Origin of the sequence: Amycolatopsis sp. M39 (genome assembly GCF_001651785.1) — a bacterium.
Classification (GTDB): domain Bacteria; phylum Actinomycetota; class Actinomycetes; order Mycobacteriales; family Pseudonocardiaceae; genus Amycolatopsis; species Amycolatopsis rubida.
Window position 1 is genome coordinate 1 of the sequence record NZ_LWSF01000039.1, and the last position, 52,285, is coordinate 52,285.

52 protein-coding genes and 1 pseudogene are annotated in these 52,285 nt (G+C 69.4%); 22 read left to right on the forward strand and 31 right to left on the reverse strand.

What is annotated here, in order from left to right; all coding sequences use genetic code 11:
* The first annotated feature begins 149 nt into the window (after window positions 1-149).
* A complete protein-coding gene (locus A4R44_RS42690; RefSeq protein ID WP_067594697.1) occupies window positions 150-944 on the forward strand; it encodes an arylamine N-acetyltransferase in 795 nt (264 codons plus the stop codon).
* Window positions 945-1,238: 294 nt separating this feature from the next.
* Here A4R44_RS42690 and A4R44_RS42695 read toward each other — a convergent pair whose 3' ends face one another.
* From A4R44_RS42695 to A4R44_RS42705, 3 genes are all read right to left on the reverse strand, one after another.
* Window positions 1,239-2,495 carry an MFS transporter gene (locus tag A4R44_RS42695; RefSeq protein WP_067594700.1) on the reverse strand — a complete coding sequence of 419 codons (1,257 nt, stop codon included), beginning with the start codon at window positions 2,493-2,495 and terminating at the stop codon, window positions 1,239-1,241.
* Window positions 2,496-2,671: 176 nt separating this feature from the next.
* Window positions 2,672-3,103 (reverse strand): MarR family winged helix-turn-helix transcriptional regulator, encoded by a 432-nt coding sequence (locus A4R44_RS42700; protein WP_067594703.1) that lies wholly within the window; start codon window positions 3,101-3,103, stop codon window positions 2,672-2,674.
* A gap of 147 nt (window positions 3,104-3,250) precedes the next feature.
* A complete protein-coding gene (locus A4R44_RS42705) occupies window positions 3,251-4,714 on the reverse strand; it encodes an NCS2 family permease (RefSeq protein WP_067594706.1) in 1,464 nt (487 codons plus the stop codon).
* Between the two features lie 83 nt (window positions 4,715-4,797).
* Here A4R44_RS42705 and A4R44_RS42710 point away from each other — a divergent pair, with 83 nt between their 5' ends.
* Entirely contained in the window at window positions 4,798-5,025 is a 228-nt protein-coding gene (locus tag A4R44_RS42710) for a DUF2530 domain-containing protein (protein WP_067594707.1), read from the forward strand.
* 49 nt (window positions 5,026-5,074) lie between these two features.
* Here A4R44_RS42710 and A4R44_RS42715 read toward each other — a convergent pair whose 3' ends face one another.
* Both A4R44_RS42715 and A4R44_RS42720 read right to left on the reverse strand, forming a co-directional pair.
* The gene (locus A4R44_RS42715) at window positions 5,075-7,867 is read right to left on the reverse strand and encodes a sacsin N-terminal ATP-binding-like domain-containing protein (RefSeq protein WP_067594712.1); all 2,793 of its coding nucleotides are present in this window, start codon (window positions 7,865-7,867) and stop codon (window positions 5,075-5,077) included.
* A complete protein-coding gene (locus A4R44_RS42720; RefSeq protein WP_067594715.1) occupies window positions 7,864-8,928 on the reverse strand; it encodes a DUF3027 domain-containing protein in 1,065 nt (354 codons plus the stop codon). Before A4R44_RS42720 ends, A4R44_RS42715 begins: the two co-directional genes overlap by 4 nt.
* A 51-nt stretch (window positions 8,929-8,979) precedes the next feature.
* On the opposite strand from A4R44_RS42720, the gene A4R44_RS42725 reads away from it, so the two are divergent.
* The 3 genes from A4R44_RS42725 to A4R44_RS42735 are packed head-to-tail and all read left to right on the forward strand — an operon-like array spanning window position 8,980 to window position 12,284.
* Entirely contained in the window at window positions 8,980-9,753 is a 774-nt protein-coding gene (locus A4R44_RS42725) for a glutaminyl-peptide cyclotransferase (RefSeq protein ID WP_067594718.1), read from the forward strand.
* Between the two features lie 38 nt (window positions 9,754-9,791).
* A complete protein-coding gene (locus A4R44_RS42730) occupies window positions 9,792-11,798 on the forward strand; it encodes an MFS transporter (protein WP_067594720.1) in 2,007 nt (668 codons plus the stop codon).
* A 9-nt stretch (window positions 11,799-11,807) separates the two neighbouring features.
* Complete coding sequence (locus tag A4R44_RS42735; RefSeq protein ID WP_067594723.1) at window positions 11,808-12,284, forward strand: DUF2771 family protein; 477 nt, start codon at window positions 11,808-11,810, stop codon at window positions 12,282-12,284.
* A 91-nt stretch (window positions 12,285-12,375) separates the two neighbouring features.
* Here the strand turns inward: A4R44_RS42735 and A4R44_RS42740 are convergent, their stop codons facing one another.
* Window positions 12,376-12,762, reverse strand: a complete 387-nt coding sequence (locus tag A4R44_RS42740) for a cold-shock protein (protein WP_037718500.1) — start codon at window positions 12,760-12,762, stop codon at window positions 12,376-12,378.
* Window positions 12,763-12,892: 130 nt separating this feature from the next.
* On the opposite strand from A4R44_RS42740, the gene A4R44_RS42745 reads away from it, so the two are divergent.
* On the forward strand, window positions 12,893-13,120 hold the full coding sequence (locus A4R44_RS42745; protein ID WP_067594726.1) for a hypothetical protein: 228 nt from the start codon (window positions 12,893-12,895) through the stop codon (window positions 13,118-13,120).
* A 7-nt stretch (window positions 13,121-13,127) separates the two neighbouring features.
* Here the strand turns inward: A4R44_RS42745 and A4R44_RS42750 are convergent, their stop codons facing one another.
* Complete coding sequence (locus tag A4R44_RS42750) at window positions 13,128-13,748, reverse strand: HAD family hydrolase (protein ID WP_067594820.1); 621 nt, start codon at window positions 13,746-13,748, stop codon at window positions 13,128-13,130.
* A 108-nt stretch (window positions 13,749-13,856) separates the two neighbouring features.
* On the opposite strand from A4R44_RS42750, the gene A4R44_RS42755 reads away from it, so the two are divergent.
* Both A4R44_RS42755 and A4R44_RS42760 read left to right on the forward strand, forming a co-directional pair.
* Window positions 13,857-14,465, forward strand: coding sequence for a TetR/AcrR family transcriptional regulator (locus A4R44_RS42755; RefSeq protein ID WP_067594729.1), 609 nt, complete (start codon window positions 13,857-13,859; stop codon window positions 14,463-14,465).
* Window positions 14,465-15,439 (forward strand): R2-like ligand-binding oxidase, encoded by a 975-nt coding sequence (locus tag A4R44_RS42760; protein ID WP_067594732.1) that lies wholly within the window; start codon window positions 14,465-14,467, stop codon window positions 15,437-15,439. Before A4R44_RS42755 ends, A4R44_RS42760 begins: the two co-directional genes overlap by 1 nt.
* Before the next feature lie 43 nt (window positions 15,440-15,482).
* Here the strand turns inward: A4R44_RS42760 and A4R44_RS42765 are convergent, their stop codons facing one another.
* Window positions 15,483-17,141, reverse strand: coding sequence for an AMP-binding protein (locus tag A4R44_RS42765; protein ID WP_067594735.1), 1,659 nt, complete (start codon window positions 17,139-17,141; stop codon window positions 15,483-15,485).
* A 142-nt stretch (window positions 17,142-17,283) separates the two neighbouring features.
* Between A4R44_RS42765 and A4R44_RS42770 the strand changes: the two genes are divergently transcribed.
* The 3 genes from A4R44_RS42770 to A4R44_RS42780 are packed head-to-tail and all read left to right on the forward strand — an operon-like array spanning window position 17,284 to window position 19,217.
* Window positions 17,284-18,042 (forward strand): ESX secretion-associated protein EspG, encoded by a 759-nt coding sequence (locus tag A4R44_RS42770; RefSeq protein WP_095213980.1) that lies wholly within the window; start codon window positions 17,284-17,286, stop codon window positions 18,040-18,042.
* A gap of 57 nt (window positions 18,043-18,099) precedes the next feature.
* On the forward strand, window positions 18,100-18,846 hold the full coding sequence (locus A4R44_RS42775) for a PhzF family phenazine biosynthesis protein (protein ID WP_067594741.1): 747 nt from the start codon (window positions 18,100-18,102) through the stop codon (window positions 18,844-18,846).
* Window positions 18,846-19,217: a YccF domain-containing protein gene (locus A4R44_RS42780; protein ID WP_067594745.1), complete on the forward strand. Its 372-nt coding sequence runs from the start codon at window positions 18,846-18,848 to the stop codon at window positions 19,215-19,217. The genes A4R44_RS42775 and A4R44_RS42780 overlap by 1 nt, the downstream gene beginning before the upstream one ends.
* 111 nt (window positions 19,218-19,328) lie before the next feature.
* Here A4R44_RS42780 and A4R44_RS52000 read toward each other — a convergent pair whose 3' ends face one another.
* Entirely contained in the window at window positions 19,329-19,454 is a 126-nt protein-coding gene (locus A4R44_RS52000; protein ID WP_255366231.1) for a hypothetical protein, read from the reverse strand.
* Window positions 19,455-19,588: 134 nt separating this feature from the next.
* Between A4R44_RS52000 and A4R44_RS52005 the strand changes: the two genes are divergently transcribed.
* The gene (locus A4R44_RS52005; protein WP_255366232.1) at window positions 19,589-19,891 is read left to right on the forward strand and encodes a dihydrofolate reductase family protein; all 303 of its coding nucleotides are present in this window, start codon (window positions 19,589-19,591) and stop codon (window positions 19,889-19,891) included.
* Window positions 19,888-20,055, forward strand: coding sequence for a hypothetical protein (locus A4R44_RS52010; protein ID WP_338080440.1), 168 nt, complete (start codon window positions 19,888-19,890; stop codon window positions 20,053-20,055). The genes A4R44_RS52005 and A4R44_RS52010 overlap by 4 nt, the downstream gene beginning before the upstream one ends.
* Here A4R44_RS52010 and A4R44_RS42790 read toward each other — a convergent pair.
* Both A4R44_RS42790 and A4R44_RS42795 read right to left on the reverse strand, forming a co-directional pair.
* The gene (locus tag A4R44_RS42790; RefSeq protein ID WP_067594749.1) at window positions 20,052-20,846 is read right to left on the reverse strand and encodes a metallophosphoesterase; all 795 of its coding nucleotides are present in this window, start codon (window positions 20,844-20,846) and stop codon (window positions 20,052-20,054) included. The two genes, A4R44_RS52010 and A4R44_RS42790, sit on opposite strands and share 4 nt — an antisense overlap.
* Window positions 20,847-20,883: 37 nt before the next feature.
* Window positions 20,884-21,678 carry an HAD-IIA family hydrolase gene (locus A4R44_RS42795; RefSeq protein ID WP_067594752.1) on the reverse strand — a complete coding sequence of 265 codons (795 nt, stop codon included), beginning with the start codon at window positions 21,676-21,678 and terminating at the stop codon, window positions 20,884-20,886.
* A gap of 676 nt (window positions 21,679-22,354) precedes the next feature.
* On the opposite strand from A4R44_RS42795, the gene A4R44_RS42800 reads away from it, so the two are divergent.
* A complete protein-coding gene (locus A4R44_RS42800) occupies window positions 22,355-23,395 on the forward strand; it encodes a multicopper oxidase domain-containing protein (protein ID WP_232792049.1) in 1,041 nt (346 codons plus the stop codon).
* A 91-nt stretch (window positions 23,396-23,486) separates the two neighbouring features.
* Here the strand turns inward: A4R44_RS42800 and A4R44_RS42805 are convergent, their stop codons facing one another.
* The 5 genes from A4R44_RS42805 to A4R44_RS42825 are packed head-to-tail and all read right to left on the reverse strand — an operon-like array spanning window position 23,487 to window position 27,085.
* Entirely contained in the window at window positions 23,487-24,566 is a 1,080-nt protein-coding gene (locus tag A4R44_RS42805) for a sulfate/molybdate ABC transporter ATP-binding protein (RefSeq protein ID WP_067594755.1), read from the reverse strand.
* On the reverse strand, window positions 24,563-25,330 hold the full coding sequence (locus A4R44_RS42810) for an ABC transporter permease (protein ID WP_067594823.1): 768 nt from the start codon (window positions 25,328-25,330) through the stop codon (window positions 24,563-24,565). The genes A4R44_RS42805 and A4R44_RS42810 overlap by 4 nt, the downstream gene beginning before the upstream one ends.
* Before the next feature lie 55 nt (window positions 25,331-25,385).
* Window positions 25,386-26,192, reverse strand: coding sequence for a molybdate ABC transporter substrate-binding protein (modA, locus tag A4R44_RS42815; RefSeq protein ID WP_067594758.1), 807 nt, complete (start codon window positions 26,190-26,192; stop codon window positions 25,386-25,388).
* Window positions 26,189-26,593, reverse strand: a complete 405-nt coding sequence (locus A4R44_RS42820) for a molybdopterin-binding protein (RefSeq protein WP_067594761.1) — start codon at window positions 26,591-26,593, stop codon at window positions 26,189-26,191. Before A4R44_RS42820 ends, modA begins: the two co-directional genes overlap by 4 nt.
* 33 nt (window positions 26,594-26,626) lie before the next feature.
* Entirely contained in the window at window positions 26,627-27,085 is a 459-nt protein-coding gene (locus A4R44_RS42825) for a MarR family transcriptional regulator (RefSeq protein WP_067594764.1), read from the reverse strand.
* An 86-nt stretch (window positions 27,086-27,171) separates the two neighbouring features.
* Between A4R44_RS42825 and moaA the strand changes: the two genes are divergently transcribed.
* From moaA to A4R44_RS42840, 3 genes are all read left to right on the forward strand, one after another.
* Window positions 27,172-28,236, forward strand: a complete 1,065-nt coding sequence (gene moaA / locus A4R44_RS42830) for a GTP 3',8-cyclase MoaA (protein ID WP_067594767.1) — start codon at window positions 27,172-27,174, stop codon at window positions 28,234-28,236.
* A gap of 4 nt (window positions 28,237-28,240) precedes the next feature.
* Window positions 28,241-28,522 carry a MoaD/ThiS family protein gene (locus tag A4R44_RS42835; RefSeq protein ID WP_067594770.1) on the forward strand — a complete coding sequence of 94 codons (282 nt, stop codon included), beginning with the start codon at window positions 28,241-28,243 and terminating at the stop codon, window positions 28,520-28,522.
* A 664-nt stretch (window positions 28,523-29,186) separates the two neighbouring features.
* Window positions 29,187-29,819: a transglycosylase family protein gene (locus A4R44_RS42840; protein ID WP_067594773.1), complete on the forward strand. Its 633-nt coding sequence runs from the start codon at window positions 29,187-29,189 to the stop codon at window positions 29,817-29,819.
* A 124-nt stretch (window positions 29,820-29,943) separates the two neighbouring features.
* Here the strand turns inward: A4R44_RS42840 and A4R44_RS42845 are convergent, their stop codons facing one another.
* The 4 genes from A4R44_RS42845 to A4R44_RS42860 all read right to left on the reverse strand — a co-directional run bounded on the left by A4R44_RS42845 (window position 29,944) and on the right by A4R44_RS42860 (window position 33,152).
* Window positions 29,944-30,867: a molybdenum cofactor biosynthesis protein MoaE gene (locus tag A4R44_RS42845; RefSeq protein ID WP_067594776.1), complete on the reverse strand. Its 924-nt coding sequence runs from the start codon at window positions 30,865-30,867 to the stop codon at window positions 29,944-29,946.
* Window positions 30,864-31,334 carry a cyclic pyranopterin monophosphate synthase MoaC gene (gene moaC, locus A4R44_RS42850; protein WP_093572657.1) on the reverse strand — a complete coding sequence of 157 codons (471 nt, stop codon included), beginning with the start codon at window positions 31,332-31,334 and terminating at the stop codon, window positions 30,864-30,866. Before moaC ends, A4R44_RS42845 begins: the two co-directional genes overlap by 4 nt.
* 96 nt (window positions 31,335-31,430) lie before the next feature.
* A complete protein-coding gene (locus tag A4R44_RS42855) occupies window positions 31,431-32,825 on the reverse strand; it encodes an NAD-dependent malic enzyme (protein WP_067594779.1) in 1,395 nt (464 codons plus the stop codon).
* Window positions 32,826-32,972: 147 nt separating this feature from the next.
* The gene (locus A4R44_RS42860) at window positions 32,973-33,152 is read right to left on the reverse strand and encodes a hypothetical protein (RefSeq protein WP_037807827.1); all 180 of its coding nucleotides are present in this window, start codon (window positions 33,150-33,152) and stop codon (window positions 32,973-32,975) included.
* A 92-nt stretch (window positions 33,153-33,244) separates the two neighbouring features.
* Here A4R44_RS42860 and A4R44_RS42865 point away from each other — a divergent pair, with 92 nt between their 5' ends.
* Window positions 33,245-35,485 carry a helicase-associated domain-containing protein gene (locus A4R44_RS42865; protein WP_067594782.1) on the forward strand — a complete coding sequence of 747 codons (2,241 nt, stop codon included), beginning with the start codon at window positions 33,245-33,247 and terminating at the stop codon, window positions 35,483-35,485.
* A gap of 123 nt (window positions 35,486-35,608) precedes the next feature.
* Here the strand turns inward: A4R44_RS42865 and A4R44_RS42870 are convergent, their stop codons facing one another.
* The 6 genes and pseudogenes from A4R44_RS42870 to A4R44_RS42895 form a co-directional block, all read right to left on the reverse strand.
* Window positions 35,609-36,586, reverse strand: a complete 978-nt coding sequence (locus A4R44_RS42870; protein ID WP_067594785.1) for a DUF742 domain-containing protein — start codon at window positions 36,584-36,586, stop codon at window positions 35,609-35,611.
* A gap of 3 nt (window positions 36,587-36,589) precedes the next feature.
* Complete coding sequence (locus A4R44_RS42875) at window positions 36,590-37,021, reverse strand: roadblock/LC7 domain-containing protein (RefSeq protein WP_009083953.1); 432 nt, start codon at window positions 37,019-37,021, stop codon at window positions 36,590-36,592.
* Window positions 37,022-37,473: 452 nt separating this feature from the next.
* Window positions 37,474-38,079, reverse strand: coding sequence for an ATP/GTP-binding protein (locus tag A4R44_RS42880; RefSeq protein WP_067594789.1), 606 nt, complete (start codon window positions 38,077-38,079; stop codon window positions 37,474-37,476).
* Complete coding sequence (locus A4R44_RS42885; protein WP_067594792.1) at window positions 38,060-38,827, reverse strand: DUF742 domain-containing protein; 768 nt, start codon at window positions 38,825-38,827, stop codon at window positions 38,060-38,062. The genes A4R44_RS42880 and A4R44_RS42885 overlap by 20 nt, the downstream gene beginning before the upstream one ends.
* Before the next feature lie 27 nt (window positions 38,828-38,854).
* Window positions 38,855-39,302: pseudogene (locus A4R44_RS42890) on the reverse strand (roadblock/LC7 domain-containing protein).
* Window positions 39,299-42,379, reverse strand: a complete 3,081-nt coding sequence (locus tag A4R44_RS42895) for a nitrate- and nitrite sensing domain-containing protein (protein ID WP_198545666.1) — start codon at window positions 42,377-42,379, stop codon at window positions 39,299-39,301. The pseudogene A4R44_RS42890 and the gene A4R44_RS42895 overlap by 4 nt, the downstream one beginning before the upstream one ends.
* A gap of 700 nt (window positions 42,380-43,079) precedes the next feature.
* Here A4R44_RS42895 and A4R44_RS42900 point away from each other — a divergent pair.
* Genes A4R44_RS42900 through A4R44_RS42915 form a run of 4 tightly spaced genes read left to right on the forward strand, consistent with a single transcriptional unit; the run spans window position 43,080 to window position 46,498 of the window.
* Window positions 43,080-44,042: an ABC transporter substrate-binding protein gene (locus A4R44_RS42900; protein ID WP_067594829.1), complete on the forward strand. Its 963-nt coding sequence runs from the start codon at window positions 43,080-43,082 to the stop codon at window positions 44,040-44,042.
* A 1-nt stretch (window position 44,043) separates the two neighbouring features.
* A complete protein-coding gene (locus A4R44_RS42905) occupies window positions 44,044-44,811 on the forward strand; it encodes an ABC transporter permease (RefSeq protein WP_067594799.1) in 768 nt (255 codons plus the stop codon).
* Window positions 44,808-45,632 carry an ABC transporter permease gene (locus tag A4R44_RS42910; protein WP_067594802.1) on the forward strand — a complete coding sequence of 275 codons (825 nt, stop codon included), beginning with the start codon at window positions 44,808-44,810 and terminating at the stop codon, window positions 45,630-45,632. Before A4R44_RS42905 ends, A4R44_RS42910 begins: the two co-directional genes overlap by 4 nt.
* Before the next feature lie 14 nt (window positions 45,633-45,646).
* On the forward strand, window positions 45,647-46,498 hold the full coding sequence (locus tag A4R44_RS42915) for an ABC transporter ATP-binding protein (protein ID WP_067594805.1): 852 nt from the start codon (window positions 45,647-45,649) through the stop codon (window positions 46,496-46,498).
* 15 nt (window positions 46,499-46,513) lie between these two features.
* On the opposite strand, the gene A4R44_RS42920 is transcribed toward A4R44_RS42915, so the two are convergent.
* The 5 genes from A4R44_RS42920 to A4R44_RS42940 all read right to left on the reverse strand — a co-directional run.
* Complete coding sequence (locus tag A4R44_RS42920) at window positions 46,514-46,759, reverse strand: hypothetical protein (protein WP_067594808.1); 246 nt, start codon at window positions 46,757-46,759, stop codon at window positions 46,514-46,516.
* A gap of 434 nt (window positions 46,760-47,193) precedes the next feature.
* Complete coding sequence (locus A4R44_RS42925; protein WP_067594811.1) at window positions 47,194-48,411, reverse strand: acyl-CoA dehydrogenase family protein; 1,218 nt, start codon at window positions 48,409-48,411, stop codon at window positions 47,194-47,196.
* A gap of 101 nt (window positions 48,412-48,512) precedes the next feature.
* A complete protein-coding gene (locus A4R44_RS42930) occupies window positions 48,513-50,153 on the reverse strand; it encodes a protease pro-enzyme activation domain-containing protein (RefSeq protein ID WP_067594814.1) in 1,641 nt (546 codons plus the stop codon).
* 325 nt (window positions 50,154-50,478) lie between these two features.
* On the reverse strand, window positions 50,479-51,156 hold the full coding sequence (locus tag A4R44_RS42935; RefSeq protein WP_067594816.1) for a copper homeostasis protein CutC: 678 nt from the start codon (window positions 51,154-51,156) through the stop codon (window positions 50,479-50,481).
* A 3-nt stretch (window positions 51,157-51,159) separates the two neighbouring features.
* Window positions 51,160-52,285: sensor histidine kinase KdpD (locus tag A4R44_RS42940; protein WP_232792050.1), on the reverse strand; the 1,126-nt coding region annotated here is incomplete at its 5' end.

Sequence of the window (52,285 nt, forward strand, 5' to 3'; positions counted from 1 at the left end):
AGCAAGCGCTTCGACAACGCCGTCGCCGGCGGCAACGGCCTCCTGCTTAGCTGAGGCCAGCGGTGCCCCGGGGCCCGGCCTGGCGGATCAGGGCCGGGCCCCGTTTTTCGCTTGACCTGGAGTGCACTGGAGGTGTGAGAGTGGAACCCATGGACGTCGACGCCTACCTCGCTCGCCTGGACCTGCCGGTGCCTTCCGCGGCCGACCTGGCCGCGCTGCGCCTGCTGCAGGAGCGGCACCTGATGCACGTCCCGTTCGAGAACCTCAGCGTGCACCTCGGAGAACCCATCGAACTCACCGAAGAAGCACTCTTCGACAAGCTCGTGCGCCGTCGCCGCGGCGGATTCTGCTACGAGCTGAACGGTCTTTTCGCCGCTCTGCTGCGAGAGCTGGGCTTCACCGCGACGTTGCACGCGGCTCGCGTCTTCAACGACGCCGGAGTGCCCGGACCGCCACTGGACCACGCCGCCATCCTCGTCCAACTCGACCAGGAGCAGTACCTGGTGGACGTCGGCTTCGGCAGGTTCAGCCGGCAGCCGCTCGCACTGTCCGCGGTCGAGCCGCAGAGCGATCCAGAGGGCGAATACCTCCTCCTGGACGCTCCGTACGGCGACGTGGACGTCCTGCGCGACGGCAAGCCCGAGTACCGCCTCGAACGCCGCCCGCGGCAGCTGGCGGACTTCGCGCCGATGGCGTGGTGGCAGTCGACGTCGCCGCAGTCGCACTTCACGCAGACTCTGACCTGCTCCCGCCCGACCGCCCAGGGCCGCGTGACACTGTCCGTCGACCGGCTGATCGAGACGGTCGACGGCGTGCGCCACGAGGTGCTGCTGCCGAACGACGATGCCGTGCGGATGGCGTACCACGTGTATTTCGGCCTGCGGCTGCCGCGGCTGCCCATGCGGCCCGTTCGGCATCCAGGCGATGCACTGACCGCCTCGTGAGTGTTCATCACGGTCAGAACCGTGACGAACACTCACGACCCACCCGCTGAGCCCCCTTGCCCAATCCGCTCCGCCCCCCGACCATGAACAGAGCCCCGCATCCCGGGGTTCCCAGGTTGCGGGGCTCTGTCCGTTCCCGAACTGACTGCCGCTCCCACCACGAAGCGGACATGTATGAGGTTAGCCTAACCTCACCAATCGAGGCAAGACCGTCCCAGCGGAGACCTCGGTCTCACCCGCCCGAGTGACAACTTTCGGCGGTCTCCGCTACCCCCGGACAGTCATTTACGCAGGTCAGACCCGTTCCCGGGTCAGGATGCGCAGGCCGTTGCCGAGCCGTCGAGGCACCCGGACGCCGCCGCGCCGGATCAGCACCGCCGCGCACACCACCGCCGCGATCGCCGAAACCGCGCCGCCGATGTAGAACGGCGACCGGCCGCCGAACGCGTCGGCCATCCAGCCGGTCATCGGCCCGCCGATCGGGTTGCCGCCGATCAGCACCAGCACGTAGATGCCCATCACGCGGCCGCGCATCTCCGGCGACACCGATGTCTGCACCAGCGCGTTCGCCGTGTTCAGGAAGGTGATCGTGGCGAACCCGAGCGGAATCAGCCCGATCCCGAACGCCAGATACGTCGGCATGAACGCGGTGATGAACTCGAACGCCCCGAGCAGCGCCGCCGACACCAGCATCAGCCGCACCCGCGGGCGGCTCTTCACCCCGCGCCGAGCGGACGCCAGCGCGCCGGTGAAGGTGCCGACCGCGACGAGCGTCGACAGCAGGCCGTATCCGTCGGCCTGGGTGTGGAAGACGTTCGCGGCGACGATCGGCAGCGACGTGAAATAGGTGATGCCGAACGTGCTGACGAAGAACATCAGCACCATGACGGTCACCAGGTCCGGCCGTCCGCGCACGTAGCGCAGGCCCTCCATCAGCTGGCCCTTGGCCCGCGGGATCGCCGGGCCGCGGAACAGTTTCGCCGGGTTCATCAGCGCGACCCCGGTGATCACCGCGAGCGTGCTCGCCGCGTTCGCGATGAACAGCCAGCCGGTCCCGACCCAGGTGATCGCGAACCCGGCGATGGCCGGTCCGACGATGCGGGCCATGTTGAAGATCGACGAGTTGAGCGCGACCGCGTTCGCCACCTGGTCCCGGCCGACCATCTCGGCGACGAACGACTGCCGCGTCGGCACCTCGATCGCCGAGGTCGTCCCGAGCAGCACGCACAGCAGGTAGACGTGCCACAACTGGGCGACGCCGGCCAGGTCGAGCACGCCGAGCAGCACGGCCTGCAGACAGTTCGCCGCCTGGATGATCATCAGGAGCTTGCGCTTGTCGACGCGGTCGGCGAGCACGCCCGCCCACAGCGACAGCAGCAGCGTCGGGATGAACTGCAGCGCGACCGCGATGCCGAGCGCCACCGGGTCGTTGCCCGACAGCGTGAACACCAGCCAGTCCTGGGCGATGCGCTGCATCCAGGTGCCGATGTTCGAGATGACCTGGCCGCTGAAGAACAGCCGGTAGTTCCGCACGCGCAGCGAGGAGAACATCGTGCGCCGGGTCTTGGTTTCCGGGGAGCTGCCAGGCTCCTCGCCGGAAGACGATTTCCCGGCCGACGCGGGAGCGGGGCCGGGTGGAGCGGAACTGGACGGCGGCGGTGCCGTGTCCCGGGTAGCAGTGGATTCGGCCGGACATCCTGTTTCGCTACCCGTGGTGGTCACCTGTGCTAGTTCCCCGCCATCCTGTCGATGATCTCCGCGGCTCGGGAGAGCACTTCGAGCTCTTCCTCGCCGAGTTCGGCCAGTTGCCGGTCCAGCCACGCCTCCCGCACCGAGATGGCCTTGCGCACGAACGTGCGCCCGTCGTCGGACAGCTCGACGATGGCCTGGCGGCCGTCGGTCGGGTGCGGCCTGCGCTCGACGAACCCCATCTCCTCGAGCGCGGCGATGACCCTGGTCATCGAGGGCGGCTGGACGCCTTCCTTCGCGGCGAGCTGACCGGGGGTCAGCGGGCCGCACTTGTGCAGGGTGGACAACGCCGCGATCTGCGTGAGCGACACGTCGTCAGCCACCCGCTGTGCCCGGAGACGGCGGTTGAGCCGCACCACCGCGAGACGCAAGCGGCTCGCCAGTGAACGCTCGTGCGGGTCGCCGGACATATAGTTAGCATACCTCACGACCTGTGCCGCCGGTTTACTAGTCCGGCCAAACGCAGGCCGGCCCCCACTCGGCAACGTAACCGTTGCCACAAAAGCCATGAGGCCGTGACTGTGGTCGGACCAGTAACGATCGGCACAGTCCGCCGGTCAGCTGAGTGCGGCCTCGATCGGACCGACTGCGAAGTAGGCGACGAACGCCACCGCGATCACCCACATCAGCGGGTGTACCTTCCTGACCTTGCCGGTGACCGCCTGGATCACGACGTAGCTCACGAATCCGGCGCCGATGCCGTTGGCGATCGAGTAGGTGAACGGCATGACCACAATGGTCAGGAACGCGGGCAGCGCGATCGTGAAATCGGTGAAGTCGATGTCGCGGACCTGCGCCATCATCAGCGCGCCGACCACGACCAGCGCCGGAGCGGCCGCCTCGACCGGCACGACCTGGTACAGCGGGGTCAGGAACATCGCGGCGATGAAGAGCAGACCGGTCACGACGTTCGCCAGACCGGTCCGCGCCCCCTCCGCGATACCGGACGCGGATTCCACGAACACCGTGTTCGAGCTGGCCGAGCCGAACCCGCCCGCCGCGCCCGCGAGGCCCTCGACGAACAGCGCCTTGCCGACGTTCGGCAGCTGCCCGTCCTTGCCGACCAGACCGGCTTCCTTGCCGAGGCCGGTCATCGTGCCCATGGCGTCGAAGAAGTCCGCGAGCACGAGGGTGAAGACGAGCAGCACCACGGTGATGATCGGCAGCCGGGTCCACGCGCCGAACGACACGTCGCCGACCAGCGACAGGTCCGGGAGCCCGACGACCTTGTCCGGCAGCGCCGGGTAGCCGAGGTTCCAGCCCTTCGGGTCGGTGCCGTTCGACTGTCCGGCCTTCACGATCGCCTCGACCACGATCGCGAGCACGGTCGAGCCGAGCACGCCGATCAGGATCGCGCCCTTGACGCGCTTGGCCACGAGAACCGCGGTGAGCAGCAGCCCGACGACGAAGACCGCGGTCGGCCACGAAGCGATGGAACCGTTGATGCCGAGCCCGACCGGCACCGTGGTGTGCGCGTCGTCCGGCAGCCGGCGCACGAACCCGGCGTCGACCAGGCCGATCAGGCAGATGAACAGCCCGATGCCGACCGCGATCGCGGATTTGAGCGCGGGCGGCACGGCGCGGAACACCGCGGTCCGGAAGCCGGTGAGGACGAGCAGGACGATGATCACGCCCTCGATGACCACCAGGCCCATCGCCTCCGGCCAGCTCATCTGCGGCGCGATGGTGACCGCGAGCAGGCTGTTGATGCCGAGCCCGGTGGCGATGCCGAACGGATAGTTCGCGACCAGGCCCATCAGGATCGTCAGCACGCCCGCGACGAGCGCGGTCACCGCCGCGACCTGCGGCACCGGGAGGATGTGGCCGAGCACGTCCTGGTGCGCGGACGGGGTGTCGGCCGCGAAACTGCCGATGATCAGCGGGTTGAGGACCACGATGTAGGCCATCGTCACGAACGTGACCACGCCGCCGCGGATCTCCCGCCCGGTGCTCGACCCGCGTTCGCTGATCCGGAAGAAGCGGTCCAGTGTGGACCCGGCCCGTTCGCGCTGCTCCGCCATTTCCCCGCCTGTCTCGCTGTTCCGTCCCGGGTAAGCTCGGCACCGTGGACGAACCGACCAGTGCACCGGACGCTCCGGCTGCCTTGCGGCACACGCCGGACCTGCCGAAGCGGCTCACCGACCTGACGCCGGTGGTGATCGTAGGTACTGCGCTCTGGCTTGTCGCGCTCGTGGTGCTCTTCTTCACCAGCGGGGGCGTGTGGGTGCAGACGTGTGCGGCGGGGATTGTGCTGGGAGGCATCGGGTTCGGGATTATTTTTTGGCAGCGGGCGGCGGCTCGGCGCGGGTCTAAGTCGGCGCAGCGGCTTTAGGGCTCGTGCGTGTTGATCACGGTTCTCACCGGGATCAACACGCACGAAGTCAGTTCAGCAGGGTCTGCGGCGCCGGGTCTTCCAGCAACGCCGTGATCCGATACCGCTCGCCCCAGCGATCGCTCGCCCAGGCGAACGCGCGCGCCAGCCCCTCGGACGTGTCCGCCGCGTGCAGCCGGTCGTCCGACCACCATGGGACCTCCACCGTTGCGCCCTCGACCGACACGGTGAGCGGATCGTGCAGCAGCACGCCACCGTCCGGCAGCACGATGCCGAGCTGGTCCGCGGCGAGCGCGAGGGCGGGCAGGCCGGCCCACGCGACGTACTCGCCGGTGCTCTCGACCTCGGCTTTCAGGCTGCTCGCGACCGGGACGTCGAGGAGTTCCGCCAGCCGCTCCGGTTCGGTGGGCGCGACGAGGATCTTCGCCGGATCGAGGGCCGCCGCGAGCCACGGGACGTCCAGCACCACGGCTTCCTCGACCACGCTCCCGTCCGCCGCGCGGACTCGTGCGGGCGCGTCGACGTCGGAGATGTCGATCGGCGCGGCCACCAACGCCGCGTGTGCGCGGGCCACCAGGCCCGGCGTCGGCGTGCGGCCTGGGTCGCCGAGCCGTTCGAGCAGATCGGTGACGTCTTCCGCGGTCTCCAGGTCCAGTCCGGTTCGGACGCCCACCGCGCGGAGCAGATCGTCGCTCAGCTCAAGGTCGGGAACCGGGTCGTACAGACCCGCCAGCGCGGTCGCCGAAGCAAGCCGCCACGCGCCGGGTGCTTCGCCGGCCAGCAGGGCGTACCGCGCGAGCCACCAGCCCGCGTGGCCGTCCGGGTTGTGCAGTGCCTGCCACGTTTCCGGACGGGACGCGATCAACCTGAGCGCGTCCGGCCAGGCGTCGTCCGCGACGAGGTCGAGGTCCCGAATGGACCCGACCGTCGTCGGCGGCTGCTCGAACGAATCCCACCACTGCTCCTCGTCCGGGAGGTGGTGGTCGGGTTCGTGCGGATCCTCGTCCAGCACGACCGCGAACGAGTCGAGCACCTTCGCCGCGACGAGGGTTCCGGTCGGCCAGTCCTCCGCGAACTCCTCCTCCAGCACGGAAAGCGCGCCGCCGGGCTCGAACACCTCGGGGTCGATCACGTCCAGCAACGGCGAGGTCGGGAGCACCAGCTCGTCCGCGCGTCGCCAGCCCTCCGCCGCGGGCAGCGCCAGCGCGCCGATCCACTCCGGTGCCTGATCGCCGCAATCGGTGACCAGCCGGAGAACCGCACCGGCGAGGTTCATTCCGTCCAAACCGGACTGAACATCGGCGACGCTGTGCTCGACCGCGTACTGCAGCTGTTCGGATTCGAGCAGCTGGCGCGCGTCGGCGTGCTTGGCTCCCAACAGTTCCAGCAACTGGTGTGCCGCACCCGGGTGCACCAGCCGGAGGCCCGGAACATCCACATCAGACAGCAGTTCGCGGAGTTCACTGCTGCCGTCGACCAGCAGCGCGCCCTTGACGCCCGGCAACGTCCGCCCGTCCGACAACGGGACCGGCAGTCCGTCGAGCTGATTCGCGCTGAGTGCGTGACTCTCGACCGCGACCGCCAGCTCCGCGTACAGCTTCTGCCACCAGTCGGGCTCGCGGTCGATGCCAGTCAGGACTTCGAGGACGTCGCCGATGCCGAGCAGGTGCGCGGAGACCGGTTTGAGCAGCCGCGGATTCGCCTGCACCAAGCCAGGAATGACGTCGGCCAGCAGCGGAGCCAGCCCATCGATGTCGAGTACCCGCGCCTGCTGTCCGGAGACTTCCTGACCGGCTACCGTGGCCAGCCAGGGTTCTTGCGCGAGCGAGGCGTAGACCAGGTCTTTCAGTTGCGCATCCACAGTGGACTGTGGGAATCCCGCGGCGGGGACCAGGACCGGCCGATGCGCTGCTGGTACCGCCCGAACCAGATCGACGTATTCACTCGCCGCTTTCTCCAGCGCTCGGGTGAGCCCGGCACCGGGAAGCACCCGGCGGCGAGACGGCTCCAGCGGCACCTCGGCAATCAACCGAGCCGGGAGCGAAAGGCCTTCGTCGGTCGGCGTCGGCGCGTGCAGCAAATCGTCTTCGAGTGGCTGCGGCACGCCCTCAGCGTCAACCGGAACCGCCCAGACCCCGTGCTTCAACCAACGCCGTTGCCCGGTCGGCGAAGTGATCTCGACGATCCCTTCGCCGCTTCGCGTCCACTTGCGACCATCCACTTCGGCCTCAGCGAGCCACGGCAGGGCCAGCAGAAGGTCTTCGATCTCGTTCGCCAGGCCGTCGAGCAGACCCTGCCCGGATTCCTTCAGCGGCAACCGCACTTCGGTGGCGAATCCGGCAGTCGGCTGCTCCGTGACGGGAAACGGCAGCCGCAGCACCGGAACGTCACCGTCCCGGCCGGATTCCTCCCGGGTGCGCTGCGCGGAAAACGCGACCCCACCCGAGGTCGAGACCACCCGAGGCTCGTCGGTGACGGTCAGGACGGCCGCGAAGCCGACCCCGAACCGGCCGACGGTCCCTTCCTTGGCCGACGCGCGCAACGACGCCAGCGATTCGACCCCTCGGGTGTCCAGCGGCGCGCCGGTGTTGGCGAACCGCAGCTCACCGCCTGCAACGGACACCCGGATCCGGCCCGGTTCGCCCGCGAGCTGCGCGGCGTCGGCGGCGTTCTGTGCGAGTTCGACGAACAACCGGTCGCGATAAGCGCCGACGCGCAGGTCGCGTTCCGAGTTGGTGTCTTCGGTGAAGCGGGTGGGCGAATCGCGCCAGGCGCTCAGCACCGCTTCCCGCAGCCGGACTGTCCCGAAAGGATCAGCCGCTCCCCCGGCGACCTCGTTCACCGGCGGACATCGCTCCCGTCAGAGTCATCCTGCTGCGTGGAGTCGGCCGAACCCGCGGCGTCCGGAGCAACGGCCTCGATGACCACGTCAGCAGCAGTACCCGCCTCCGAAGCCTCGGCAACCGGCTCGACAGCGTCCGAGGGAACATCCGAAGCCACCTCGACGGCGGCCTCCTCGACCGCCACCTCCGCAGCCGCCTCCGGCTCCGCAGCCGGAACCGCAGCGGTCTCCTCGGCTGCCGCGGCCGCCGCCTCTTCCACCACCGCGGGGTCCGCGACGACGCTCGGTTCCGGAGCCGCCTCCGGAGCGGGCGTGAAGTCGATCAGCGAATCGTCGTAAACCAGTTCCGCGACCGGAACCGAGGACGTCACCTCGACTCGCACCTCCGAATGCGCCCCGCACCCGTAGGCCACGTCCACGACGTGCCCGTCCGCAGGCGCGATGTCGTTCGCGCACGCCCCGAAGGCACCGCGCAGCGACCCCGCCAGCGGCACGAAGAACCCGCAGGTCCCGCAGGTCGCGGGCGCGCTCCGGGCCATGTCCGAACGCGGGCCGAACTCGCCGCCGTGCCAGCGGGCGGCCGCGTCCAGCCTGCCGTAGCGCGAAAGCACCTGAACCCGGCCGAGGCCGACCTCGTGCGCCGCTTCCTCGACGGCCGGGTCGTCCGACTGGAGGTACGCGGGCGAGAGGCGCGGGTCGTCCTTGTCCGCGGGGAACAGGTCGCCGACGCCGAGGTCTCCGGCGCGCACCCGCTGCTCCCACGGCACCCAGGCGGGCGCGACCAAGGCAGCCGGGCCCGGCTGCAGCACCAGCTCGCTCACCGTGACCGGCTCGTCCGGCCCGGCCACCGCGACGGTGACCGACCAGCGCCAGCCTCGGTACCCGGGCACCGAGGCTTCGAAGAGGTGGCTCGCGGAGACCGCGTCCTCGCGCTCTACTCCGACGTGCTGGCCGACCTGGTCAGCGGGTGCTTCCGCCAGCACGGCCTCCCGCGCCGCCTCGACGGCGTCCGCGAGCTTCCGGTGGAGAGAGCCGTCGTCCAGGGTCAACAGCAGCGTCATGCCCCCAATTGTGCCGCACGCATCCGCGCCGCCCGTGCCAGGCTGTTCCTCGTGCGAACCCGGATCGTCTGGCCCCTGGTGGCCGCCGCCCTGCTCGGCGGATGCGCGGGCACCCAAGCCACGCCTGCCCAGCCCGAACAGCTCACCGTTCAGGTGCTCAGGACGCTGCCGCACGACTCGACAGCCTTCACCGAAGGACTCGAATACTCCGGCAGCACGCTGTATGAGAGTCGCGGGCTCGAAGGGCAGTCCGCGCTCACCGCGGGACCGGCCGGTGGAACACCAGCCAAACAGGTGACGGTGCCGTCGCCGCTGTTCGCCGAGGGCATCACGGTGCTCGGACCGAAGCTGTGGCAGCTGACCTGGCGCGACGGCATCGCGATCGAGCGCGACTCCCAGACGCTCGCCGAACTTCGGCGCGTTCGCTACGACGGCGAGGGCTGGGGTCTCTGTCACCAGCCCAGTGGACGGCTGGTGATGAGCAACGGGTCGTCGATGCTCACCTTCCGTGATCCGCAAACGTTTGCGGTCACCGGGTCCGTCGAGGTCGGCCAGGACCAGCTGAACGAACTGGAGTGCGTCGGCGACATCGTTTACGCGAACGTCTGGCAGACCGGCACCATTCTGCGCATCGACGCCACCACCGGGCGGATCACCGCGAAGATCGACGCCGGCCGGCTCCGCACGCCGTCCCGGCCCGGCGAGGACGTGCTGAACGGCATCGCCGCGATCCCCGGGACCGATGAATTCCTCCTCACCGGGAAGCTGTGGCCGTCGTCGTTCCGCGTGAAGTTCGTCCCGGAAAATCAGCGAACCGGCACGTGAGCGGGCGGGGCGGGACCTCGATGAGGCAGGATTGAACCGTGGCCCTCTTCAGCTCGCGCTCCGGTTCCGACAGCCCCCTCGGCGGGCAGTCGGGCAAAGGCCGTGGGAAGAAGAAGCGCCGCTGGACTCCCGAGCCCGGCGCGGCGCAGGCCCGCTCGTGGCGCGACACCCCGCCGACCCGGGTCGATCAGGCCGTTGACCAGCGCATTCGCCAGACTCCGCCGGAGTACGCGCCGGAGCCGCCGCGGGCTCGTCCAGAACGCATCCAGCCCGAACCTCCCCGAGGCCGCCCGGCCGAACCGCGGACCGAGCACGTCGATCAGCGCCCTCCGCGCGGTTATCCCGGACGGCCGGAGCCGCGCAGCGCGTTCTACGACGACGCGCCACCGTCCCCGCCGAACGCCGAGGAAGCACCCACCGGTGCCGTCCCGATGGGACACCGTCCGCCGCCACCCCCGCGCGGTGCCCGGCCGTACCCGCCGCGCGACCACCGCACCGAGCCCGTCCACCCGCGGCCGCACGAGGACCGTCCCGGCAGCGCTGGCTATGAGTACTACGACACCGGCGGCTACGCGGGCGAGCCACGCGTCGAAGACGAGCAGGACGAAGCCTTCAACACCACCGCTGTCCCCGGCGCGGGGTCGGTCCCGAAGCTGCCGAAGAAGCTCACCGTCACGCGAGTCGCCGCGCTGCGCAGCCGTCAGCTGAGCGGACAGGCGATCGGCGCGTTCCAGCGCGCGACCAAGGCAGACGGCGCGGACAAGTCCGGCCTCACCTCGCTGATGTACGCGGTGATGCTGAACTACGCCAGCGACGCCGCGATGGCGATCGCGCTGGCCAACACGCTGTTCTTCGCCGCGACCAGCGGCGAGAGCAAGGGCAAGGTCGCGCTGTACCTGCTGATCACGATCGCGCCGTTCGCGCTCGTCGCGCCGGTGATCGGCCCGGCGCTGGACCGGATCCAGCGCGGCCGCAGGCTCGCGATGTGCGTCGCGTCGATCGGCCAGGGCCTGATGGCCGTGGTGATGGCGCTGCACTTCGACGACTGGCTGCTGTACCCGGCGGCGCTCGGGATGATGGTGCTGTCGAAGTCGTTCACCGTGCTGAAGGCGGCGGTCACGCCGCGCGTGGTGCCGCCGGAGATCACGCTGTCGAAGACCAACGCGCGGATCACCGTGTTCGGCCTGATCGCGGGCGGCGTGTTCGGTGCGCTGGCCAGCGGCGTGAGCAGCCTCACCAACTCCTCCGGCGCGCTGTGGTTCACCGCGGTGATCTGCGTGGCCGCGGCCGTGCAGTCGATGCGGATCCCGTCGTGGGTCGAGGTGACCGAGGGCGAGGTCCCGACGTCGCTGTCCGCGCGGCCGGAGCCGAAGCAGAAGCGGCAGCGCCAGCCGATGGGACGGCACATCGTCGTTGCCTTGTGGGGCAACGGTTCCGTCCGCGTGCTGACCGGCTTCCTGATGATGTTCGCCGCCTTCGCGGTGAAGGCACAGACCGAGCACGCCGGGCACAGCCCGTTCGTGCAGCTGCTGTTGCTGGGCATCATCGGCGCGGCGGCAGGCGTCGGCGGATTCGTCGGCAACGCACTGGGTTCGCGGCTGCACTTCGGTTCGGCGGACCAGGTGATCGTGGCCTGCGTGGCGGCATGTGTCGTGACGACGCTGATCGCGACGCTGCTGCCCGGCCTCGCCACGGCGGCGATCGTCGGTCTCATCGGCGCGACGGCCAGCGCGCTGGCGAAGATCAGCCTCGACGCGGTGATCCAGGAGGACCTGCCGGAGCAGTCGCGCGCCTCGGCGTTCGGGCGTTCGGAGACGGTGCTGCAGCTGTCGTGGTGCATGGGCGGCGCGGTCGGGCTGCTGCTGCCGCCGACGTACTGGGTCGGCTTCCTGGTCGTGACGCTCTTGCTGGCGGTCGGCCTGACGCAGACGTTCCTGGTGCAGCGCGGCGGTTCGCTGCTGCCCGGACTCGGCGGCAATCGCCCATTGCGCCCAGAGCCGACCGGCAGCTTCCCCGCTCCGGGGCCCGCGCGAGGCCGCCGGTAATCTCGGGCCATGCGACGTTCCCGGGTGGTGGCCGTGCTCGCGGCCGGTGGTTTCGCGGTGGCCGGCTGTTCCGCGCCGGGCCCGGCCGAGGTGACTTTCTACGCCGACGGGCACACGATCAACGTCGCCCCGATCGGCAACTGCGACATCAAATCCGGCGTCTGCGCGGCCAACCCCGGCGCGACCGGCAAGCTCAAGGTGCGGCCGGGCCGGTCGGTGCAGATCTCGGTGCCGAAGGAGATCGCCGACACGCCGTGGAAGGTCACCGTGCAGTACGTGAACGGCAAGGGCGAGCCCCAGCCGCTCAAGGAGGACATCATCACCTCCCGCGACCGCTACGCCTACACCGCGACCCCGCCCGCGAAGGAGGACCAGATCGTGGTGGTCGAGATCGCGCAGGCGTCGGTGGTCAGCCGCACCGGCGACCCGAACGACGCGGAAGCGGTCACGACGGCGCTGTGGTCGCTGCAGGTCCAGCCTGCCTGATTCTTCGAAAAGCCGTGAGGGGAACTCTGAGGGACTCTGATTCCCTCAGAGTTCCCCTCACGGACATCAAAGTCGAAGCAGGGGCTGCCGATCAGGGGTCGAGGTCGCGCGCGACCGCCCGCATGATCTCCGCGATCTGCTTGGTGTTCTTGCGATCCGGGTACCGGTTGCGCCGCAGGTCCGGCTGGACCTTCAGCTCCAGCAGCTTGATCATGTCCTCGACGAGGCCGTGCAGCTCCTCCGCGGGACGGCGGCGCGCCTCGGCGACCGACGGCGGCGGGTCCAGCAGCCGGACGGAGAGCGCCTGCGGTCCGCGCCTGCCGTCGGCCACGCCGAACTCGAGCCGCTGCCCGGCTTTCAGGCCCTCCACGCCGTGGGGCAGCGCGGCCTTGCGGATGTAGACGTCCGCACCGCCGTCTTGCGTGACGAAGCCGAACCCCTTCTCCGCGTCGTACCACTTGACCTTGCCGGTCGGCACTTCCCTCACCAGTCCTTCTGCTGTGCAGGTCACGACGAACGCGCCCCGAGCGATCTCGAGGCGCGCGTCCGATAAGCGTATCTCGCCACAGCCGCTGGGGAGAAGCGGATAGTCCCGTTACTCTCACCCCATGGAGAACGCAGCGAAACAGACCGGCAAACCGATCCTCATGCGGCTCGGCATCGGCCTGTTCGCCATCGGCATGCTCGCGGTGGCGACGGTGTTCGTGATGTTCGCCGCCGGACTGGAGAACCTGCCGGTGTGGCTCAGCGCGGCCGCCGGGGTGATCACCCCGCTCGGCCTGCTGCTCGGCCTGATCGCGCTGATCCAGGAGGCCCGCGCCGGAAAGCACGGCTGACCTGCGGTTACACCGCCGTCTCGACAAACGTCCTGGCGAACCACTCCGGGAACTCGACCAGCGAGTCGAACACCACGTCCGCTCCTTCGGCGGCCAGTTCCTCGCGGGTGCACGGCCCGGTCGCGACGGCCACGGACACCGCGTTGGCCGCTCGCGCGCCCCGTACGTCGCCGAGGTGATCGCCGACGTACGCCCGTGCCTCGTGTTCCAGCAGGGCCGCCGCCTTCTGCGTGGACCACAGCTCGCCCACCAGTGCGTCGACCTTCATCCCCAGTGCGTCGAGGTGCAGTTGCGCGTTGGGCCCGTACTTCCCGGTGACCACGACCGTCCGCCCGCCTGCCGCCCGGACCGCCCGCAGCGCCTCGGCCGCGCCGGGCAGCGCGACCGTGCTCGGCACTACCGTCTCCGGGTAGAGCTCGCGGAACTGCCAGATCAGCTCGGGGATCCGGTCCTCGGGCGCGCCGAAATCGCGCAGCGCCTGATCGAGCGGTGGCCCGAGGTTCGAGGCGAACGCCTCTCCGTCGAAGGACAACCCGGACTTCTTGCCGAGCGCGTTCATCGCCGCGACCATGCCCGGCCGCGGGTCGATCAATGTCATGTCGAGGTCGAACCCCACCGTGATGCCCACGTCCCACACGGTAGCTGCCCGGACCGACAGTTCCGGCGGGCCGCTGTACACGTGCACCATCCAGGTAAAGGTTCTTGACACAGATTCAGTCTGTGTCAAGCTGGCGATGTGACCAGCTTCACCGAGCGGACCAAGGCGACGCTTCGCGAGACGCTGCTGGACGCGGCCGCGGATCTGCTCCCCGATCGCGGCCACCAGGGCCTCCGGATGGCCGACGTGGCGGCGAAAGCCGGGGTCAGCAGGCAGACGGTCTACAACGAGTTCGGCAGCAAGGCGGCGCTCACGCAGGCCGTCGCGCTGCGCGTCGCGGCGGAATTCCTCGACGGCATCCGTTGCCGGTTCGAGGACGCCGAGAGTTTGCTCACGGGCATCCGCGGCGCGGTCGTCTACACGATCGAACACGCCAGGGAGAACCGGCTGATCGCGGCGGCGCTCGGCACCGAGGCCGGCGAGGATCTGCTCCCCCTGCTGACCTCGCGCGGCGAACCGATCCTCACCGCGTCGGCCGAACTCGCGACACAGCAGTACCTCGCACTGGAACCCCGGCTCACCCCGGAAGCCGCCGCGCTGCTCGCCGAAACGGTGGTCCGGCTGTCGCTCAGCCACCTGGTGCTGCCGACGCATTCCGCGGCCGAGGCCGCCGAGTCGGTCCTCGCGGTGCTCACCCCCGCCATCGACCAATTCGTCCACAATGGAGTGAAACGAGAGGGCCAGTGATGACCGAGACGCTTCCGGAGCTGCGCAGCGGATTCTCGTCCCTGCGCAAGGGCGGGCTGAACTGGGACTCGTTCCCGTTGCGGCTGTTTGTCAAGGGCAACAAGAAGTTCTGGAACCCGGCGGACCTCGATTTCGGCAAGGAACGCGAGGGCTGGGAAAGCCTGACGCCCGAGCAGCAGCGCTCGACCACCTACCTCGTGGCGCAGTTCATCGCGGGCGAGGAGGCGGTGACCGAGGACATCCAGCCGTTCATGCGCGCGATGTCGTCGACCGGCCGGTTCGGCGACGAGATGTACCTGACGCAGTTCTGCTTCGAGGAAGCCAAGCACGTCGAGGTTTTCCGGCGCTGGATGGACGCCGTCGGACTGGACGGCGACCTGCACTCCTACGTCGCGGAAAACCCGCACTATCGCAAGCTTTTCTACGAGGAACTGCCGCAGTCGCTGCGTGCGCTGGAGGACGATCCCAGTCCGCTCAACCAGATCCGCGCGAGCGTGACGTACAACCACGTGATCGAAGGCAGCCTCGCGCTCACCGGGTATTACTCGTGGCAGCTGATCTGCACGCAGAACCAGATCCTGCCGGGAATGCAGGAATTGGTGCGCCGCATCGGCGACGACGAACGCCGCCACATGGCGTGGGGCACGTTTACTTGCCGCAGGCACGTCGCCGCGGACGACACGATGTGGGACGCCGTGCAGGAACGCATGGGCGAACTGCTGCCGCACGCGCTCGGGATGATCCAGTGGGTGCAGGACCAGTTCGAGGAAGTCCCGTTCGACAACGACCCCGAGGAATTGATCCAGTACGCCGCCGACCGCGCCCAGCGCCGCCTCGGAGCGATCGAATCCGCACGGGGCACGCCGGTCGAGCAGATCGACCTCGACTACTCGCCCGAACAACTGGAGGACACCTTCGGCGAGGAAGACGAAAAAGCCCTCGCCGAAGCCGCCGCGGCAGCGGTTTCCGCGTGACCCGGACCGGCGGCCGTCCGATGTGGACGGCCGCCGGTCCGGCTCACGCGTGCTTCTGCGACGCCGCCTGCTCCAGCCCCAGCAAAGTCACCGACTGCTGGCGCATCTCGACCTTCCGCACCTTCCCGGTCACTGTCATCGGGAATTCCTCGACCACGTGGATATAGCGCGGGACCTTGTAATGCGCCAACTTGCCCTGGCAGAACTCGCGCACCGCTTCCGTGGTCAACGGCTCCGCGCCCTCGCGCATCCGGATCCAGGCCATCAGTTCCTCGCCGTACTTGGCGTCCGGCACGCCGATCACCTGCGCGTCCAGCACGTCCGGATGGGTGTAGAGGAATTCCTCGATCTCGCGCGGGTAGATGTTCTCGCCGCCGCGAATCACCATGTCCTTGATCCGGCCGGTGATGTTGAGATAGCCCTCGTCGTCCATGATCGCGAGGTCGCCGGTGTGCATCCAGCGCGCGGCGTCGATCGCCTCGGCGGTCTTTTCCGGCTCCTGCCAATAGCCGAGCATCACCGAATAGCCGCGAGTGCACAGTTCGCCAGGAGTGCCGCGCGGCACCGTCAGCCCGGTTTCCGGATCGACCACTTTGGACTCCAGATGCGGGCCGACCCGGCCGACCGTGGACACCCGGCGCTCCACCGAATCGTCGGCGCGGGTCTGCGTGGACACCGGCGACGTCTCGGTCATGCCGTAGCAAATGGACACCTCGGTCATCCCCATCCGGTCGATGACCTGCTTCATCACCTCGACCGGACACGGCGATCCGGCCATGATGCCGGTGCGCAGCGAGCCGAGGTCGAACGTCTCGAACTCGGGGTGGTTCAGCTCGGCGATGAACATCGTCGGCACGCCGTAGAGCGACGTACAGCGTTCGGCGGCGACCGCGGCGAGCGTGGCCTTCGGGTCGAACGCCGGGGCCGGGATCACCATGCACGAACCGTGGCTGGTGCACGCGAGGTTGCCCATCACCATGCCGAAGCAGTGGTAGAAGGGCACCGGGATGCAGACCCGGTCCTCCTCGGTGTAATTGCACAGTTCGCCGACGAAATAGCCGTTGTTGAGGATGTTGTGGTGGCTGAGCGTCGCGCCCTTGGGGAAACCGGTGGTGCCGCTCGTGTACTGGATGTTGATCGGATCGTCCGCGGACAGCCCGGCCTGCAACCGCGCGAGCCGCTCCGCGTCGCCGCCGCGGCCGGACTCCATCAGCTCGGTCCACGACGAGGTGCCGAGCAGCACGACCGCTTCCAGGCCGGGACAGAACGGCTGGACCTCCTCGATCATCGCCGCGTAGTCGGAGGTCTTGAACTTGTCCGCGGCCACGAGCAGCCGGATGCCCGCCTGGTTGAGCACGTACTGCAGTTCGTGCGAGCGGTAGGCCGGGTTGATGTTGACCAGGATCGCGCCGATTTTCGCCGTCGCGTACTGGAGGAACGTCCATTCCGCCCGGTTCGGCGACCAGATGCCGACGCGGTCGCCCTTGCCGATGCCCGAGGCCAGCAGCCCGTGCGCGAGGGTGTCGACCTCGGCGGCGAGTTCGCGGTAGGTCCAGCGGGCGCCTGCGCCGCGGTCGACGAGCGCGTCCCGGTCGCCGAACGCGGCCACCGTGCGGTCGAAATTGTCCCCGATCGTGTCGCCGAGCAGGGGGACGCTGGAGGTCCCGGAGGCGTAACTCGGCAGTGCAGGCGCGTCAGGCATCGGTGCCTCCCGTGGCGGTCTTCGTCGACGAGCCCGAGTCTAAGCGCGATTTCGGACCTTTCCGCCACCCTAGTTATGGGGTGCGCTCGCACGAGCGGCTGATCGTCGTGCGCGTTCCGCTACCCTCGGTGCGGGTTGTTTCGTGCACGAGGGGACTGGGACGTTGCCAGAGGAATTCTCCCTGGGCTGGACCGAGACCGACGTGGCGGTGCGGCGCACCGGACTGCCCGCGTCGTGGCATCCGTTCGAGATCCGCAGCGCGGGCGCGACGATGACCGAGCACAACCGGCTGGCCGAAGAAGCGTGGACCGCGCTGCGCGGCCGGGGGCTGGCCGACGCGGAGAAACTCGACCGGGATGTCGAAGCGACCCTGCGCGCCTGGACGAGGCCGGACGTGCTGATCATCGTGCGCGCGGCCGAACTGCCGTCCGGGACCGTGCTGTACCGCGCGTGCATCGGCGAGGGCCTCGGCGTGTTCTCGGAACAGGTCGACGACGGGCTCCGCTTCCGGCAGGTCCGGCCGGAGCGGCTGGTGGATCTGGTGCTGAGCATGTTCCCGCCCTATCCGGCGCTGCCCGTTTCCCCGGTCGCGATCACCCAAGCCCCGCCGCCGAAGCGCAACGCCGAGGCTCCCGCACCGTCACGCCAGGATCGCGATGCGCTGGCCGGTTACTCGCAATGGCCGCTGCACCGGCACGGAACCGTGGAACTTTCGCTGCGGCCAGGGCAAGGCACGCTCCGCCCGGTCTCAACGGCGACGTTCGTCGACACCGACGGCGGACGGTATCTGACGTTCTCGGAACCATTGTCCGACGGCGGTTTCCGGCTGCACTTCACGCCGTCGACGGGCGCGCACCTGCGGAAGTGGCTGCTGGAGACCATCGAAGAGGGCGTGCGCTGAGAATTCAGGGCTAATCCCCGATGTCTGGCCCGCGTGCGGCAGGGCAGGATCGGCTTCATGCGATTCCACCTAGTCGACGCCTTCACCGACCAAGCCTTCGCCGGCAATCCGGCAGGCGTCGTCGTGCTCCAACAGCCCGCGGACGCCGGGTGGATGCAGCAGGTCGCGGCGGAGATGAAGCACTCCGAAACCGCATTCGTGGTCGACGCGGGCGAGGGCGCGAAATCGCTCCGCTGGTTCACCCCGACCGACGAGGTCTCCCTCTGCGGGCACGCCACCATCGCGGTCACGCATGTTCTTGGCGGACACCAGGTTTACGACACCCTCAGCGGCCGATTGACCTGTACCAAGGCCAACGGCTGGATCGAGATGGACTTCCCCGCCGACCCGCCCGTCGAGACCGGCGAAGACCTCGCGCACATCCTCGACCTGCCAGCGAAGTTCACCGGGCGGGCTCGCGAGAACCTCTTCGCCGTGCTCGACAGCGTCGAAGCGGTCCAGAACGCGGAGCCGGACCTCGACGCCCTCCGCGCCACCTGGACCGGACGGCTCATCGTCACCGCCGCCGGCGACGACTTCGTCAGCCGGTTCTTCGGCCCCGGAGTAGGCGTCGACGAGGACCCGGTCACCGGCTCCGCACACTGCTCGCTGGCCCCGTACTGGGCGCGGCAACTGGGCAAACCCACCCTCGTCGGACAGCAGATCTCCGGCCGAGGCGGAACCGTGCGCACCGAAGTCCGCGACGACCGTGTGCTGCTGCGCGGCCAGGCCGTCACTGTAATGAGCGGGGAGTTGTACGTCTGATGCGACTGATCCTCAACGTGATCTGGCTCGTCCTCGCCGGGTTCTGGATGGCGCTGGGCTACCTGCTGGCCGGCGTCGTCTGCTGCGTCCTGATCGTCACGATCCCGTTCGGCATCGCGTCGTTCCGGATCGCGAACTACGCGCTGTGGCCGTTCGGCCGCACGGTCGTCGACCGGCGCGAGGCCGGGGTCGGCTCGTTCGTCGGCAACGTGATCTGGTTCCTGGTCGCCGGACTGTGGCTCAGCATCGGCCACCTGGTCACCGGCGTGCTGCAGTGCCTCACGATCATCGGCATCCCGCTGGGGCTGGCGAACTTCAAGATGATCCCGATCTCGCTGATGCCGCTTGGCAAGGAGATCGTGAACGCGTGAGGTCCGCTCTCGCTTGATCCGCGACGGCCCAGGGGCTTGGGCTGCCAGCCGGGGTCGTGCGGACGGCATCCGGCCGGGAGTTCAGCGGCGGGTGAATCGCCAGCTCGGCGTTCAGGACGCCCCTTCGCGCGCGGCGGCGCGCACGAGACGGTCGTCGCCGAACAGCCAGAGACTGGGCAGCGCCTGGTTCCAGGCCACCCAATCGATCGGCCCGGCTCCGCCCTCCCGCCGTCGCACGAATGCGCGTCGCTTCTTGGATGGCTTCCTGGCATGTCTTGGTGAGCTTGTCGCGCGCCCAGGCCGCATGACACCTCGGTTTCCAGGTCTCGCTGGACGGCAAGAGCGCCGACAACGGCAGCCGGGACGCGATGATGTCCATCGACGACCCCGAACGGGAGAAGTACTTCGTCGACCAGCTCGGGGAGGCCGGAGCCTTCCTCATGGGCCGCACCGCCTACGAAGCCGTGGCAGGCTTCTGGCCCACCTCAGACCATCCTTCGGCCAAGGCGATGAACGCGATCCCCAAGGTCGTGTTCTCCGGCACCCGCACCACCGCGGACTGGACTGAGAGCCGCATCGCCAGCGGTGAGCTCGCGGAGGAGATCGCCAAGCTCAAGGCCGAGCAGGCGAGGATCTCCTCGCCTCGGGCGGCACCGCATTCCCGCACTCGCTGACCAAGCTCGGCGTGGTCGACGAGCACCGGCTCTGGGTGCTCCCCGCCGTCACCGGCAAGGGCGCGGCGCTGTTCCCGGAACTCGATGAAGCCCGGCGGCTGCGCCTGATCACCAGCACCGCCTTCCCGTCCGGGATCCTCGAACTGCGGTACGCGGCCAGCTAGTCCTCCGGCTCGAAGGGCAGCTTCACCACGAGGCACGGCCCGCCGACGAACAGGCCGCCGTCGATGCCCAGTGCTTTCCCGCCGGCGTAGAGGTACGGGCCTTCGATCTGCGTCGGGTGGATGCCCAGCTGGTCGGCGATCACGCTGTGCCCGTGCACGATCCGCGAACCGCCCAGTGCGCCGAGGAGCCGATCGGCGTTCTCCTCGCCGTCCGGGCCGCGGAAGGCGTACCGGGTGGTCATCCGCCGCCACACGTCCCACCAGGCCTCGATGTTGCTGCCGGAGAGAATGTCGTGCGCGGTGGCGTTGATCGAGTCGAGGTCCTCGCCCCAGTCGAGGTATTCGAGGGTGTCCGAGTGCAGCAGCAGATGGTCCTCGTCAACCGCGACGAGCGGGCGTTCGGTGAGCCACTCGATGTGCTCGGGGGTGAGCCGGTCCTGGTCCGACAGCAGGCCGCCGTTGATCTCCCAGCTGCGCGCGAAACTGCGCGGCCCGAAGTCGGACGGCACCGGGCGGTCGCCGAAGTGGTACATCCCCAGCAGCAGGACCTCGTGGTTGCCGAGCAGCATCTGCACCGAGCCGCCCGACTCCGCCGCCTGCTCCTGCAGCTCGCGCACGAAGTCGATCACCCCGACGCCGTCCGGGCCGCGGTCGGTGAAGTCGCCGAGGAACCACAACCGGTCGTCGACGCCGGCCCACTTGCCGTCGCTGTCGACAAGGCCCTCGGCGCGCAGTGCGTCAACCAGGGCGTCCCGGTGCCCGTGGACGTCACCCACCACATAGACGCTCATTGTTCGACGATATGCCCTGATCCCGGGCGGTGGGCGGTCAGCCTTCGCCGAACGGGTCGAGCGTTCGCCCGATCAGGTCGGCGACCGAGCCGATCACCTTCGTCGGCCGGTACGGGTAGTTCTCCACCGACTCCTCGTTCGAGATGCCGGTGAGCACCAGGATGGTCTGCAGCCCGGCCTCGATCCCGGAGTGCACGTCGGTGTCCATCCGGTCGCCGATCATGAGCGTCGACTCCGAATGCGCGCCCAGCCGCCGCAGCGCGGACCGCATCATCAGCGGGTTCGGCTTGCCGACGTAGTACGGCGAGCGGCCGGTGGCCCGCTCGATCAGCGCCGCGACGGACCCGGTGGCCGGCATCGAGCCCTCGACGCTCGGGCCGGTCGCGTCCGGGTTCGTCGCGATGAATTTCGCGCCGCCTTCGATCAGCCGGATCGCGCGCGTGATCGCGCTGAAGCTGTACGTGCGGGTCTCGCCGAGCACGACGTAGTCCGGGTCGCGTTCGGTCAGCACGTAGCCGACCTCGTGCAGCGCCGTGGTGAGCCCGGCCTCGCCGATCACGAACGCCGAGCCGTTCGGCCGCTGCGACGCGAGGAACTTCGCGGTCGCCAGCGCCGAGGTCCAGATCGACTCCTCGGGGATGTCCAAACCGGTGCGCAGCAGCCGGGCCCGCAAGTCGCGCGGGGTGTAGATCGAGTTATTGGTGAGCACCAGGAAATCGATATCGTTGCTTCGCAGTTCGTCGAGGAACTCGTCCGCCCCCGGGACGAGGTGTTCCTCCTTGACCAGCACACCGTCCATGTCGGAGAGATACGTCCACCGGCCTTCGCTCATGCGCGAAAACCTATCACGCACGCGAGGCACCTGCGGCATCCGACGAAAACGGCTACCGTGGAAATTGCCGGTAATGTGAGGGGAGTCGCGCGACCGGTTACCGAGGGGGTTCGGGGGAATATTTGCCGTAAGCTCCGGCGTATTCGCCGTTCCGCAATTATTCCTGCCCCTTTTATCGAAGGGGGAACAACCTGATGACCGAAATCGTCGGCCACTGCGGGACCGATCGCCGGGCCGAACTGGGGGCTCACCAAGTTCCTTGGCCCGCTGCCGGTTCCGCCGGTGATCACCATTCCGATGGCGGCGAAGCGGCAACGGCTGCGCTCACAATTACCGCCGAGTACACTGTGGACTTATGCCGGACATTTCCCGGGGCCGACAATCGAAGTGCGCAGCGGAAAACAACTGCGGATTTCCTGGTCGAGCGAAATAGCCGGAAAGGTCCCGTTGGTCGCCGTGCGGGGACCTGCACGGCGCCCGCACCAACGCGAGCAACGACGGGTGGGCGCACAACGCCGGCCTGGCCGGTCTGCACCTGATCCGCGACGACGAGAAGGACGAGCTCGACCTGCCCAGCGGCGATCGCGAGCTCCCGCTGATCCTGACCGGCCGCAACCTCGACACCGACCCGGCGACCGGAGCACTCACCGGGCAGCTGCTGTACAAGTTCCGGTACGTGCCGAACGGGCCGATGATCCCGTTCTCCGGTCCGTTCACGCTGGTCAACGGCGTGATCTGGCCGCACCTCGACGGCAGTGCGCGGTGGTACCGCTTCCGGCTGCTCAACGCGGCCGACGAGCGGTTCTTCACGCTGAACCTGGTCGACGAGAACAACGTGCCGCGGAACGACGCCGTCCGCCTGACCGTCGCGCCCGCCGAGCGGTTCGACATGCTGATCGACTTCAGCCGGTTCAAGCTGCGCAACGCCGATCCGCGCCTCGGCGGGGTCGAACCGGACGTCCTGGAGTTCCGGGTGGACAGCCGCGCGCGGCACGATTCGTTCGAGGTGCCCGCAAAGCTCTCGTCCTCGCATGTCCGGATCAAGCACGGTTCGACGCTGCCGGAGGACCACGACCACGTCTGGGTCGCGCTGCTGCTCAACGCCAGCGGCCATCCGGAGATGTGGGACCTCGAACAGGTCGGGCCGAAGACGTTCCGGATGGCGGGCCGGATCTTCGACGACACCACCGGCATCTTCGTCAACCACGGCAAATGGGCCGTGTGGAACATCGTGCACGTCGCGAACGGCGGTCCCGCGCATCCGTTCCACATTCACCTGACCGAATTCCAGGCACTCTTCCGCCGCGGCTTCACCACGCCGTTCGACCCGGCCGCCGAGCGCACGGCCAAGCCGATCGACGGGTTCGCCGATCTCCCGCTGGAGAAGAACGAGCAGGGGTGGAAGGACACGATCATCGTGGACCCGGGACAGTGGGTGAGCGTCACGGGCCAGTTCAGCGGCGGCACTGGCGAGTTCATGTACCACTGCCACATCCTCGACCACGAGGACGAAGGCATGGATGCGGCCGTTCGTCGTGCACCCGCCCGAGGTGGCGAAGTTCCACGTCCATCCGGGCGGCGGCCACCACCACGGCGGCTGACCGGGATCCGCCCCAATGGGGCTTGGGGGCGCTGGGTGGCGGGTTCGCTGTCGCATTGCCCGCCAGCGCGATGGGGAGCACCGGCCGGACGACTCCGCTCCCGTAGTTGTCCGTGAAGGGCTCCTTGCCGGAATCGCATTCCCGCAAGGAGCGTTTCACGGACAACCTCGCGCACCAGGTCCCGACGCCTCGCCGGGAAGACGAGGGTCAGGAGGCTGCGGCCGGGTGCACCGCCACGGTCGCGGCCTTCACCGACAGCGCCACCGCCGACCCAGGCTCCAGTGCGAGTTCCGCGACGGCTGCCGGGGTCAGGTCGGCGGTCAGGCCGTGTGCCCAGCCGCTGCCCTCGGTCCGGACGCGGATCACCGGCCCATGCGGTTCCAGGGCCGCGACGACGGCGTCGGTCGTGTTGCGCGGGCTGCCCTGGTGCTCGCCGTCGTGCGGGTAAACCGCGACCGCGTTCGGTGCGAACACCGCGACCGCCGCCTCGCCCACCACGGTGTCCGGCGTCAGCAAACCCCTCACCACATCACCGGACAGGGTGCGCAATCCGTCGTCCACCGCCACTCCGGACACCAGGTTCAACCCGGCGATCCGCGCGGTGAACGGCGTCCGCGGCGCGGCCAGCACCTCCCGCGTCGGGCCGCGTTCGACGATCCGGCCGCCGTTCATCACCGCCACGTGGTCGGCAAGAGCCAACGCGTCCAGCGGGTCATGGGTCACCAGCACCGTCGTCGGGCCGTCGCGCAACACTCGGCGCAGCAAACCGCGGATCGCCGGGGCCGAGTCCACGTCGAGCGCGGCGAACGGTTCGTCCAGCAACAGCAGGTCCGGTGCGGAAGCCAGCGCTCGCGCGATCGCCACCCGCTGCTGCTGCCCGCCGGACAGCTGGCTCGGCCGTCGGTTCGCGAACTCCGCCGCGTCCACTTCGGCCAGCCACCGCGAGGCGATCGTCCGCGCTTCCGTCCGGCCGGTACCGGTCGAGCGCGGCGAGAACGCGACATTGTCCCTTGCGGACAGATGCGGGAACAGCAATGCGTCCTGCGACAGCAGGCCGATCCGCCGGTCGTGCGGCGGCAGGTCGACCCCGTTCCCGGCCAGCCGCCGGTCGGCGAGCGTGACGTCGGCCGAGGTCACCGGCAACAGACCGGCGAGGCTGCCGAGGACAGTGGACTTCCCGGAGCCGTTGGGCCCGAGCAGCGCGAGCACGGTGCCGCCGGGCACGGTGAACTCGACGTCGAGCGAGAACTCGCCGCGGGTCAGCGCCAGCTTCGCCGACAGGGTCACCGCAGCCCGCCTTCCCACGACCGCGGCCGCGCGACCGCGATGACCAGGACCGCGACCACGATGAGCAGCAACGCGAGCGCGACCGCGCTGTCGATGTCCACTTCGGCCTGCGTGTAGACCTCAAGCGGCAGCGTCCGGGTCACACCTTCCAGGCTGCCCGCGAACGTGATGGTCGCGCCGAACTCCCCCAGCGCGCGAGCGAAGCTCAGCACCACGCCGGAGCCCAGCGCGGGCAGCAGCAGCGGCAGCGTCACCCGGCGGAACACCGTCCACGGGCGTGCACCGAGCGTCGAAGCGACCTGTTCGTAGCGGTCGCCGGAGCCGCGCAGTGCGCCTTCCAGGCTGACGACGAGGAACGGCATCGCCACGAACGTCTGCGCGATGACCACCGCGGCCGTCGTGAACGGCACCTGCTCGCCGGTCAGCCAGTTGATCAAGATGCCGAGGAAACCCTTGCGGCCCAGCAGGTACAGCAGGGCCAGGCCGCCGACCACCGGCGGCAGCACGAGCGGAAGCAGCACGATCGAACGCAGCATCCGCACGCCCGGCACCCGGGAGCGGGCCAGCACGATCGCCAGCGGAACGCCGAGCACCACACAGGCCACTGTGGACAGTGCGGCGGTCACCAGCGACAGCCGCAGCGCGTTCAGCGACGAGGACGTGATCAGCAGCGACGGCAGCCGGGTCAGATCGGACCGCACGAGCAGACCGACGACCGGCAGCACCACGAGCGCGAGCGCGGCGACGGCGGGGAACCAGAGGATCAGGGGCACGCGGGCGTGCGGCGGCCGAGTCTCGGCCGCCGCACCCGAACGCGCCCTACTTGCCCGGGCCAAACCCGATCTTGCTCAGCTCGGCCTTGCCCTGCGCGCCAAGGATGAAGTCGGTGAACTCCTTCGCCAGCGCCGCCTGCGGAGCGTTCTTGACAACCGCGATCGGGTACTGGTTCACCGCGCCCGAAGACTCCGGGAAGTCGACCTTGTCCACTTTGCCCGCCGCCGACGTCGCGTCGGTGACGTACACCAGCCCGGCGTCAGCGTCGCCCGACTGGACCTTGGCCAGCACCTGCTTGACGTTCGTCTCCTCGCTCACCGGCTTGAGCGAGGTCTTGGTGGTCTGCTCGACCTTCTGCGTGGCCGAACCGCACGGCACCTGCTGCGCGCACACGACCACGTTCAGACCGGGCTTGGTCAGGTCGGCGAAGGTCTTGATGCCCTTCGGGTTCCCCTTGGCCACGGCGATCGCGAGCTTGTTGGTGGCGAAGACGGTCGGCTGGCCGTCGATCACGCCGTCCTGCACGGCCTTGTCCATGTTCTTCTGGTCGGCCGAGGCGAACACGTCGGCCTTGGCCCCGTTGTCCAGCTTCTGCACAAGCGCGGAGGAACCCTCGTAGTCGAAGGTGACCTTGACGCCCGGGTGCGCGGCCTCGAACTGCTTGCCAAGCACGTTGAACGACTCGGTGAGCGAGGCCGCGGCGAACACGGTCAGCGTGCCGCTCGCGCCGCCCGCCGGGGCGGGAGCGGACGCGGAACCCGCACCCGGATTCGAGCTGGGCTGGTCGCCGGAACTACAGGCACTGGCGAACAGCGCGAGCGCCGCGGTACCGACGAGGGCGAGCTTCTTCATCTGGATCCTTCCGGAGTTTCCACCACGACGGTGGTCGCCTTGACGACGGCGACCGCGAGCACGCCCGGGCGCAGCCCGAGTTCGCGGACCGCCTCGGTGCTCATCAGTGACACCACTCGGTGCGCCCCGCACTGCAACTCGACCTGAGCCATCACCTTGTCGGCGACGACCTCGGTGACAAGCCCGACGAAGCGGTTGCGGGCGGAGCGGCCGACCGCCGACGGGTCGTCCGGCTCATGGGCTTGCGCCCGAGCGAACCCGGCGAGCTGAGCGCCGTCGACGACCTTGCGGCCGGCGGCGTCGTCCGTCGCGGTCAACTGACCCGCGCGGACCCACCGGCGGACGGTGTCGTCGCTTACGCCGAGCAGCCGAGCGGCCTCGGACAACCGAAATTGCGGCATGGCCGGAACATTATCCCCGCAGATGCGGAAAAGCTATGCGGGATGCGCATTTTCGCGTAACGCTTCGAGCATTGCGAACTGATAACGACCGAGAACTTTCCGTTCTGCGGAAGTGAACTCGGCGAGCACCTCGGCAAGGCGCCGCGCGACCCGCGCGGAGATCGCGTCGAGGCGTTCCCGGCCGGTGCCGGTGATCGTCACGAGCACCTTCCGGCGGTCGGTCCGGTCGCGTTCGCGGAGCACCAGACCGGACTTCTCCAGCCGGTCGAGCACACCGGTCACCGCACCCGTCGACAGGCCGGTGAGCTGCCCGATTCGGCCTGGGGTAAGGGAATCCGCGGCCTGCCCGGCGAGTTCGAGAGCCTGCAGTTCGGTCGCCGAGAGCCCTTCGAGGGCGGCGTCGCGGGCGTGCCGGAGGACGAGGTGCGTCCGCAGCTGAGCCGCCAGCGCCGCGAAGTGAGTCAGCTCACCGTTGGTCTCAGCGGTGCTCACCGAGTGCCTCCATATCGGAACCGAGGGTGGTTCGCCGGGTTTTCGCAGGACTGCCTTTTCCGGCAGCGCAAGCTATCCTGAGAGTAATGACGGCAGTAGATCTCGGGTTTCCTCGCGTCCCCGGCAACCGAGGCCCCTCCGGCACGCCCCGGCCCGAGCACCCCGGTCTTGTCGATTCCTTCGGCCGCGTCGCGACCGACCTGCGGGTCTCCCTCACCGATCGGTGCAATCTGCGCTGCACGTACTGCATGCCGGCCGAGGGCCTCGACTGGATGCCGAGCGAGCAGGTGCTCTCCGACGACGAGCTGATCCGGCTCATGCGGATCGCGGTCGAACTGCTCGGCGTCACCGACATCCGGCTGACCGGCGGCGAACCGCTGCTGCGCCCGGGCCTGGAGCACATCGTCGAGCGGGTCACCGCGCTCGAACCCCGCCCCCGGGTGTCCATGACCACCAACGGGATCGGGCTGGCCAAACGCGCCCCCGGCCTCGTCGCGGCCGGGCTCGACCGGATCAACGTGTCGCTGGACACCATCGACCGCGAGCGCTTCGCCGAGCTGACCCGCCGCGACCGGCTGCCGCACGTGCTGGCCGGCCTCGCCGCCGCCCGCGACGCCGGGCTGTCGCCGGTGAAGATCAACTCCGTGCTGATGCGCGGATACAACGAGCACGAGGCGGTTCCGCTGCTGCGGTTCTGCCTCGAAGAGGGCTACCACCTGCGGTTCATCGAGCAGATGCCGCTGGACGCGCAGCACGGCTGGAACCGCCGCGACATGATCACCGCCGAGGAGATCCTCGCGATGCTCGGCGAGTCCTTCACCCTGTCTCCGTTCCCGGCCCCGCGCGGCGGCGCGCCCGCCGAGCGCTGGCTGGTCGACGGCGGACCGGGCGACGTGGGCGTGATCGCGTCGGTGACCAGGCCGTTCTGCTCCGCCTGCGAGCGCACCCGGCTGACCGCCGACGGCGCCGTCCGCTCCTGCCTGTTCTCGAATGACGAGACGGACCTGCGTTCCCTCGTGCGCGCGGGCGCGCGCGATGAGGAGGTGGCGGACGCGTGGCGCGACACGATGTGGCGCAAACTCGCGGGCCACGAGATCAACGAGGCCGGCTTCGCGCAGCCGATCCGGCCGATGAGCGCGATCGGCGGTTGAGCCCATGACCTCTCCTTCTTTGTCCGCTTCCCCGGTGACGGTCGTCGTCCGGTACTTCGCCTCGGCGCGGGCCGCGGCGGGCACCGAGGAGGAGAAGGTGGAGCTGGCGGCGGGCGCGACGGTGACCGACGCCGTCCAGGCGCTGCGCGAGCTGCACCCCGGGCAACTTTCCCGCGTGCTCGACGCGGCGAGCTTCCTGGTCAACGAGGTGGCGGTCCGCGATCGTGGCCGCGCGCTCGGTGACGGATCCCACCTGGACGTCCTCCCGCCGTTCGCCGGCGGATGAGCTCCCGGGAAAGCCCCCGTTCACCCGGCTGAGCGCCGCGTGAGCGGCCGGAGCTGCGACTTCCGGCCGATTGGTCCGGACCACGGCGAATGGCGGCACTGGCGCGCTGAGCGGTCATTGCTCTTTATCCCTACGCTCCGAAGTGTTTCGCTCACGGCGTATTCGGGCAACTCAAAGAACCACTCGGCGGGCAGTGGCCGCCGGTTGACGAGTGGTTTAGGGTGCCCGGCCTTATCTGCTACGAATGGACCCTTGACGCGTTATCGACGTGACCCAAGCCTCACGATCCGTGAAATATCTCGGCAAGAAAACGGCCAGATAACGGCGCTCTGACCTGCTAAAACAGGTGGATCGAGGGAGGTTGCGTGCCGTTACTGTGACGTAGGTCACAGCTCGAATGATTTCCGATCACGCTCGGAATTACGTACCGTCGCTTTTCGGTTGGCCCCGACCGACCAAGCAACACCGGGAATCCGTAGCGCCCAGCTCTGTCCAACGGATCCCCGGACCCATACCCCGAGCGAAAGCATTTCCGGACAGAGACGAGGGGACGAAGACGGCGCGTCGTGCGACGTCCGCGTCAGCCGCCCGGCAACGGGCGGACGGGCTCCCAACCCGACCCGCAGCATTAAGCTCGTAGGCGCAGGAATCGAGAAGTTTTCAGATGTCTTACCGAGGCAAGCACCGCAAGATGTCCGCCGCCACCCGCACCATTGCCCGTGTCGCAGTCGCGGGTATCGCGGTCGGCGCCCCCCTCGCGATCGCCGCGACCCCCGCGTCGGCGACCAACTGGGACGCCATCGCGCAGTGCGAGAGCGGCGGCAACTGGAACACCAACACCGGAAACGGCTACTACGGTGGTCTCCAGTTCACCCAGAGCACCTGGAAGGCCTACGGCGGCACCGGCAGCCCGCAGGGCGCGTCGCGTGACCAGCAGATCGCCGTCGCCGAGCGCGTCATGCAGGGCCAGGGCCCCGGCGCGTGGCCCGTGTGCAGCAAGAAGGCCGGCAGCTCGGCCTCCTCGCACAAGGCGACCCCGAAGAAGAGCACCGCCACCAAGAAGGCGACCCCGAAGAGCGTCGCCCCGAAGAAGCAGAAGGTCACCCAGCCGGTGGCCGCGCTGGTGGCGAACTCCAACCCGAACGGTGACTACACCGTCAAGGCTGGCGACACGCTCTCGAAGATCGCCAAGGAGCACGGCGTCCAGGGCGGCTTCCAGAAGCTGCAGGACCTGAACAAGCAGTACGTGTCGAACGCGAACTTCATCGTGGTCGGCCAGAAGCTCGCCACCAAGTGAACCCTGGCCTCCTCGTGAGGCTGGTTCCGGCGCAGCAGCTGCTGTGACAGAACGCCCGAAGGGCCCCACCGCGTCAAATCCCCTGGCGGTGGGGCCCTTCGTCGTGTCCGGGCTCGTGAGCAGTTCAGGGAGAGTTGACCCACTCGTCAGTTCCGTCGGTGAAGTGCTGGTGCTTCCACACCGGAAGCCGCGCCTTCACCTCGTCCACCAGCTCCGCGCACGCGGTGAACGCCTGGCCGCGGTGCTCGGCGGCGACCGCGCAGGCGAGCGCGACGTCGCCGATCGTCAGCGCGCCGACGCGATGGCTCACCGCCACCGCCCGCACGCCCTTCCAGCGCACCGCCAGGTCGTTGACCACCTCGGCGAGCACGTCTCGGGCTGTCGGGTGGCCTTCGTAGGCCAGATCGCGCACACCCTTGCCGCCGTCGTGGTCGCGGACCACGCCGGAGAACGTGACCACGGCGCCCGCCGCGGCGTCCTCCACCAGTCGCGCGTGTTCCTCGACCGACAGCGGCTGGTCGCTCACGTCCGTCCGCAGAATCCGGACCGCGGGACCCGACGGCGTCGCCTCGCGCGGGTGGTCTCCGCCAGCCAGCTGGTCCACCGCGTGCGCGAGAATGTCCTCCAGCACCCGCAGACCGTCCTTCACGCCGCCGCTCGACCCCGGAAGGTTCACCACGAGGGTCCGGCCCGCGACTCCGGCCACGCCGCGCGAGAGCACCGCCGTGGGCACCTTCGGCAGTCCGGCCGCGCGGATCGCGTCCGCGACGCCAGGCAGCTCGTAATCCAGCACCGCACGGGTGACGTCCGGGGTCCGGTCGGTCGGCGAGATGCCGGTGCCGCCGGTCGTGAGGATCACCTGGACGCCGTCGGACACCGCGGCCCGCAGCGCGACGCCCACCGGGTCGCCGTCCTCGACGACGTCCGGCGGCGGCACGTCGTAGCCGCGCTCGGCCAGCCAGGCGACGAGCACTGGGCCGGTCTTGTCCTCGTAGACGCCTCGCGCGGCACGATTCGACGCGACGATGACGCGCGCGGTCTTGGTCATGGCCGCTCCCAGGTCCCGGTCTTGCCGCCGTCCTTGCGGAGCAGCCGCACGTTGTCGAGCGTCGCGGCCGGGTCGACAGCTTTGATCATGTCGTGCAGGGTCAGCCCGGCGACCGCGACGGCGGTGAGCGCCTCCATCTCGACCCCGGTGACGTCCTTGGTCTTGGCCGTCGCGCTGATGTGCACGGCGGTCCCGGCCAGTTCGAACTCCACCTTGACCCCGGACAGCGCGATCTGATGGCACAGCGGGATCAGCTCGGGCACCCGCTTGGCACCCATGATCCCGGCGATCCGCGCGGTCGCCAGCGCGTCGCCCTTGGGCAGGCCGTTGGCCGAAAGCAGGCCGACGACCTCCGCCGTGGTGTGGACGGTCCCGCCGGCCAGCGCGGTGCGCGCGGACGCGGTCTTGCCGGAGACGTCGACCATCCGGGCGGCCCCGGACTCGTCGACGTGGCTGAGTTCACTCACGCCCGCGAGGCTACTGCGCAACTTCGCCCGAAGTCCGGGAAGGGCTCCTTGGAGGAATCTGATTCCCGCAAGGAGCCCTTCCCGGACAGAGCGAGGCTATTGCCCGCGTTCGGCGCGGACCGCGTTGCGCACTGCTTCGGCGACCGCCGGGGCCACCGCGCTGTCGAAGACGCTCGGCACGATGAACGACGCGTTGAGCTTGCCGTTGTCCACCACGTCGGCGATCGCGTCGGAGGCGGCCAGCAGCATGTTGTCGTCGATGTTGTGCGCGGCGGCGTCGAGCAGGCCGCGGAAGACGCCGGGGAAGGCCAGGACGTTGTTGATCTGGTTCGGGAAGTCGCTGCGGCCGGTGGCGACGACCGCGGCGTGCTTCTGCGCCTCCAGCGGGTCGATCTCCGGGTCCGGGTTGGCCAGCGCGAAGACGACGGCGTCGTCGTTCATCGTGGCGACCTGCTCCGCGCCGAAGAGGTTCGGGGCCGAGACGCCGATGAAGACGTCCGCGCCGACCAGCGCGTCGTGCAGGGTGCCGGACTCGCCGCCCTTGTTCGTGTGCTCGGCGATCCAGGTCAGGTTGTCGTCGAGGTTGCCGCGGTCGGGGTAGACGATGCCGTCGATGTCGGCGGCCACGATGTCGCCCGGGTTCTTGCGCAGCAGCAGGCGGATGATCGCGGACCCGGCCGCGCCGACGCCGCTGACCACGATCTTGCAGTCCTCGATGCTTTTCCCGACCACGCGCAAGGCGTTGCGCAGCGCGGCGACCACGACGATCGCGGTGCCGTGCTGGTCGTCGTGGAAGACCGGGATGTCCAGCTGCTCGCGCAGCCGCTTCTCGATCTCGAAGCAGCGCGGCGCGGCGATGTCCTCAAGGTTGATGCCCGCGTACACCGGCGCGAGCGCCTTCGCGATCATGATGATCTCTTCGGTGTCCTGGGTGTCCAGGCAGACCGGCCACGCGTCGACGTCGGCGAACTTCTTGAACAGCGCCGCCTTGCCCTCCATCACCGGCAGCGCGGCCGCCGGGCCGATGTTGCCGAGGCCGAGCACGGCGGAGCCGTCGGTGAGCACCGCGACGGTGTTGCGCTTGATGGTCAGCCGGCGCGCGTCCTCGGGGTTCGCGGCGATCGCCTGGCACACCCGCGCGACGCCCGGTGTGTAGGCGCGGGAAAGGTCGTCACGGTTGCGGAGCGCGACCTTGGGGCTGACCTCGATCTTGCCGCCGAGGTGGATCAGGAACGTCCGGTCCGAGACCTTGCGCACGCGCACGCCCGGCAGCGAATCGAGCGCCGCGGTGATGTCCTGCGCGTGGTTTTCCGAGAGCGCGTTGGCGCTGATGTCGATCACGATCGTGTCCGCGTGCGACTCGACGACGTCGAACGCCGTCAGCACGCCGCCGACGCGGCCGACCGCGGTGGTGAGATCACCCGCGGCCGTGGACGAGGCCGGGGCCTCGACCCGGACGGTGATCGAATACCCGGGACCGGGAACCGGCATGACACGTACTCCCCGCAGGTGGTGTGGGTTCGGACGGCTCGAATCTAGTCCGGTGACCCGCGCCACCCCACCCCAACCGGGTGACTGACCGGTAACTTCAGGTTCGGGGGCACCGCTTCGGCGGCGCTCCCGAACCCGGTCCGCAGGTCAGCGGTTGATCTCGGTCTCCGGGTGCACGTACGGCACCTGCTCAAGCGGGAAAGCCAGGTCACCGAACGGCGAAAGCGCTCCCTGCCGGTCCGAGGACAGCTCGGTGACCGGGTGCTCGCCCGGTTCGCCCGGCCACGTCGGGTCGATGCCCTTGCTCTGCTTGTCGCCCTTCGCCACTGCTTCCTCCGAGGCCCTCGTCCGGCAAACTCGACCACAGTCTGCCCGAACACGTCTCGTGCGCGCGCACCCGCCCGGTATCCTGGGTGTCTATGCCCGCGACCTCTCTGGCGGACTGGCTGCGTGCGGAGTCCGACGACGCACTCGCCGAATTGCTGCGCACGCGTCGCGATTTGTCCACCCCTCCTCCGTCCGACACCACTGTGCTCGCCACCCGTGCGGGCACGCCGGGATCGGTCGCCCGCGCCTGCGAAGACCTCGATACGTTCACCCTCGCGGTGATCGACGCGCTGCTGGTCGCCGGTGCGGACGTCGAGCCGAAGCCGGTGTCCGCGGTGACGGCGCTGGTCGGCCGTGAGGTGAGCGAACCGCTCGCCCGGCTGCGCGCTCGGGCGCTCGTCTGGGGCACCGACGACGAGTTGCGGGTACCGCCCGCGGCCCGCGACGCGCTCGGTCCGTTCCCAGCCGGGCTCGGCGCGCCATCTCCCGCATTGGCCGCCACCGACATCGGCGCGCGGCTCGCGGAGGTCGGCGACGACGAGCGAGCCGTGCTCACCGCGCTGGCCGCCGGGCCGCCGATCGGCCGCACCCGCGACGCGAGCTTCGACGTCGGGCTGTCCGACGCGGCCACACCGGTGCAGAAGCTCCTCGCGCGCGGTCTGCTGCTGCGCCGCGACGACCAGACCGTCGAGCTGCCTCGGGAACTCGGCCTCCTGCTGCGCGGCGGGCACGCGTTCGAACCGGACACGCTGGTCGAGCCGCAGCTGCCCGTCCATCCGCATCGCACGGACACGGTGGACGAAACCGCAGCCGGCGAGGCGATGGAGTTGTTGCGGCAGACGGAATCCCTGCTGCGGATGTGGTCGGATTCGCCGCCGCCGGTGCTCAAGGCGGGCGGACTCGGCGTCCGCGAACTGAAGAAGATCGCGAAAGATCTCGAAGTCGACGAGACCCGTGCGACGCTGCTCGCCGAACTGGTCGTCGGCGCGGGACTCGTTGCGGACAGCGAAAACACCGCACCCGAGTACGTGCCCACCATGCTCACCGACAGCTGGCTCGCGTCGCCTTCGGTGCAGCGGTGGATGACGCTCGCGCAGGCGTGGCTGGAACTTCCGCGGCTGCCCGGTCTCGCCGGTGGTCGCGACGCGAAGGACAAGCCGATCGCGCCGCTGTCCGAAGAGTTGCGACGACCGCTCGCGCCGGTTTCGCGGCACCGCGTGCTTTCCGCGCTGGCTGAGCTGAATCCGGGCGCAGGCGTGAAAAGTGTCGACGAGCTGGTGGCCGTGCTGGCTTGGCGCGCGCCTCGGCGAGGTGGTCGGCTGCGCGACGAAACCGTCCGCTGGACGATGGCCGAGGCGACCGCGCTGGGCCTCGTCGGCCTCGGCGCCCTCACCACCGCCACGCGGCTGCTCCTGGAGGACGACCGCCCCGGTGCGGTCGAGGCAATGCACGACGCGCTCCCCGCACCGGTCGACCACGTGCTGGTGCAAGCCGACCTGACGGTTGTCGCGCCGGGCCCGCTGGAGCCGGAACTGGCGGCGGACATGGCCGCGGTCGCGGACGTCGAATCCGCTGGCCACGCAACGGTTTACCGGGTCACCGAGCCCTCGGTGCGGCGCGCGCTGGACACCGGACGAACCGCGGACGAACTGCACGCGATGTTCCGCGCCAAGTCGGCGACCCCGGTGCCGCAAGGCCTCACGTACCTGATCGACGACGTCGCCCGCCGCCACGGACGGCTTCGCGGCGGTACCGCGGGATCGTTCCTGCGCTGCGACGACGAAGCTCTGCTCGCCGAAGTCCTCGCGAATCCGGTGGCCGCGGAGTACGACCTGCGACTGATCGCGCCGACGGTGCTGATCAGCTCCGCACCGCTGGCCGAAGTACTGGAAGCTTTGCGCGGCGCGGGTTTCGCTCCCGCGGCGGAAGGTCCAGACGGCCGGGTGGTCGACCTGCGCCCCACCGGACGACGGCTCCCCGCCCGCGCCCGCGCGGCTCGCGCCCGGCCAGGCGAACAGGCCGTGCTGACCGACGAACAGGCGACGCGGATCGTGTCGAACCTCCGCGCGGGAGACCAAGCTTCGGCCCGCCGCCGGGGTTCGGCAGTGCGCGCGCCGGGTGGCGGCGGTGCGGACACGACGGCGACACTCGACCTGCTGTCCCGCGCGACGCTCGAACAACGCGAGGTGTGGATCGGCTTCGTCGACTCCCGCGGTACGGCGAGCCAGCGCGTGGTGCGCCCGCTGCGAGTCGGCGGCGGAGTACTGGAAGGCGCGAACCATGAGCGGTATCCGTTGCACCGCATCACTTCCGCTGCGCTGGTCGAGGACTGAGGCCGCCCCGACGTGGCAGTGGGGCACTTCCGATCGGGCGAACCGAGCCGGACGGGAAGTCGAGGCTGGCGGTAGCGGCAAAACCGGTTCGGCGGAGCGGAGGCAGTACGTCGTTTCCAGCGGTCAGAGGTTGCGAAGACCCTGCAGCACCCGCTCCATGAACTCCCTCGACGAACGGTCGCCCAGCACCAGATCGGTCTGGTGCAGCATGACCAGTCCGATGTCCGCCATGTCCCCCACCAAGACCTTCACCACGCCGAGCGGCAGGTGCAGGTGCGCGGCGATCTCCGCGACCGACCGGGTGTCCAGGCACAGATCGCAGATCCGCCGGTGCTCGATCGAGCGGACCCCGCGGTAGCGGCGGCCCTCGTCACTGGTGGAGACCAGGGCCTCCAGCGCGAGGTTGTGGTCCGAGTGGGTCCGCCCGCGGGTCCGCGCGTACGGCCGCACACGCGACTTCGTCGGCTGTACCGGCGGCTCGGGCTGCGCAGCCTCCTCCTCGGACCAGAACCGGTCCAGTTCGGACACTCCGGAGGGCGGTCCGGGGTCGGCGTACCGATCGTCCACCGGGGGCTCTTCGGCCAGCGCGTGCCGGCTGCGGGTGGCCTGCTCGACGTGCTGGCGCTGGTACGCCGAGCCTTCCGGGACCACGCGATCGTCCGGGCCGGGCGAACCGGCGTACTCGTCGAAGGAATACGGGTCGTGCACCGCGGGACGGCCAGGCGGGGGTTCTTCCCAGCGGTGGTGCTGCTGAGGCTCTTCCCAGTAACCGGATTCGCCGTCCTCGACCCATTCGTAGCCCTCATCCCAGCTCTCCTCCGGAACCGGAGCGGGAGCGGGCGGCGGGGCCACCGGACGCGGGGCGACCGTCTGCCGCACCGGACGCGGCGCGGGCGCGGGCACCGGACGGCGCGCAGGCGGCTGCGCATGCCGCGCAGACGGCGGCGGTGGAGGCGTGGCCCGAGGCTGCCGATGCGGCAACCGCAGGCTCAGCGAACTCAGCTCGTACCGGCTCGGCGAGTCGTAGGACTCCCGTTCCGTGCCTTTGTGGAGGGCGTCCCAGGCACCCGTGTCCTGGTCTCCGAAACCCGAGATCTTCATCGGCTACCCCAGCACCCCGCCGCCCTGCAGCTGCGCGCGCAGCTCCGGCGTGATCTGCTCGCCGACCCGCTCGACCAGCAGGGTCATTTCGTACGCGACGGTCCCGATGTCACACGTCGGCGCGGCGAGCACGGCCAGACAGGACCCGTCCGAGACCGACATCAGGAACAAATACCCGCGTTCCATCTCGACCACGGTCTGGTTCACGCCGCCCGCCTCGAAGCACCGCGCCGCGCCCTGGGTCAGGCTGATCAGCCCGGACGCCACCGCCGAGAGCTGCTCGGCGCGTTCCTGCGGCAATCCCTCCGAAGGCGCGAGCATCAGTCCGTCCGCCGACACCAGCACCGCGTGCGCCGCACCCGGGACCCGGCGCACGAAATCCGAGATCAGCCAGCTGAACGTGCCCTGGTCCGCTGGCCGGTCGGAATCGGTCACTGCCCCTCCAAGCTCCTCGAACGCTGCCGGACGCCCGTTCGCCGCCTCGGGCCATCCTTGCCCGGCCGCGGTGAAGTCGTCGTTCCAGCGTATTCACGCACCCGGTCGTGTCGAGCGTATGCCCGGGCACGGTACGTGTCTGCCGGATGTAACGTCGCGCGAACGCATGCACAACCACGCATTCGCGGGTCACTCGGTGGTGGCGGCGGCCACCGTGCGCAGCGGGATGTCCGTGCAGGTCACCGCCGGTCCGACGCCCCGATCAGGGGCGGCCGGCCTCGGCCGCGAGGGGGCAGGACTACTCAGCCTGCCCCGCTCGGAGGCACCACTCCCCGAAGCGGGTGAAGCCCGTGGAGTTCACTCCAACGGCCGCACCCGAGCCGGGGTGTAGCAGGAATCTCGGAGTCGGCGGACGCCTCCTTCGCAGACGGCGGCGGGGACCGCGAGCGGGACTAGCCCGCCCGCAAAGCCGTGTCGTGCGCGATCGCGTGCTGCACGACCGAGATCAGCACCTGCTTCGCCGAATCCCGCTCCCGCGCGTCGCACGCCATGATCGGCACCGACGGCGAGATGGTGAGCGCGTGCCGCACGTCCTCGATCTGGTGGTGCAGCAGCCGGTCGAAGCAGTTGATCGCCACGACGTAGGGCAGCTTCCGGTTCTCGAAGAAGTCGATCGACGGGAACGCGTCCGCGAGCCGGCGCGTGTCCACCAGCACGACCGCGCCGATCGCGCCGACGGCGAGGTCGTCCCACATGAACCAGAACCGATGCTGGCCCGGCGTGCCGAACACGTACAGCACCAGGTCGGAGTCGAGCGAGATCCGGCCGAAGTCCATGGCCACCGTGGTGGTCGACTTGTTCGGCGTGGCCGACACGTCGTCGTGGCCCACGCTGGCCTCGGTCATCATGGCCTCGGTGGTCAGCGGGTCGATCTCGGAGATCGCCCCGACCATCGTCGTCTTGCCCGAACCGAACCCACCCGCGACCACGATCTTGGCCGACGAGGTCGGACCCGTATGCGGTGTGTTCGCGTCGGAGTCAAATTCTCCGAAGCCCACTGAGCACCCTTTCCATGAACTCGATACTGGGGCGGTCGCCCGAATTCGTGCTGCTGCTCGTGTGCACGAGCACCAGGCCGAGGCCCGCCACGTCACCAATCAGCACCCGCACCACGCCGAGCGGCAGCCGCAGCAGCGCGGCCACCTCGGCGACCGACCGGGTGTCGAGGCACAGGTCGCAGATCGACCGGTGCTCCGGCACCCGGACGCGGTCAAGCACCCGGCCCTGCTCGCTCGTCGACACCAGCGCCTCGATCGCGAGGTCGTAGGTCGGTTTCGTGCGCCCGCGGGTGCGGAAGTAAGGCCGGACCAGCCCGGAGGTCTCGACCTCGGCGGGCTCGTCCGCGTACTCCCTTGCCGCCTGCATCGGCAGCGCCGCGGCCAGGTCGTTCGATGACGGCCCCGGTGACCCGTCGCGTTCGGCGCTGAACGCGGCGAACTCGGCCGAGTCGTACAGCGGTCCGCTCGCCCCGCCGAACAGCTCCGAACCGGGCCCGCCGAGCAGCCGCTCGCGGTACCCGGGCACCGCGGTGATGCCCGGCTGCTGCCCGGCGTTGGAATCGGTCAGCCAGTTCGGCGGTTCGCGCACCGGCTCGGAATCCGCGGCTTGGACGTCCCTCGAACGCCATTCGCGGTCGACCCGGTCCCGGAAGGACTTCCAGTCCTCCCGGCTCTGATCCCGATCGCCCCAGCCCCCGGTGTGCTCGTCACCGAGCCGGCCGTCGCCGCGCAAGCGCCCGTCGTCCACGGTTTACTCCTGTAGTCCTAGGTCCGCCTAGCGACGGACCGCAGCGCCCTGCAGTTGTGCCCGCATCTCCGGTGTCAGCTGCTGACCGANCCACCAAGCCGATGTCGCTCTCCGGCGAGCCCAGCACCGCGAGGCACGAGCCGTCGGACACCGACATCAGGAAGAGAAATCCGTTCGCCATCTCGACCACGGTCTGCGCGACCGGGCCGCCCTCGAACACCTTCGCCGCCCCGCGCGCGAGGCTGGTCAGCCCCGAGGCGACTGCCGCCAGCTGGTCCGCCCGGTCCTTCGGCAGCCCGCGCGAAGACGCGAGCAGCAGACCGTCGGCCGAGACGACCACCGCGTGCGCCGCACCGGGCACCCGGTGCACGAAGTCCGTGATCAGCCACGCGAAGCTGCTCGCCGCGCTGCCGCCGGCCTGCCTGCCGTTCGGCTGCACCGAGCCGCCTCCCGGCTGCACTCCCGCCCGTGTCACTCTCGCTCCTCACTGCTGTCGCTCACATACCCGGCCCCGGTGACGCGAACCCCGTCGTCGTCGAGCCGGGCTTCCGGCGGCCGCTCCTTCAGCGCGTGCCTGCCGGACTTGTACCCACGCTGGAAGCTTGCCATCCGGCTGCGGGCAGCCGTCGCCGAGCGGGTCATCGCACCCGTTCCGGGCATTCCGGCGGTCGCGTCGGTGAACGAGTTCTGCGCCTGCGCCGGTTCCGGCGCGTTGCCGATCGAGCCGGGGACCAGGTACGCGTTGGGCACACGCTTGGGCAACCCGGCGGACGTGACCTCCTCGTTCTTGGCTTCGAGCAGCGACTGCGCCGCCTGCCATCCCTCGTCGGAGACGCTGTGCCAGCTGTCGTCCTCCGGCTCGTCGGAACCGGGGTAGAGCGGCGTCGACTCCAGCCGCTTGCTCGCCTGCCGCACCGGCTCGACCGGAGTCTCGTCCCGCTGCTCCGGCTCGGCGGCCGGAGCCTCGGCGGCTTCCGGCTCCGGTTCCGGAGCGGCCGACTGCGGCGTTCCGGTACCGGCTTCGCCGTCCTCGCCCTCGCTGAACCAGCGCGACAGCACCGACTGGTAGATCGGCAGCCGCCGGGTGGGCACGTCGTCCTCAAGCGCGGCGGAACCGTCCGGCTCGGCGGGCGGCTGCTCCTTCGGCGCTTCCGGCGCGACGTACTTCGGCTCCCGCTTCGGCAGCACCAGCGGCGGGAATTCGGTCTGCGCCAGGCTCGCGCCCTCGCCGTACGACTCGCGAGTGAGCGGCGCGAGGTCCTCCGCGGTCGGCCACGCCGGGGCCTCCGAGGCGGGCGTGGCCGGGCTGAGGAACGGACCGGCCGCGCGGTTGCCCGCGACGAGGTCGTCGAGGCTGATCGGCTGGTCGAGCGGAACCAGGCCGCCGTTCTCGGACGCTGCGCCGGAGCCGGTCGAGCCCATCGCCTCGGTCAGCTCGGCGGCCGCGGGCGGCGGCGCGAGCGGAAGCGGGTTCGACGGTTCCGGATCGCGGTTCAGCGGCGGGAGGCTCGGGTGCGAGACCTCGTTGCGGTTCGGCGGCGGCGGGGTGTTCCGCATCACCGGGGATGCGGTCCGGACCTGGGTGAGCAGTTCGACCGGGACCACGACGCGGGCGATGACGCCGCCTTCGATGTCCTCGTTCTCGCGCAGCCGCACCTCGATGCCGTGCCGCTGGGCCAGCCGGGCGACCACGTACAGACCCATTCGCCGGGTCACCGACACGTCCAGGTCCGGCGGATCGGCGAGCCGTTCGTTGACCTCGGCGAGGCGCTCCTCGCTCATCCCGACGCCGTGGTCGGTGACCTGGATCGCCAGCGCCTTCTTGCGCGTGATGACCGCGCGAACGGTGATCTTGGTTTCCGGTTCGGAGAAGTAGGTCGCGTTGTCGAGCAGTTCCGCGAGCACGTGCACGAGGTCGTGGATCGCGAGGCCCTGCACCGCGACCTCGGGCACGATGCCGATCTCGATGCGGGCGTACTGCTCGATCTCCGACACCGCCGCGCCGATCACGTCGGCCGCCGGCACCGGCTTGGGCACCGACTTCGCGAGGCCCGCGCCCGAAAGCACCAGCAGCGATTCGCCGTTCCGGCGCAACCGGGTCGCCAGGTGGTCGAGTTCGAACAGGCTCGCGAGATGGTCCGGGTCCTGCTCGTCGGCCTCGAGCCGGTCGATGACGCCGAGCTGGCGTTCCACCAGCCGCTGCGACCGCCGGGAGAGGTTCACGAAGATGCCGTTGACGTTCTCGCGCAGCAGTGCCTGTTCGGCGGCCATCTTGACCGCCTGCTCGTGCACCACGTCGAACGAGCGCGCCACTTCGCCGATCTCGTCGCGGGTGAGGACCGGAACCGGGTCGACCGCCTTCTTCGAGGCGTTGACCGGGTCCGGGTCGTCCAGGATGGCCTGCACGGTTTCCGGCAGCCGGGTGTAGGCGACGTCCAGTGCGGTCTTCCGCAGCACTCGCAGCGGGCGCAGCATCAGCCGGGCGATGACGAGCATCAGCATCAGCGCGGCAATCAGCGCGGCGAGGACGATGACCCCGCCGACCCAGGCCGAGCGCACCGCGTTGCTGGCCAGTTCGTCGGCCTGGGCACGCAGTTGGGTCAGCAGGTTGACCTCGACCGCGCGCAGCTTGTCGGCGGCGACCGTGGAGTCCTGGCCGAGCTTGGCGCCGTCGAGGTTGAGCGGCTGGCTCTGCTGGGCGAAGGAGAACGCCTGCGTCTGCAACCGCCGGCGCTCGTCGACCTCGGGGCCGGAGTAGGTGTCGTTGTAGAGCTGGACCTGGTCGCCGGTGGCGTTGGCGAGGAACGCGGTGATCGACGCGTCGCCACTGGCCTCGGCGGCCCGGGTCTCGTCGATCAGGTTGCCCGGGAAACCGTCCCGGAACGCGGCGATCTGCAGCGCGGAGTCGCCGCGGAGGATGTACTCCTTCGCCTCGCTGATCGACTGCGTGCTCGTGCCGAGGCGGAGCAGGTCGCGGTTGGTGGTCGCGGTGGAGACCTCGCGGCCGAGCTGGATCAGCGAGTCGAGCACCGAGGAATAGGTGTCGAGCACCGCGCGGTCGGAGTAGGCCGACGTGGTCATCGCCGCGCGCAGCGGGCGCAGCGCGTCGAGACGCTGGAGGCCGTGCGCGTAGCGGTCGCTGGCCGCCTGGTCGTCATTGTCGAGGTTGACCGCGGCGTTGCGCAGGTCGTCGACGTCCCGGTCGACCTTCGCCATCTGCGCGTCGAGGCCGGTCTGGCGCAGCGGGTCGCCGGAAGAGATCCGGACCACGGCCAGCGCGCGCTCGCGCTGCAGGTCGTGCACCACCGCGGTGACCTTCTCGGCGAAGGCGACCTGGTTGGCGGTGTGGTTGAGGTCGACCGCCGACTGCACGTCGTCGACCACGCGCAGGACACCGAGCACCAGCGCGGTGATCGTGGGGATGAGAAGAATGAGCGCGAGCTTGGACCGCAATCGCCAGTTGCCGAGCGCGAGCCAGGATCGCTGCTGCGCGGTCCCCGCGTTCTCCTGAGCGGAGGCCTCCCCTGCCCCCGCGGTGTCTTCGTTCGGCACCGCCGCACCACCGTCCGGGCCCGAGGGGCCCGTTGATTCCGAACCTGCCGTGCTCGTGGCCACTACGCGCACGCTCCCGGCAGGTAATCCGCCACCTGAGTGGTCTGGACCGCGTCCCGGACTGTTACACCCTTTCGAGTGAAAAGATCGACTTCGCGGTGCGGCTGCCCGTCGCCTCGGGCGCGGAATCGGTTCAGGTCTGGCATGACGTTCGGTCCCCGCACGTGGTCGATCTCTTAGTCCGTTCGGCCGAGGCCACCCCGCACCGGCTCGTCGCCGGCGTGCGCGGAGAGCCTTTTCCCAAGTCCCGGCTCTCACTACATCGGTGGTCCACACCTCACATTGCAGGAGCAGAGGGTAGCGAACGCCTGGCCCATTTGTAACCCTCCAGAAGTTGCCCGGAGAGCACCCAGGCAGCGGATCAAGGCCCATCGGGCATCCACGGGTCGTTCACTTACCCCGGCATACCAGCGGATTCGATCACCTGATCGAGTGACGAGTGCCACTTCTGAATCGTATATGAACACCCATTGTGAGTGATCGTCCTGGTTCTCTACAGTAGCCGCGTGACTCCGGACAATGAGCCACCTTCCCCCCGCGTCCATGCCAGACGCGGGCCCATTTGCTAGGAGCGACCTTGTTTGATGAAGCGGTGAGCAGCCGGCGCGATTACGGCAGGCGCGGGTTCCTGTCGCTCGCGATGGCGGGCGGCGTGGCCTTGACTGCCAGCGGATGCGGCCTGCTGGGCGGATCGGACGATTCGGGCAGCTCGAAGGGCGGCTCCGGGGTCGAGAAGGCCAAGATCAAGGTCTCGATCATGCCGACGATCGACGTGGTGCCTTTCCACCTCGCGGTCCAGAACGGCTACTTCAAGAACGAGGGACTCGAGGTCGAGGCCGTCGACGCCGCCAGCGGTGACGCGTCGCTGCAGAAGCTGCAGGCGGGCGAGGTCGACATCGCCTACTCCAGCTACACGCCGTTCTTCATCGCCAAGAGCAAGGGCGCCGCGGACATCAAGCTCGTCGCCGACGCCTCCTCGGCGGGCCCGAAGAGCACCGAGGTCGTGGCGATGCCGAACAGCAACATCAAGAACGTGCACGACCTGGCGGGCAAGCGGATCGGGATCACCGCCACCAACACGATTTGCGACACCCTGACCAAGTCGGTCATGCGCGACAACGGCGTGAGCTTCAACGACGTGCAGTGGGTTTCCCTGCGGTTCCCGGACATCGGCCCCGCGGTCAAGCGCGGCAACATCGACGCGGGCTTCCTGACCGAGCCGTTCATCACGCAGTCGGCGAAGGTCAACGGGACGGTCGAGGTCATCGACACCGCGTCCGGGGGCACCAAGGACTTCCCGACCGCGGGCTACGGCTCGCTCGGCAAGTTCACCGACGCCAACCCGAAGACCGTCGCGGCCTTCCAGCGCGCGATGCTGCGCGCCACCAAGGAATCGGCCGACCGTTCCAAGATCGAGCCGCTGATGATCCAGTTCTCGAAGGTGGACGAGGCGACCGCGAAGATCACGAACCTGCTGACCTTCCAGTCCACTTTGGACGCCCGGCGCATCCAGCGGGTGCCCGACCTGCTGCAGCAGTTCGGTTCCATCCAGTCCAAGATCGACGTCCAGTCGATGATCGTCCCGCAGGCGAACGCGTCCTGACGTGCGCCTCGTCCGGAACCTGACCGGCCTGCTCGGCTTCCTCCTGATCTGGGAGGCCGTCGTGCGGGCCGGTCTGATCGACCAGAACGACCTTCCCCCGCCGACCGTGGTGTTCGCCCGGATCGGCGAACTGTTCGGCGACGTCGAATTCGTCCGCGACGTGGTCGCCTCGGTGCTCGCGTGGCTGATCGCACTGCTCATCTCGATCGCCATCGCGGTCCCGGCCGGTCTGCTGCTCGGCAGCGTCCGCTGGCTGCGCGACGCGACCAAGGCGATCGTCGAATTCCTGCGGCCGATTCCTTCCGTGGCACTGATTCCGCTGGTGCTGATCGTCGTCGGCGGCGGCCCGGAAGCGAAGATCACGCTGGCTGTGTACGCGGCGGTGTGGCCGATTCTCTTCAACACCATTTACGCGCTGGCCGAGATCGACCCGCTGCTGCTGGAAACCGCGCGCACGTACGGAACTCCGCGTTCGCGGGTGCTGACCTCGGTCGCGCTGCCGCACGCCGCGCCGTTCGTGTTCACCGGGATCCGGTTGTCCGCCGCGATTTCGCTGATCCTGGTGATCAGCACGGAATTCCTGGCCGGGGCGAAACTCGGCATCGGGCAGTTCGTGCTCGAAGCCAGTTCCGGGCCGGGCCGGATGGATCTGGTGCTCGCCGGAACGGTGGTCGCCGGGCTGCTCGGCTACCTCGTGAACGAGGGCCTGGAACGACTGGGCAATCGGCTGTTCCGCTGGAGCAGCGCTGTCGAAGGAGCCGCCGCGTGAGTGTGGTCGAGAAGCCCTCCACCGTCACGCGCCGGGTGAGCCGCGGCCTCAGCGGGTTCGCCCGCAAGTGGCTGCTGTTCGCGATTCTGGTGGTGCTGTGGGAGATCGCGACGCAGCTGAGCGAAAGCGTGTTCTTTCCGCCGCCGTCGAAGATCGCCGCCGCGGCCGCGAAACTGTGGTTCTCCGGCCCGGTCTCGCACCTGTTCCTCGGCGACCCGGTGTTCGACCACATCCTGCCAAGTCTCGGCAGGCTGCTCGGCGGCTGGCTGCTGGCGGTGGTGATCGGCGTCGCGCTCGGCACCGCGCTCGGCCGCTCGCGCACCGGGATGGACTACGTGGGGCCGCTGTTCGCGTTCTTCCGTGCCATTCCGCCGCCCGCGCTGGTGCCGGTGTTCATCATCCTGTTCGGCATCGGCCCTGGCATGCAGACCGCGACGATCATCTTCAGTTCGCTGTGGCCGGTGCTGATGAACACAGTGGACGGTGTCCGCTCGGTCGACAAGGTCAAGGTCGAGACGGCCCGCGCGTTCCGGACGCCGAAGCGGTACTGGATCGGGCTGGTCGTGCTGCCCTCGGCGCTGCCGAAGATCTTCGCCGGGCTTCGGGTGTCGCTTTCGATCGCGCTGATCCTGATGGCGATCTCCGAACTGGTGGGGGCGCTCAACGGCATCGGCTACGCGCTGCTCGCCGCCCAGCGTTCGTACGACTTCGACCAGATGTGGGCGTGGATCGTGCTGCTGGGCATCCTCGGGTACGCGTTCAACGCCGCGCTCCTCGGCATCGAACGCCGGGTGCTCGGCTGGCAGCCCGGCCGGAACTAGGAAGGTTTCCCGTTATGTCGACCATGCTCGAGGTCTCCGGCCTCAGCCACCGCTACGGCAGCGGCGAGTCCGCGCACGTCGCGGTCAACGAACTGTCGTTCACGGTGGAGACCGGGCAGCTGGCGTGCATCGTCGGCCCGTCCGGCTGCGGCAAGTCCACCCTGCTGCGCGCGATCGCCGGCCTGATCCCGCCGACCGCGGGCACGGTGAGCCTGCACGGCGACCGCGTCACCTCGGTGCCGGACGATCTCGCCGTGGTGTTCCAGGACTACAGCCGTTCCCTGTTCCCGTGGCTGTCGGTCGCGAAGAACGTGGAATTCCCGCTGCGCTGGAGCAAACTCGACAAGGCGACCCGGCGTGCCCGGGCCGCCGAAGCGCTTGAGGCGGTCGGCCTGTCGGCCGCGGTGCACAAGTACCCGTGGCAGCTTTCCGGCGGCATGCAGCAGCGGGTGTCGATCGCCCGCGCGCTGGCGAGCCGCCCGGCGCTGCTGCTGATGGACGAGCCGTTCGCGTCGGTGGACGCGCAGACGCGGTTCGAACTGGAAGACCTGCTGCGCCGGGTCCAGGTCGAACAGGGCACGACGGTTTTGCTGGTGACGCACGACATCGACGAGAGCGTGTACCTGGGCGACCGGGTGCTGGTGCTGTCGAAGTCGCCGGCGCGGATCGTGGCGGATCTGAAGGTGGACCTGCCTGCTCAGCGGGACCAGATCACCACGCGGGAATCGACGGAATTCGTTTCGCTGCGCGGTGAAGTGGCCCGGTTGCTGCACGGTCCGGCAGTGCAGGCGGCGGCTGATCTGGCGGAGCAGGAGGCGGCGGAGGCTGCTGCTTCCGAGACTGCCGTCGTTTCGGAGAAGAAGTAGTCACCGCTTCGGGAACTACACCGAGACGTCGGCAAGGGCGTCGAGGGTGCCGGAATCGAGTTGCCCGGCAACGGTTTCCGTCTCCGCGACCACCGTCGCCCGACCGTCCACACAGGACTGGAAGTGGTGGCCGGAGAAGTGCGCGCCGTCGAGGCCGAGCAGGGCGGCACCAAGGGGTTTGATGTCCCCGCTGCCCTGCGCCTCTTCGACCTTCTTGCCGCCTTCGGCCTCGCTCTTCTTCGGAAACCCCCGCGCGGGCAACGGAAATCACCGCGGCGTTGCCGTGCCCGTCACCGACAGCGAAGAGGTTGCGGCCAGTGGAGCTCAGCACGTAGTCGATCTCGTGTTTCGCCGCCTGCTTGAGCTGTTTGAGTGTGAAGCGGCTGAAGGTTTCGTCCTCGCTGATTGGACTTCTCGCCCTCAGCCTTGCGCGTATTGAGGCTCCGGTCAGGCAGGGAATCCGCGACGTCGCCAGCAAGGTTTCCGGGCAACGCCGTCGCGGCCGGCCCGGACCCCACACTCGCGGAACCGCCGATCCCGGCCACCGTGCTGCCTCGGACGGCGGCGACCACTGCCACCCCGGCCACGAAGACCTTCGGTTATCGGGACGACTCGTCCGTCTTCGAGCGCCCGGAAGCGCTCAAGATAGCCTCTGAGCAGCGAAAACTCACCCGATTCCATCCGGGTTCACCCGTTCAGCCCTGAGCGCGGGAATCCGGCCCGGTCTCGTCCGGACCGATCTCCGGCAGCGTCCGCACGCCCAGCACGTTCGCCCCCACCAGTTTCCGGGTCGCCAGGTTGCCCATCGGCATGAACGTGCTCGCCTGCACGTCCCGCCACATGCGCTCGAACGGCAGCGCCTTCGTGTAGGACATGCCGCCCAGCGCGTCGACCAGCCGTTGCATCACCTGGACCGCGTTGTTCGCCGCCGCGTACTTCACCACCGCGCTGCGGGCCACGCCGTCCTGGATGTCCCCGGTGAACAGGCGGCGGCTCGTCACCTCGTCGGCCTGGCGGTAGATCAGCGCGCGGGAGCTTTCCAGCAGGATCTGGCATTCGCCGATCACGTCCTGCAGCACCGGGTCCTCGGCCTTGCCGCGCCGGATCAGCGTCTGCACGGTCCAGTCGAGCGCGCCGGCCGCGATTCCCGTGTACACCGCCGAGAACGCGGGCATCGCCCAGGCCCAGACGGTTTCCAGCACCCGCGAGTCGAGGTGTTTCACCGGCAGCGAGTGCACGACCGCGGCGTCCTCGACGAATACCTTGTCCAGTTCGACGTCGTTGCTTTGGGTGCCGCGCATGCCCATGGTGTTCCACGTCTGGTGGATCGTGACGCCCGGCGCGTCCAGCGCGATCTGGCACAGCAGCAGCCGCGGGCCGCCGTCGGCGTCCTCGTAGCGGGCGGTGGTCGAGCAGTGCGTGGCGACCGCCGAGTTGGTCGCGAAGCTCTTGCGACCGGACAGTTCGAAGCCGCCCTCGACGCGGACCGCGCGGGTCTTCGCGTCGGTCATGTCGTTGCGCAGGCCTGTTTCGCTGGTGATCGACGCCCAGACCAGTTCGCCGTCCACCGCTTTGCGCAGCAGTTCCGCCAGCCGGGGCGCCTTCGTGCGCCGCCAGACGCTCGCCCACTGGCCCAGCGGCGACAGGTGCATCGTGAACGCCAGTGCGGTCGCGCCGTCGCCCATCGCCAGCCGTTCCAGCACCGGCAGGATTTCCGTCAGCCCGGCTCCGGAGCCGCCCAGTTCTTCCGGGACAGAGAGCCGGAGGAAGCCTGCTTCGCGCAGGTCGTCGTAGTTCTGGTGCGGAAAGGTGTTGTCCCGGTCGTGCACCGCCGCGCGCTCGGCGAAAATGTCCGCGAGCTTGGCGGCGCGGTCGACGAGGGCCTGCTGCTTCGGCGTCAGGAGAGGCTGCACCCGGCCATCCAAACAGCGTCCCGGATCTTGGTCAATCGGCCGAACGCTCGTGCGTGGCGATCCCGGTTCTCACCGGGATCGCCACGCACGGCAACCCGCGCTCAGCCGATCAGTGTGGACAGTCCGGAGCCGTTGAACGACCCCCAGCCCGTCGTCTGGTCATACCCCTTGCCCGCCGAGAAGCCGGTGGTGCCGTTGAAGGTGTTGTTGCCGGTGGTCACATCGTGGAAACCGGAACCGTACGAGGAACCGTTGCCGATGCTGTAGAACTTCGCGTTCAGGTTGCCGAGGCCGCCCTTGTGGACCTCGTTCTGCAGCGCGGCGAAGCCCGCCCACAGCGGCGCGGCGCCCGAGGTGCCCCACACGTTGCCGGTCTGTCCGCCGGAGATGATCGTGTACGCCGAACCCTTCGCGGCGTCCCCGGCGACGTCCGGGACCTTGCGCTTGGTCGTGCTCTGCTTGGACTGCCACGACGGCGCGGCGAAGATCGTCGAGATGCCGCCGCCGCCCGCTCCGCCGGAAGCGCCGTCGTTCCACGTCGTCTCGCTGCTGTAGCCGTTCGACGAGTTCACCGTCAGCTGCGTGCCGCCGACGCCGGAGACGTTCGGGCTCGACGCCGGGAAGTCCACGGCCTGGGACTTGCTGCCGGTCTGGCGGGCGCAGTCGGTGGTGCCGTCGTCGCCCGCGGCGGCGAAGTAGCTGATGCCCTCGGCGGTGCCGGTCGCGAGCGCCTTGTCGACGCTGTTGGCCGCGGCCGAGCCTTCCGCCGCCTCGCAGGAGCCCCACGAGATCGAGACCACGCTGACCTTCTTGTCCGACGCGATCTTCTGGTACATCGCCAGCTCGCCCGCGTTGGAGTTCGGGGCCTCGTACACGTAGTCGTTCGCCGGAGCGGCGAGCGCGTGCACGACCTCGATGTCCAGGTCGACTTCGGTCTCGCCGTCGCCGGGGCTGGAGTCGTAGTTGGCTCCGTTGACCGAAACCGTGCTGACCGAACCGGCCTTGAGGCTGTACTTCTTGTCGTAGGCGGTGATGTCGGACTTCTGGTAGCCGTCGAACTCGACGAAGCCGACGTTCACGCCAGCGCCGGTGGCGGACAGGCCGCTGGTGCCGTACGCGGTCTTGAGGATGGCCGGCGTCACCGGCTTGACCGCGCGGGGTGCCTGCGCCGGCTTGGCGTGGTGCTTCACCGCGTGATTGTCGAGGCCGACGACCGAATCGACCACCGCGGACACCGAAGCGGGCAATTCCGGCGCGGAGTCGTTCGCGTAGAACTTCCGGCCGGTGACCGTGTCGGTGTAATTGCCGATACGCGTATGGAAGGCGGATTCCAGCTGTCCGGCAGTTGCCGAGAAGGTGATCGCCTGCCGGTTTCCGGAGACCTCAATGCCCTGCGCACCGCTACGTTTGAGGAAATTCACCGCCTGATCGGCTTCGGCTTGCGTTGGACCGAATGCAGCAGTGAATTGCTCCGGCGAGAGGAACCGGTGGTATTGCGGCGAGGCCGGGTCCTGCACGTCGGTCAGGAAGCGGGCCAGCGCCTGCTGGTTGTGCAGCTTGAGCGACAAGGCGGCGGGAATCTGCTGCTCAGCGGCGACATCGCCGGACCGCGCGCTGGCGGCGAGCGGTGCGGCGTTGCCGGAAAGGGCGACCAGCGGATCGGCATTCGCGACGCCGGCCACGGACAGGCACAGCAAGGCCGGCAGCGGAACCGCGGCGGCGACGAGCTTGCGCAAGCGCATGAGAATTCCTCTCGGGAGGCGGGGGCCGGGCCGGCTAAATCGCGGTACCAACCCGTATCACCGACCCTAAAAAACCGCCCGAAACAAAGAAACCTACTTTTGGCTGGCCTTAACCCGGTTGGTTTGTTTTCCACTTGCACGATTTATGACTGATTCCCACCGCAATGTCCCGGCAAATCCGGAAACCGTCGGACGTCGGAAGGCGGAAGGCCCGGACATTCCGGACCGCTTGCGCGCACACGCGCACTGTGCTCGTCAAGCAAAGAAGGGAACCTTGCCGGAATTGGAATTCCCGGCGAGGTTCCCTTCCGGAACGGACTAGGCGTCAGCCTTTGACGAGTTCGGCCCACTCGCGCACGGCCGCCACGTCCACCGGAGCATCCCAACCGGACGGACGCACCGCGCCGCCGACGTGGAACCCACGCACCCCGCCCGCCCGCAGCAAATGCACCTGCTGCGCCCGCAGACCGCCGCCGACTAGCAGCGCGGGGCCATCGGTCCGCCGAGCCAGCTGCTGCAGCACCGACAGTCCACTCGCGACACCGTTCGCGTGGCCCGCCGCCAGCACGGTGTCGCAGCCGAGTTCGGCCAGCACGTCGTACGCGGCGATCGGGTTGCGCGAGCGGTCGATGGCGCGGTGGAACGTCCACGGCCGCCCGTCGATCTCCTTCAGCAGCGCACGGCACGCTTCGGCGTCGACCTCGCCGTCCTCGGTCAGGAAACCGAACACGAACTCCTGCGCACCCGCGGACACCAGCCGGGCCGCCGAAGCGCACAGCTCGTCGATCGCGCGAGCGTCGAAAGTGTTCTCCGCGCGCAGCATCACGCGCACCGGCAGATCAGTGGCCGCGAGCACCTCGCGCACCGTCGCCTCGCTCGGAGTGAGCCCGTCGCTAGCCATGTCGGAGACCAGTTCGAGCCGATCCGCTCCGCCCTCTTGCGCCCGCTCCGCGTCGTGGCGGCCCAGCGCGATCACTTCCAGCAGGGCGGTGTTCGAACTCATGCCTCATCCGTTTCGATCCAGTGGCGGGGTGTCTTCCCCCCTGGCGTGCCTGCCGCGCCGGAAGCCGCCTTGCAGGCTCGTCATCCGGGCGCGCACCGCGTCGGGGGAAAGCGAGAGTATCGGCCGCGGCTCCGGCTCCGCGGCGGGGCCGCCCGCCACGTCGGCGACCCGCAGGAACGGCCAGGTGTCCTCGGCCCCGTCCTCTTGTTCCAGGTGCTCGGGCGACGGCCACTGCGGTTGTTCCGCGTGCGCGGACGTCGGCCACTCCGGGGGCGCCTCGTCCGGGTCGTCGGCCGGGAACTCCGGCGGCGTTTCGCAGGTGTGCTCCGGCTCGAACGCGGGCACCTCGGGCATCGGCGCGACCACGCGCGGCTCCGGCGCCGCCGGCTCCTCTGCCGGCGCCGAGAGGTCGAACCAGCGAGACAGCACGTCGCGATAAGCAGGCATCCGGTCCGTCGGCGCGTCGATCTCCAGATGCGACCGCGACGCAGGCCCCGGCCACGGCGGCACCTCCTCGACCACCGGTGCGCGCCGCAGCGGTCCGGCGTCGTCGAGGGTCGGCGCGACCAGTTCGGCGGGCTCCGCCGGCTCCTCGGCCGGAGCCAGCGGCGCGAGCGGGGCCAGCAGCTCCGGCTCGGACGCGGGTTCCGGTTCGACCGGAGCGGGCGGCTGCGGCAGCGACGGGGCCTCGGTGATCAACGCCGCCGGGACGACGACCGTCGCGGTGAGCCCGCGTCCCTCGGCCGGGCTCAGCCGCACCGCGATGGCATGCCGTTCGGCCAGCGTCGCGACCACGAACAGGCCCATCCGGCGCGACACCTCGACGTCGACCTCCGGGGGATGCGCCAGCCGCGCGTTGGTGCGGTCGATCTCCGCCTGCGGCATGCCCGCGCCGCGGTCGGTGATCTCGATCCGCCACGCCCCCTCCGGGGTCCGCGCGCTTTCCACGGTGACCGCTGTCTGCGGCCCGGAGTACCGGGTGGCGTTCTCCAGCAGCTCGGACACCACGTGCACCAGGTCGTTGACCGCGTCGCCGCGCACCGCGAGCGCGGGAGCCGGGCCGATCTCGATCCGCTGGTAATCCTCCACTTCAGACAGTGCGGCCCCGATGATCTCGTCGGCCACCACC

What these genes read in the sequence shown, in the direction of transcription:
- A4R44_RS42690 (WP_067594697.1), top strand. Translation starts at nt 150, where the DNA reads ATGGACGTCGACGCCTACCTCGCTCGCCTGGACCTGCCGGTGCCTTCC.
- A4R44_RS42695 (WP_067594700.1), bottom strand. Translation starts at nt 2,495, where the DNA reads ATGTTCTCCTCGCTGCGCGTGCGGAACTACCGGCTGTTCTTCAGCGGC.
- A4R44_RS42700 (WP_067594703.1), bottom strand. Translation starts at nt 3,103, where the DNA reads ATGTCCGGCGACCCGCACGAGCGTTCACTGGCGAGCCGCTTGCGTCTC.
- A4R44_RS42705 (WP_067594706.1), bottom strand. Translation starts at nt 4,714, where the DNA reads ATGGCGGAGCAGCGCGAACGGGCCGGGTCCACACTGGACCGCTTCTTC.
- A4R44_RS42720 (WP_067594715.1), bottom strand. Translation starts at nt 8,928, where the DNA reads ATGACGCTGCTGTTGACCCTGGACGACGGCTCTCTCCACCGGAAGCTC.
- A4R44_RS42735 (WP_067594723.1), top strand. Translation starts at nt 11,808, where the DNA reads ATGCGACGTTCCCGGGTGGTGGCCGTGCTCGCGGCCGGTGGTTTCGCG.
- A4R44_RS42745 (WP_067594726.1), top strand. Translation starts at nt 12,893, where the DNA reads ATGGAGAACGCAGCGAAACAGACCGGCAAACCGATCCTCATGCGGCTC.
- A4R44_RS42760 (WP_067594732.1), top strand. Translation starts at nt 14,465, where the DNA reads ATGACCGAGACGCTTCCGGAGCTGCGCAGCGGATTCTCGTCCCTGCGC.
- A4R44_RS42765 (WP_067594735.1), bottom strand. Translation starts at nt 17,141, where the DNA reads ATGCCTGACGCGCCTGCACTGCCGAGTTACGCCTCCGGGACCTCCAGC.
- A4R44_RS42775 (WP_067594741.1), top strand. Translation starts at nt 18,100, where the DNA reads ATGCGATTCCACCTAGTCGACGCCTTCACCGACCAAGCCTTCGCCGGC.
- A4R44_RS42780 (WP_067594745.1), top strand. Translation starts at nt 18,846, where the DNA reads ATGCGACTGATCCTCAACGTGATCTGGCTCGTCCTCGCCGGGTTCTGG.
- A4R44_RS52005 (WP_255366232.1), top strand. Translation starts at nt 19,589, where the DNA reads ATGTCCATCGACGACCCCGAACGGGAGAAGTACTTCGTCGACCAGCTC.
- A4R44_RS42790 (WP_067594749.1), bottom strand. Translation starts at nt 20,846, where the DNA reads ATGAGCGTCTATGTGGTGGGTGACGTCCACGGGCACCGGGACGCCCTG.
- A4R44_RS42795 (WP_067594752.1), bottom strand. Translation starts at nt 21,678, where the DNA reads ATGAGCGAAGGCCGGTGGACGTATCTCTCCGACATGGACGGTGTGCTG.
- modA (WP_067594758.1), bottom strand. Translation starts at nt 26,192, where the DNA reads ATGAAGAAGCTCGCCCTCGTCGGTACCGCGGCGCTCGCGCTGTTCGCC.
- A4R44_RS42820 (WP_067594761.1), bottom strand. Translation starts at nt 26,593, where the DNA reads ATGCCGCAATTTCGGTTGTCCGAGGCCGCTCGGCTGCTCGGCGTAAGC.
- moaA (WP_067594767.1), top strand. Translation starts at nt 27,172, where the DNA reads ATGACGGCAGTAGATCTCGGGTTTCCTCGCGTCCCCGGCAACCGAGGC.
- A4R44_RS42835 (WP_067594770.1), top strand. Translation starts at nt 28,241, where the DNA reads ATGACCTCTCCTTCTTTGTCCGCTTCCCCGGTGACGGTCGTCGTCCGG.
- A4R44_RS42840 (WP_067594773.1), top strand. Translation starts at nt 29,187, where the DNA reads ATGTCTTACCGAGGCAAGCACCGCAAGATGTCCGCCGCCACCCGCACC.
- A4R44_RS42845 (WP_067594776.1), bottom strand. Translation starts at nt 30,867, where the DNA reads ATGACCAAGACCGCGCGCGTCATCGTCGCGTCGAATCGTGCCGCGCGA.
- A4R44_RS42855 (WP_067594779.1), bottom strand. Translation starts at nt 32,825, where the DNA reads ATGCCGGTTCCCGGTCCCGGGTATTCGATCACCGTCCGGGTCGAGGCC.
- A4R44_RS42865 (WP_067594782.1), top strand. Translation starts at nt 33,245, where the DNA reads ATGCCCGCGACCTCTCTGGCGGACTGGCTGCGTGCGGAGTCCGACGAC.
- A4R44_RS42870 (WP_067594785.1), bottom strand. Translation starts at nt 36,586, where the DNA reads ATGAAGATCTCGGGTTTCGGAGACCAGGACACGGGTGCCTGGGACGCC.
- A4R44_RS42900 (WP_067594829.1), top strand. Translation starts at nt 43,080, where the DNA reads ATGGCGGGCGGCGTGGCCTTGACTGCCAGCGGATGCGGCCTGCTGGGC.
- A4R44_RS42915 (WP_067594805.1), top strand. Translation starts at nt 45,647, where the DNA reads ATGTCGACCATGCTCGAGGTCTCCGGCCTCAGCCACCGCTACGGCAGC.
- A4R44_RS42930 (WP_067594814.1), bottom strand. Translation starts at nt 50,153, where the DNA reads ATGCGCTTGCGCAAGCTCGTCGCCGCCGCGGTTCCGCTGCCGGCCTTG.
- A4R44_RS42935 (WP_067594816.1), bottom strand. Translation starts at nt 51,156, where the DNA reads ATGAGTTCGAACACCGCCCTGCTGGAAGTGATCGCGCTGGGCCGCCAC.